The sequence below is a fragment of the Micromonospora okii genome (genome assembly GCF_020884795.1).
GTDB lineage: Bacteria > Actinomycetota > Actinomycetes > Mycobacteriales > Micromonosporaceae > Micromonospora > Micromonospora okii.
Genome location: NZ_BBZF01000016.1, coordinates 154,460 through 205,207, shown reverse-complemented (window position 1 = coordinate 205,207; position 50,748 = coordinate 154,460). Strand labels below are relative to the sequence as shown.

At 75.0% G+C, this 50,748-nt stretch carries 49 protein-coding genes, 2 pseudogenes and 1 riboswitch; of the genes and pseudogenes, 12 read left to right on the top strand and 39 right to left on the bottom strand.

Features of this window, described 5'->3' with window-relative positions; translation table 11 throughout:
* Both LPU43_RS12935 and ybaK read left to right on the top strand, forming a co-directional pair.
* Positions 1 to 361 (top strand): THUMP-like domain-containing protein (locus LPU43_RS12935; RefSeq protein ID WP_444543570.1); only part of this gene is annotated, 361 nt, incomplete at its 5' end.
* Positions 362 to 370: 9 nt separating this feature from the next.
* Positions 371 to 850 carry a Cys-tRNA(Pro) deacylase gene (gene ybaK, locus LPU43_RS12930; RefSeq protein ID WP_229400624.1) on the top strand — a complete coding sequence of 160 codons (480 nt, stop codon included), beginning with the start codon at positions 371 to 373 and terminating at the stop codon, positions 848 to 850.
* A gap of 148 nt (positions 851 to 998) precedes the next feature.
* On the opposite strand, the gene LPU43_RS12925 is transcribed toward ybaK, so the two are convergent.
* The 9 genes from LPU43_RS12925 to LPU43_RS12885 all read right to left on the bottom strand — a co-directional run bounded on the left by LPU43_RS12925 (position 999) and on the right by LPU43_RS12885 (position 8,882).
* Positions 999 to 1,253 carry a hypothetical protein gene (locus tag LPU43_RS12925; protein ID WP_229400623.1) on the bottom strand — a complete coding sequence of 85 codons (255 nt, stop codon included), beginning with the start codon at positions 1,251 to 1,253 and terminating at the stop codon, positions 999 to 1,001.
* 23 nt (positions 1,254 to 1,276) lie between these two features.
* Positions 1,277 to 2,323: a tRNA (adenosine(37)-N6)-threonylcarbamoyltransferase complex transferase subunit TsaD gene (gene tsaD, locus LPU43_RS12920; RefSeq protein ID WP_229400622.1), complete on the bottom strand. Its 1,047-nt coding sequence runs from the start codon at positions 2,321 to 2,323 to the stop codon at positions 1,277 to 1,279.
* A gap of 6 nt (positions 2,324 to 2,329) precedes the next feature.
* Positions 2,330 to 2,791 (bottom strand): ribosomal protein S18-alanine N-acetyltransferase, encoded by a 462-nt coding sequence (gene rimI / locus LPU43_RS12915; protein WP_229400621.1) that lies wholly within the window; start codon positions 2,789 to 2,791, stop codon positions 2,330 to 2,332.
* Between the two features lie 173 nt (positions 2,792 to 2,964).
* On the bottom strand, positions 2,965 to 3,642 hold the full coding sequence (gene tsaB, locus LPU43_RS12910) for a tRNA (adenosine(37)-N6)-threonylcarbamoyltransferase complex dimerization subunit type 1 TsaB (protein WP_229400620.1): 678 nt from the start codon (positions 3,640 to 3,642) through the stop codon (positions 2,965 to 2,967).
* Between the two features lie 170 nt (positions 3,643 to 3,812).
* Entirely contained in the window at positions 3,813 to 4,514 is a 702-nt protein-coding gene (ung, locus tag LPU43_RS12905) for a uracil-DNA glycosylase (protein ID WP_229400619.1), read from the bottom strand.
* Positions 4,515 to 4,620: 106 nt separating this feature from the next.
* Entirely contained in the window at positions 4,621 to 5,085 is a 465-nt protein-coding gene (tsaE, locus tag LPU43_RS12900) for a tRNA (adenosine(37)-N6)-threonylcarbamoyltransferase complex ATPase subunit type 1 TsaE (protein WP_373321707.1), read from the bottom strand.
* 44 nt (positions 5,086 to 5,129) lie between these two features.
* Positions 5,130 to 6,215, bottom strand: coding sequence for an alpha/beta fold hydrolase (locus LPU43_RS12895; protein WP_229400617.1), 1,086 nt, complete (start codon positions 6,213 to 6,215; stop codon positions 5,130 to 5,132).
* Between the two features lie 13 nt (positions 6,216 to 6,228).
* The gene (gene alr / locus LPU43_RS12890) at positions 6,229 to 7,347 is read right to left on the bottom strand and encodes an alanine racemase (RefSeq protein ID WP_229400616.1); all 1,119 of its coding nucleotides are present in this window, start codon (positions 7,345 to 7,347) and stop codon (positions 6,229 to 6,231) included.
* A gap of 65 nt (positions 7,348 to 7,412) precedes the next feature.
* Entirely contained in the window at positions 7,413 to 8,882 is a 1,470-nt protein-coding gene (locus LPU43_RS12885; protein WP_229400615.1) for an NAD(P)H-hydrate dehydratase, read from the bottom strand.
* A gap of 274 nt (positions 8,883 to 9,156) precedes the next feature.
* Here LPU43_RS12885 and LPU43_RS12880 point away from each other — a divergent pair, with 274 nt between their 5' ends.
* Both LPU43_RS12880 and LPU43_RS12875 read left to right on the top strand, forming a co-directional pair.
* Positions 9,157 to 9,453 (top strand): hypothetical protein, encoded by a 297-nt coding sequence (locus LPU43_RS12880; RefSeq protein WP_229400614.1) that lies wholly within the window; start codon positions 9,157 to 9,159, stop codon positions 9,451 to 9,453.
* Positions 9,450 to 11,111, top strand: a complete 1,662-nt coding sequence (locus LPU43_RS12875) for an alpha/beta hydrolase (RefSeq protein ID WP_229400613.1) — start codon at positions 9,450 to 9,452, stop codon at positions 11,109 to 11,111. The genes LPU43_RS12880 and LPU43_RS12875 overlap by 4 nt, the downstream gene beginning before the upstream one ends.
* 80 nt (positions 11,112 to 11,191) lie before the next feature.
* On the opposite strand, the gene glmS is transcribed toward LPU43_RS12875, so the two are convergent.
* On the bottom strand, positions 11,192 to 13,105 hold the full coding sequence (gene glmS / locus LPU43_RS12870; RefSeq protein ID WP_229400612.1) for a glutamine--fructose-6-phosphate transaminase (isomerizing): 1,914 nt from the start codon (positions 13,103 to 13,105) through the stop codon (positions 11,192 to 11,194).
* Between the two features lie 322 nt (positions 13,106 to 13,427).
* Here glmS and LPU43_RS12865 point away from each other — a divergent pair, with 322 nt between their 5' ends.
* On the top strand, positions 13,428 to 14,621 hold the full coding sequence (locus tag LPU43_RS12865) for a pyridoxal phosphate-dependent aminotransferase (protein ID WP_255685345.1): 1,194 nt from the start codon (positions 13,428 to 13,430) through the stop codon (positions 14,619 to 14,621).
* 102 nt (positions 14,622 to 14,723) lie between these two features.
* On the opposite strand, the gene LPU43_RS12860 is transcribed toward LPU43_RS12865, so the two are convergent.
* A complete protein-coding gene (locus tag LPU43_RS12860; protein WP_229400611.1) occupies positions 14,724 to 15,371 on the bottom strand; it encodes a PadR family transcriptional regulator in 648 nt (215 codons plus the stop codon).
* A gap of 104 nt (positions 15,372 to 15,475) precedes the next feature.
* Here LPU43_RS12860 and LPU43_RS12855 point away from each other — a divergent pair, with 104 nt between their 5' ends.
* Together LPU43_RS12855 and LPU43_RS12850 are read left to right on the top strand one after the other, a co-directional pair.
* The gene (locus tag LPU43_RS12855; protein WP_229400610.1) at positions 15,476 to 18,307 is read left to right on the top strand and encodes an FtsX-like permease family protein; all 2,832 of its coding nucleotides are present in this window, start codon (positions 15,476 to 15,478) and stop codon (positions 18,305 to 18,307) included.
* Between the two features lie 2 nt (positions 18,308 to 18,309).
* Entirely contained in the window at positions 18,310 to 19,056 is a 747-nt protein-coding gene (locus tag LPU43_RS12850; RefSeq protein ID WP_229400609.1) for an ABC transporter ATP-binding protein, read from the top strand.
* A 9-nt stretch (positions 19,057 to 19,065) separates the two neighbouring features.
* Here LPU43_RS12850 and glmM read toward each other — a convergent pair whose 3' ends face one another.
* From glmM to LPU43_RS12815, 7 genes are all read right to left on the bottom strand, one after another.
* Positions 19,066 to 20,421: a phosphoglucosamine mutase gene (glmM, locus tag LPU43_RS12845; protein ID WP_229400608.1), complete on the bottom strand. Its 1,356-nt coding sequence runs from the start codon at positions 20,419 to 20,421 to the stop codon at positions 19,066 to 19,068.
* A 114-nt stretch (positions 20,422 to 20,535) separates the two neighbouring features.
* On the bottom strand, positions 20,536 to 21,000 hold the full coding sequence (rpsI, locus tag LPU43_RS12840; RefSeq protein ID WP_043965609.1) for a 30S ribosomal protein S9: 465 nt from the start codon (positions 20,998 to 21,000) through the stop codon (positions 20,536 to 20,538).
* Positions 21,001 to 21,020: 20 nt separating this feature from the next.
* The gene (rplM, locus tag LPU43_RS12835) at positions 21,021 to 21,464 is read right to left on the bottom strand and encodes a 50S ribosomal protein L13 (protein ID WP_229400607.1); all 444 of its coding nucleotides are present in this window, start codon (positions 21,462 to 21,464) and stop codon (positions 21,021 to 21,023) included.
* Positions 21,465 to 22,048: 584 nt separating this feature from the next.
* A complete protein-coding gene (locus LPU43_RS12830; protein ID WP_229400606.1) occupies positions 22,049 to 22,672 on the bottom strand; it encodes a GTP-binding protein in 624 nt (207 codons plus the stop codon).
* Positions 22,653 to 23,018, bottom strand: a complete 366-nt coding sequence (locus tag LPU43_RS12825; RefSeq protein ID WP_229400604.1) for a DUF742 domain-containing protein — start codon at positions 23,016 to 23,018, stop codon at positions 22,653 to 22,655. Before LPU43_RS12825 ends, LPU43_RS12830 begins: the two co-directional genes overlap by 20 nt.
* A gap of 66 nt (positions 23,019 to 23,084) precedes the next feature.
* Positions 23,085 to 23,492, bottom strand: a complete 408-nt coding sequence (locus tag LPU43_RS12820) for a roadblock/LC7 domain-containing protein (protein WP_229400602.1) — start codon at positions 23,490 to 23,492, stop codon at positions 23,085 to 23,087.
* Complete coding sequence (locus LPU43_RS12815; RefSeq protein WP_229400595.1) at positions 23,489 to 26,647, bottom strand: sensor histidine kinase; 3,159 nt, start codon at positions 26,645 to 26,647, stop codon at positions 23,489 to 23,491. The genes LPU43_RS12820 and LPU43_RS12815 overlap by 4 nt, the downstream gene beginning before the upstream one ends.
* Positions 26,648 to 27,094: 447 nt before the next feature.
* Between LPU43_RS12815 and LPU43_RS12810 the strand changes: the two genes are divergently transcribed.
* Positions 27,095 to 28,276 (top strand): ABC transporter substrate-binding protein, encoded by a 1,182-nt coding sequence (locus tag LPU43_RS12810; protein ID WP_229400593.1) that lies wholly within the window; start codon positions 27,095 to 27,097, stop codon positions 28,274 to 28,276.
* Positions 28,277 to 28,354: 78 nt separating this feature from the next.
* Here LPU43_RS12810 and LPU43_RS12805 read toward each other — a convergent pair whose 3' ends face one another.
* Complete coding sequence (locus tag LPU43_RS12805) at positions 28,355 to 29,206, bottom strand: ABC transporter permease (RefSeq protein WP_229400592.1); 852 nt, start codon at positions 29,204 to 29,206, stop codon at positions 28,355 to 28,357.
* 97 nt (positions 29,207 to 29,303) lie between these two features.
* Entirely contained in the window at positions 29,304 to 30,323 is a 1,020-nt protein-coding gene (locus LPU43_RS12800; protein WP_229400591.1) for an ABC transporter substrate-binding protein, read from the bottom strand.
* Positions 30,324 to 30,586: 263 nt separating this feature from the next.
* Here LPU43_RS12800 and LPU43_RS12795 point away from each other — a divergent pair, with 263 nt between their 5' ends.
* From LPU43_RS12795 to LPU43_RS12785, 3 genes are all read left to right on the top strand, one after another.
* Positions 30,587 to 31,411 carry an ABC transporter ATP-binding protein gene (locus LPU43_RS12795; RefSeq protein ID WP_229400590.1) on the top strand — a complete coding sequence of 275 codons (825 nt, stop codon included), beginning with the start codon at positions 30,587 to 30,589 and terminating at the stop codon, positions 31,409 to 31,411.
* 2 nt (positions 31,412 to 31,413) lie between these two features.
* Entirely contained in the window at positions 31,414 to 32,421 is a 1,008-nt protein-coding gene (locus LPU43_RS12790) for an LLM class F420-dependent oxidoreductase (protein ID WP_229400588.1), read from the top strand.
* A 133-nt stretch (positions 32,422 to 32,554) separates the two neighbouring features.
* A complete protein-coding gene (locus LPU43_RS12785) occupies positions 32,555 to 34,558 on the top strand; it encodes a hypothetical protein (protein ID WP_229400586.1) in 2,004 nt (667 codons plus the stop codon).
* Positions 34,559 to 34,622: 64 nt separating this feature from the next.
* Here LPU43_RS12785 and thiC read toward each other — a convergent pair whose 3' ends face one another.
* The 10 genes and pseudogenes from thiC to LPU43_RS12735 all read right to left on the bottom strand — a co-directional run bounded on the left by thiC (position 34,623) and on the right by LPU43_RS12735 (position 44,031).
* On the bottom strand, positions 34,623 to 36,215 hold the full coding sequence (gene thiC, locus LPU43_RS12780; RefSeq protein WP_229400584.1) for a phosphomethylpyrimidine synthase ThiC: 1,593 nt from the start codon (positions 36,213 to 36,215) through the stop codon (positions 34,623 to 34,625).
* A gap of 20 nt (positions 36,216 to 36,235) precedes the next feature.
* Positions 36,236 to 37,021, bottom strand: a complete 786-nt coding sequence (gene thiD, locus LPU43_RS12775) for a bifunctional hydroxymethylpyrimidine kinase/phosphomethylpyrimidine kinase (RefSeq protein ID WP_229400582.1) — start codon at positions 37,019 to 37,021, stop codon at positions 36,236 to 36,238.
* The gene (locus LPU43_RS12770) at positions 37,018 to 37,683 is read right to left on the bottom strand and encodes a thiamine phosphate synthase (protein WP_229400578.1); all 666 of its coding nucleotides are present in this window, start codon (positions 37,681 to 37,683) and stop codon (positions 37,018 to 37,020) included. The genes thiD and LPU43_RS12770 overlap by 4 nt, the downstream gene beginning before the upstream one ends.
* Positions 37,680 to 38,465, bottom strand: a complete 786-nt coding sequence (locus LPU43_RS12765) for a thiazole synthase (protein ID WP_229400759.1) — start codon at positions 38,463 to 38,465, stop codon at positions 37,680 to 37,682. Before LPU43_RS12765 ends, LPU43_RS12770 begins: the two co-directional genes overlap by 4 nt.
* A gap of 49 nt (positions 38,466 to 38,514) precedes the next feature.
* Positions 38,515 to 38,715 carry a sulfur carrier protein ThiS gene (thiS, locus tag LPU43_RS12760; RefSeq protein ID WP_229400577.1) on the bottom strand — a complete coding sequence of 67 codons (201 nt, stop codon included), beginning with the start codon at positions 38,713 to 38,715 and terminating at the stop codon, positions 38,515 to 38,517.
* A gap of 25 nt (positions 38,716 to 38,740) precedes the next feature.
* Positions 38,741 to 39,911 (bottom strand): annotated as a pseudogene (gene thiO / locus LPU43_RS12755) (glycine oxidase ThiO); the annotation flags it as partial.
* Positions 39,908 to 40,534 carry a thiamine phosphate synthase gene (locus LPU43_RS12750; protein ID WP_229400570.1) on the bottom strand — a complete coding sequence of 209 codons (627 nt, stop codon included), beginning with the start codon at positions 40,532 to 40,534 and terminating at the stop codon, positions 39,908 to 39,910. The gene LPU43_RS12750 and the pseudogene thiO, both read right to left, overlap by 4 nt.
* Positions 40,529 to 40,636: riboswitch (TPP riboswitch) on the bottom strand. (Overlaps the previous gene by 6 nt.)
* Positions 40,637 to 40,682: 46 nt before the next feature.
* Positions 40,683 to 41,627 (bottom strand): aldo/keto reductase, encoded by a 945-nt coding sequence (locus tag LPU43_RS12745; protein ID WP_373321706.1) that lies wholly within the window; start codon positions 41,625 to 41,627, stop codon positions 40,683 to 40,685.
* Positions 41,628 to 41,706: 79 nt separating this feature from the next.
* Positions 41,707 to 43,383 carry an ABC-F family ATP-binding cassette domain-containing protein gene (locus LPU43_RS12740; RefSeq protein WP_229400566.1) on the bottom strand — a complete coding sequence of 559 codons (1,677 nt, stop codon included), beginning with the start codon at positions 43,381 to 43,383 and terminating at the stop codon, positions 41,707 to 41,709.
* 42 nt (positions 43,384 to 43,425) lie between these two features.
* Complete coding sequence (locus tag LPU43_RS12735) at positions 43,426 to 44,031, bottom strand: class I SAM-dependent methyltransferase (protein ID WP_229400564.1); 606 nt, start codon at positions 44,029 to 44,031, stop codon at positions 43,426 to 43,428.
* Positions 44,032 to 44,177: 146 nt separating this feature from the next.
* Between LPU43_RS12735 and LPU43_RS12730 the strand changes: the two genes are divergently transcribed.
* Entirely contained in the window at positions 44,178 to 45,257 is a 1,080-nt protein-coding gene (locus LPU43_RS12730; RefSeq protein ID WP_305074068.1) for a hypothetical protein, read from the top strand.
* A gap of 31 nt (positions 45,258 to 45,288) precedes the next feature.
* On the opposite strand, the gene truA is transcribed toward LPU43_RS12730, so the two are convergent.
* From truA to LPU43_RS12685, 9 genes and pseudogenes are all read right to left on the bottom strand, one after another.
* Positions 45,289 to 46,119, bottom strand: a complete 831-nt coding sequence (truA, locus tag LPU43_RS12725) for a tRNA pseudouridine(38-40) synthase TruA (protein WP_229400562.1) — start codon at positions 46,117 to 46,119, stop codon at positions 45,289 to 45,291.
* Positions 46,120 to 46,187: 68 nt separating this feature from the next.
* Positions 46,188 to 46,754 carry a 50S ribosomal protein L17 gene (gene rplQ / locus LPU43_RS12720; RefSeq protein ID WP_229400560.1) on the bottom strand — a complete coding sequence of 189 codons (567 nt, stop codon included), beginning with the start codon at positions 46,752 to 46,754 and terminating at the stop codon, positions 46,188 to 46,190.
* A gap of 34 nt (positions 46,755 to 46,788) precedes the next feature.
* Complete coding sequence (locus tag LPU43_RS12715) at positions 46,789 to 47,811, bottom strand: DNA-directed RNA polymerase subunit alpha (RefSeq protein ID WP_229400559.1); 1,023 nt, start codon at positions 47,809 to 47,811, stop codon at positions 46,789 to 46,791.
* A 98-nt stretch (positions 47,812 to 47,909) separates the two neighbouring features.
* Positions 47,910 to 48,536, bottom strand: a complete 627-nt coding sequence (rpsD, locus tag LPU43_RS12710) for a 30S ribosomal protein S4 (protein ID WP_229400558.1) — start codon at positions 48,534 to 48,536, stop codon at positions 47,910 to 47,912.
* Between the two features lie 14 nt (positions 48,537 to 48,550).
* Entirely contained in the window at positions 48,551 to 48,958 is a 408-nt protein-coding gene (rpsK, locus tag LPU43_RS12705; protein WP_007073011.1) for a 30S ribosomal protein S11, read from the bottom strand.
* An 87-nt stretch (positions 48,959 to 49,045) separates the two neighbouring features.
* A complete protein-coding gene (gene rpsM / locus LPU43_RS12700) occupies positions 49,046 to 49,426 on the bottom strand; it encodes a 30S ribosomal protein S13 (protein WP_043965541.1) in 381 nt (126 codons plus the stop codon).
* Between the two features lie 253 nt (positions 49,427 to 49,679).
* Complete coding sequence (gene rpmJ / locus LPU43_RS12695) at positions 49,680 to 49,793, bottom strand: 50S ribosomal protein L36 (RefSeq protein WP_229400556.1); 114 nt, start codon at positions 49,791 to 49,793, stop codon at positions 49,680 to 49,682.
* A 96-nt stretch (positions 49,794 to 49,889) separates the two neighbouring features.
* Positions 49,890 to 50,111: a translation initiation factor IF-1 gene (infA, locus tag LPU43_RS12690; RefSeq protein WP_007073013.1), complete on the bottom strand. Its 222-nt coding sequence runs from the start codon at positions 50,109 to 50,111 to the stop codon at positions 49,890 to 49,892.
* A 362-nt stretch (positions 50,112 to 50,473) separates the two neighbouring features.
* Positions 50,474 to 50,748: pseudogene (locus LPU43_RS12685) on the bottom strand (type I methionyl aminopeptidase); the annotation flags it as partial.

Sequence of the window (50,748 nt, the reverse complement as noted above, 5' to 3'; positions counted from 1 at the left end):
CCGCGCCCACCTGGTCGCCGAGCTGGCCGACTCCCTCGGCGCAACCCTCGCCGACCCGAGCATCGCCTACCTGTACGCCGACACGCCCGGCGCGACGCCGTTCGCCCGCTGCCTGGAGGTCACCGACGTGCTGCCGTTCTCGCTCAAGCGGCTGCGCGCGCTGCTGCGCGAGCGCCGGGTGGGCCGGGTCGAGATCCTCAAGCGCGGCTCGGCGCTGGAGCCGGAGAAGCTGCGGCGGGACCTGCGGCTGGCCGGCCCGGAGGCGGCGAGCGTGGTGCTGACCCGGGTCGCGGGCGCCCCCACCGTGCTGCTGTGCCGCCCGGTGCCGGTCGTGGTGGATCGGACGACGACGGCGGGTTAGCTTGTCGACATGGCGGGACAGGGCACTCCGGCGACGGCGCTGCTGACCAGGCGGAAGATCCGGCACAGCACGCACCCGTACGACGTGTCGCCGGACGCGGCGAACTACGGCGCGCTCGTCGCGGCGGCCCTGGGCGTGCCCCCGGAGCGGGTGTTCAAGTCGCTGGTCACCGAGGTCGACGGCGCGCTCGCGGTGGCGGTGGTGCCCGTGACCGGTGAGCTGGACCTCAAGGCGCTGGCCGCCGCGCTCGGCGGCAAGCGGGCGACGATGGCCGACCGCGCCGCCGCCGAGCGGGCCACCGGCTACGTGCGCGGCGGGATCAGCCCGCTCGGCCAGCGCAAGCGCCTGCCCACGGTGGTGGACGCCTCCGCGCTGGCCCACGAGACCGTGTACGTCTCGGCGGGCCGCCGCGGCCTCCAGCTCCAGCTCGCCCCGGCGGACCTGATCGCCCTCACCGACGCCCGCACGGCACCGATCGCGGCGGCCTGACGACGGCGTCGTGGACCGTCCTGGACGGCCGGTCGCTGACCACCGGCCCGGGGGCGTACGCGGACGCGACCGACGCCGCGCTCGCCTCGGACGCGGCGCTGACCGAGTCCTTCGCCACGGCACACGACGCCCGGCGTGCGCCCCCGGGTCAGCGGTCGACCTGGGTGAAGTCCCACGAGTGCGGCGGGCGGGCCACCAGCATGGCGGGCGGGTCGGGCAGCGACCGGGGGTTGCTCCGCCACTTCGAGATCACCACCACCCGGTGGTCGGTCGAGCTGAACACCTCGCTGGCGACGTGCAGCGGGTCGTGCTCGAACTCGGGCAGGGCCGTGTCGCAGACCCAGGTGATCAGGTCGGCGAAGCCGTACGGCTCCGCCCGCGCCTCCCACATCCGTACGATCACGTCGTCGCTCCCCTCGCCCGCCATCACACGCTGACCGTGGTCAGCGGCAGGGCCGAGTCGGCCGGCAGGTCGAGCCGGCTCGGCGCGACCCCCGAGGCGACGAGGTGCGCCCCGAGCGCCGCCACCATCGCCCCGTTGTCGGTGCACAGCTTCGGCCGGGGCACCCGCACCCGGATGCCCAGCTTCGCCGCGCGGTGCTCGGCCAGCGCCCGCAGCCGGGAGTTGGCCGCCACTCCCCCGCCGATCACCAGCGTGTCCACCCCGTGCGCCTGGCAGGCGGCCAGCGCCTTGGCGGTGAGCACGTCGCAGACCGCCTCCTGGAACGACGCGGCCACGTCGGCCACCGGCACGGGCTCGCCGGCCCGCTGCCGGGCCTCCACCCAGCGGGCCACCGCCGTCTTCAGGCCGGAGAAGGAGAAGTCGTACCGGTGGGCGGCGAGGTCCTTCGCGGCGGTCAGCCCGCGCGGGAAGTTGATCGCGGCGGCGTCGCCGGCCCGTGCCTCCCGGTCGACGTACGGCCCGCCCGGGAACGGCAGGCCGAGCAGCCGGGCCACCTTGTCGAACGCCTCGCCGGCCGCGTCGTCGATCGTCGCCCCCAGCGGGGTCACCCCGCGCGCCAGGTCGTCGACGAGCAGCAGGGACGAGTGCCCGCCGGAGACCAGCAGGGCGACCGCCGGCTCGGGCAGCGGGCCGTGTTCGAGGGTGTCCACGGCGACGTGCGCGGCGAGGTGGTTCACCCCGTACACGGGCTTGGAGGCCGCCACCGCGTACCCCTTGGCGGCGGCCACGCCGACGAGCAGCGCGCCGGCCAGCCCCGGGCCGGAGGTCACCGCGATGGCGTCGATGTCGGCGATCGTCACCCCCGCCTCGCGCAGCGCCCGGTCCATCGTCGGCACGATGGCCTCCAGGTGGGCGCGGCTGGCCACCTCGGGCACCACGCCGCCGAACCGGGCGTGCTCCTCCACGCTGGAGGCCAGCGCGTCGGCGAGCAGGGTGTGCCCGCGCACGATGCCGACCCCGGTCTCGTCGCAGGAGGTCTCGATGCCGAGGATCAGCGGTTCGTCAGCCATGGTCCCTCAGTCCTGGTCGCGCCGCATGACCAGCGCGTCGGTGTTGCTGGGTTGGTAGTAGCCGCGCCGTACGCCGATCGGCTCGAAGCCGTACGTCGCGTAGAGCCGCTGCGCGGGGGCATTGTCCGCCGCGACCTCCAGCAGGGTGCTGCGCGCGCCCCGGCGGGCCGCCTCGGCGAGCAGCGCCTCCAGCAGGGCCCGGCCCACGCCGCGCCGCTGGGCGTCCCGGCGGACCGCGATGTTCTGCACCCACGCCTCGTCGGGAGCCGCGACGGCCAGGCCCGCGTAGCCGAGCACCGCGCCGCCGGGCCCCTCGGTCGCCACCAGGTAGTGGTGGCCGTTGGCCAGCTCGTTCCAGAACATCGCCGCCGACCAGCGCTCGGGGCCGAACAGGTCCGCCTCGATGAGCAGCACCTCGTCGACGTGCCACCAGCGGAACCGCTCCAGCCGCACCCCGTCGGGGCTCACGGCACCTTCTCGGCTCGCGACTGCGGGGCTCGCAACACCCGCTCACTCCTCGCGCTCACGGCAGCATCTCAGTTCGCGACTGCGGGGCTCGCAACACCGGCTCACTCCTCGCGCTCACGGCACCATCCCTGCTCGCGACTGCGGGGCTCGCAACACCGGCTCACTCCTCGCGCTCACGGCAGGACCGGTTTGCGGGCGGTGGCCGCCACGGCGTCCGGGCGGCGCAGGTACAGCGGGGTGAGGGGTTCGCCGGGCGCGCCGGCCCTGATCCGCTCGGCCGCCAACTCGGCCAGCGCGGTCGGGTCCGGGTAGCGCGGCTCGGCCCGCAGCGGCAGGTCGAACACCTCGGCGTACCGGTGGGCGCCGTCGCCGGCCACGGCGGTGACCCCGAGGTCGCGGGCGCGTTGCGCGGCGACCGCCGGGGCGTCCACGTCCGGGCCGGCGATCCGCTGGCCCGCGCCGTCGTAGACCGCCCAGTAGACCTCCCGGCGGCGGGCGTCGCCGGCCGCCAGGACCGGCTCGCCGGCCGCCGCCGGGTGGCCGATCCCGTCCAGCGAGCAGACGCCGTACGCGGGGACGCCGAGCACCTGGGCCATCGTGGCGGCGGTGACCAGCCCCACCCGCAGCCCGGTGAACGGGCCGGGGCCGAGACCGGCGACGATCGCGGCCAGGTCGGCCGGGCGGGCGCCGACCTCGGCGAGGACGGCGTCGACCTGCGGCGCGAGCAGCTCGCCGTGCGCGCGGGCGTCGACGGTGCGGCGCTGCGCCCGGGGCGTGACGCCGCCCGCCGTGACCTCCACCAGCGCGGCGGTCACCGCGGGGGTCGAGGAGTCCACCACCAGTACGAGCACGAACGCAACCCTAACCGGCCCGCCGGCCGACCCCGGTCACCCCCCGCCGCGTCACGGGTGGCGTCGCCCGGCGAGCGCGGGGCTCGGCCGGCACGGGTGGCGGCCCCGGGCGCGGGCGGGGTTCGGCCACCACGGGCGGGGCTCGGCCGGCGGCCGGGCGGACGGACGGGTCAGCCCGCGGACCGCTCCCAGTCGATCGTGGGCAGCCCGGCGTCGGCGAGGGCCTTGTTCGTCGCGCTGAACGGGCGGCTGCCGAGGAAGCCGCGCGGGTTCATCGGGCTCGGGTGGCCGGCCTCCAGCACCACGTGCCGCTGGTTGGTCACGAGGGCCGCCTTCTTGCGGGCGTACCCGCCCCAGAGCAGGAAGACCACCCGGTGGTCGAGGGCGTCCAGCGCGCGGATCGTGGCGTCGGTGAACTCCTCCCACCCCTTGTTGGCATGCGAGCCGGGGGTGGCCTGCCGGACGGTGAGCACCGAGTTGAGCAGCAGCACGCCCTGGGCGGCCCAGCCGTCGAGGTTGCCGCCGCGCGGCTTCGGCACGCCCAGGTCCTCGCTCAGCTCCTTGAAGACGTTGCGCAGCGACGGCGGGACGGACACCCCCTCACGGACGCTGAAGCTCAGCCCGTGCGCCTGCCCGGCCTTGTGGTACGGGTCCTGCCCGAGGATCAGCACCCGGCAGTCGGCCGGCGCGCAGAGCCGGTAGGCCGAGAAGAGGTCCTCGACCGGCGGGAAGACGGTCTGGGTGGCGTACTCCCCGGCGACGAACTCGGCCAGGGCCGCCGTGCGGGCGGGGTCGAGGTGCGGGGTGAGCACGGCACGCCACTCGTCGGGCAGCAGCGCCGGCAGGTCGAGGGCGGGGGCGGCGTCGGGCATCGGCAACCTTTCGTAGTCGATCGCCACCTTCTTACCAGCCGCGACCGACACTCCTCGACACCGACAGCGACGGGGGCGCGGAGACCGGGAGGAACCCTCCGGTCCGTCAGCGGAGAGAAGCGAGCCGGGCGGCCCAGTCGCCGCCGACCGGTTCCAGCTCGACCACGCGGGTGTCGTCGTCGCGTCGGTCGATGCGGACCCGCAGGTGGGCGTCGACCAACTGCTCGACCAGCCCCTCGCCCCACTCGACCACGGTCACCGAGTCGTCGACCGAGGCGTCCAGGTCGAGGTCGTCGATCTCGGCGCGAGGGTCGGCGGCGTCCCCCAGCCGGTACGCGTCGGCGTGCACCAGCGCCACCGTGCCCCCGCGCTGCGGGTCGGGCCGGTGCACGCGGGCGATCACGAAGGTGGGCGAGGTGACGTCGCCGCGCACCCCGAGGCCCGCGCCGATGCCCCGGGTGAGCGCGGTCTTGCCGGCGCCCAGCGGGCCGGTGAGCAGCAGCAGGTCCCCGGCGCGCAGCACGCCGGCCAGCCGGCGGCCGAACGCGTGGGTGTCCTCGACCGCGGGCAGCGCGACGACGACCGTCCCCGCCGGGGGCGGCGCGCCGAGGGCGCTCACAGCGCCTCCAGGAAGCGGGCGAGGGCCGCGTCGACCTCGTCGGCGTGCTCCAGCATCACCACGTGCCCGCTGTCATGGATCTTGACGTACTCGGCGTGCGGCAGCCGCCGGACGATCTCCTCCGAGTGGTTCACCGGCGTGATCATGTCCTTGTCGCCGACCACCACGAGCACCGGGGTGCCCGCCAGCGCGGCCAGCGCCGGGAACCGCGAGTGGGTGGCCAGGGTGCGCAGGTAGCGGGTGACCGTGTCGGCCGAGGTGCGGGAGTTCATCTCCTCCACGTACGACACGAGGGCCGGGCTGGGGTTCGGCGTGCCGAAGCCGTACCGGCGGGTGAGCAGCCAGGCGACGTTCGACGTCGACCTGCGGGCCCGGTCGATCACGGTGCCGCCGTACCGGGTGGCGTTGTTGACCATGAACAGCACCGGGCCGCCGACCCGGCCCAGCAGCGCCGGGGCCACCAGCTTCGTCTCGGCCAGCAGCCCGCCCGAGGTGGCCATGAGGACCGTGCCGACCACCCGGTCGCCGAACAGCTCCGGGTACGCCTCGGCGAACGCCATGATCGTCATGCCGCCCATCGAGTGCCCGACCAGCACCAGCGGCCCCTCGGGGACGACCCGGTCGATGACCCGGCGCAGCGTGTCGCCCAGCGCGGCGAGGTCGTACTCGCCGCTCTCCAGCCGCCCCGACCGGCCGTGCCCCGGCTGGTCGTACGCGACGATCCGGTGCTCGCCGCGCTCGGCGAGCATCTTGCGCTGGAAGTGGAACGTGCCCATGTCCAGGCAGAAGCCGTGCACCAGCACCACGGTCGGGCGGCCGGGGGCCGGCCGGGTCGGCTCCACCACCTCGACGTGGACGTCCGTGCCGTCGGGCATCTCCAGCAGCAGCGCCTCGTCGTACCGCTGCTCGCCGAAGACCTCGTCGGCGTACGGGTCGGTGGGGTCGGCCTTGAGGCGGCGGACCAGGGCCCGCTCGCTGACCACGCCCGCCGCGAGCCCGGCGGCGGCCACGCCGACCACGCCGACGACGCCGGCCACCCGGCCGGCGGCCGTGCGGGGCCGGGGAATGCGGAACCTGCTCACGCCGGTGTCCCGGTCACGGGCGCTCGCCGTCGTAGACGCGGGGCACCCGGACGCCGCCGAACCGGGTGACGATCTCGTAGTTGATGGTGCCGACGGCGGCGGCCCAGTCGTCGGCGGTGGGCTCGCCGTCGGCGCCGGGCCCGAACAGGGTCGCCACGTCACCGGCGGCCACCGGGTCGTCGCCGCAGTCGATCACGAACTGGTCCATGCAGACGCGGCCGGAAACGGCCCGCCGCCGGCCGGCGAGCTGCACCGGCCCGCAGTTCGAGGCGTGCCGGGGCACCCCGTCGGCGTAGCCGAGCGGCACCACCGCGAGGTTGGCGTCGGCCTCGGTGAAGTACGTGTGGCCGTACGAGACGCCGCTGCCGGCCGGCACCCGCTTGGCGAGCGTGACCCGGGCGCGGGCGGTCATCGCCGGGCGCAGCCCGAAGCTCTCCCCGGCCACCGGGGAGAGCCCGTAGGTGGCGATGCCGGGCCGGACCAGGTCGAAGTGGGTGTCGGGGCGGGTCAGGGTGGCGGCGGAGTTGGCCAGGTGCCGGTAACGCGGGCGCAGCCCGGCCCGCTCGACCATGTCCAGCCCCTCGTGGAAGACGGCGAGCTGGCGGTCGGTGGTGGGGTGGCCGGGCGAGTCCGCGTACACGAAGTGGCTCCACACGCCCACCACCTCGACCAGGCCGTCGGCCTGGGCCTTCGCGGCGGCCTCCAGCAGCGCCGGCCAGTCGGCGACGGTGGCCCCGCTGCGGGCCAGGCCGGTGTCGATCTTCAGGTGCAGCCGGGCCGGGCGTCCCGCCCGCCGGCCCGCCTCGACCAGCTCGTCGAGCTGGGGCAGGCTCGCGGCGGCCAGGTCCACCCCGGCCTCGACGCCGGAGTGCAGCGGCAGCCCCGGGGCGAGCAGCCAGGCCAGCACGGGCGCGGTCACACCGGCCCGGCGCAGGGTCAGCGCCTCGTCCAGAGTGCAGACGCCCAGCCAGTCCGCTCCCGCGTCCAGCGCGGCGCGGGCCGACGGGACCATGCCGTGGCCGTACCCGTCGGCCTTGACCACCGCCATCAGCTCGGCGCTCGTCCCGGCCCGCAGGCGCGTCACGTTCTCCCGGATCGCGTCGAGATCGATCCGTACCTCGGACTGCCACATGCCCCCAGCCTACTGATCGCCGTGGGCCGGCCGGGGCGCAGTCGCCGCCGACACGGGCGGGGCGGTCAGGGCAGGCGGGCCACGACCGGGCGGAGCGCGGCGGCCACGTCGGTCGCGGTGACCGGGCCGCCCCGGGCCGCCTCCCGACCGGCCAGCCCGTGCAGGTACCCCGCCACGGCTGCGGCCCGCTCCGGGGCCAGCCCGGCGGCGAGCAGCGAGCCGAGCAGTCCGGCCAGCACGTCGCCGGTGCCTCCGCTGGCCAGGGCGGGGGTGCCGGTCGGGTTGGCGTACGCCCGGCCGTCGGGGGTGGCGACGACCGTGCGGCTGCCCTTGAGCAGGACCACCGCGTTCATCCAGGCGGCCAGCCGCAGCGCGGCGGCGACCCGGTCCGCGCCGGGCTCCTCGCCGCAGAGCCGGGTGAACTCCCGGTCGTGCGGGGTCACCACGGTCGGCGCGTCCCGCCCGCGCAGCAGGTCGGCCATCGACCCGTCGAGGAGCAGGGTCAGCGCGTCGGCGTCGAGCACCACCGGCACCGGGGCGGCGAGCACCGCGCGCAGCTCGGCTGCGGCCCCGGCGTCCGTGCCGAGCCCGCAGCCGCAGACCCACGCCTGCACGCGCCCGGCGTCGGCGACCCGCCCGCTGGCGATCACCGACGGGTGGTGGCGCAGCACGTCGACGCGGGCGCCGCCGGCGTACCGGACCAGGCCGGTCGGGCCGGCGAGCGCGCCGCCGACGGAGAGCACGGCCGCCCCCGGGTACGCGGTCGAGCCGGTCGCCAGGCCGACCACGCCCCGGGTGTACTTCTCGGCGGCGGGGCCCAGCTCCGGCCACCACTCCACGACGTCGGACCACTCGGTGACCCGCAGCGCGGGGGTGCCGCGCAGCCACGGCCCGAGCCCGATGTCGACCAGCTCGACCTCGCCGGCCAGCGCCGCCGCCGGGCCGACCGCCAGGGCAGGCTTGAGCGCGCCGAACGCCACCGTCACGTCGGCCCGCACGGCGGTGGGCCGACCGTCGGCGGACGGCGGCACGTGCCCGGTGTCGACGGCCACCCCGCTCGGGGTGTCCACGGCGACCACGGCGGCCCGCCCGCCGTCCCGGCCGCGCAGGTCGGGCAGCTCGGCGGCGAGGCGACCGGCCGCCTCGCGCAGGCCGCCGGTGCCGCCGATCCCGACGATCCCGTCCAACACCAGGTCGACCACGGCCGGCGGGCGGTCCACCAGGCGACCCCCGGCGGCCCGCAGCGCGGCCAGCCCGCCCGCGTGCGCCCGGCCGGGGCTGAGGAGCAGGGCCGACACGGCGGCCCCCCGGCGGGCCAGGCGCTCCCCCGCGTACAGGGCGTCGCCGCCGTTGTCGCCCGTGCCGACGAGCAGCAGCACCCGGGCGCCGTAGACCCCGCCCCGGTCGGCGAGCAGCAGCGCGCAGCGGCGGGCCAGCCCGGCGGCGGCCCGCTGCATCAGCGTCCCCTCGGGGAGGGTGGCCATCAGCCCGGCCTCCGCCGCCCGTACGTCCGCGACCCGCCACACCGGTTTCATGCCACCCCGTCCCGTCCGCCCCGCGCCGGCCCAGCCACTCGGCGCCCGTCGGGGCCGACCGCGACTCACCCTACCGGCGGCGGGCGGGCGCAGATTAGCCGTCGGGCCGAGCGGGGGCAACGCCTGTGGACGACCGGCGGGTACGGGCCGGCCCCGTCGTCCACAGGGCTCCCCGGGTGGCCCGGGGGCCGCCTAGCGTCGGCGTCGCCGTCGCGCGTCGACGCCGGCTGGAGGGGTCGGCGCGAGCGGCGGCACCGAGCCGGAGGGAGCCCCGATGAGCGAGCAACCGTTCACCGTCCGCCCCGAGCTGCTGCGCCAGGTGGCCGGGGCGCTCGGCGACGACGCGTACCGGCTGGCGCGGGGCCTGGCCGGGGTGTCCGGGCTGGTCGTGCCGGCACCCCAGTGGCGTTCGGCGGCGGCCCTGGCCGCCCTGGAGACGGCGACGCACGCCTGGTGCGGCGCGCTCGGCGCGCGGGTGGCCGCCGCCGGGGCCGCGCTGACCGCCGCCGCCGAGGGCTACCAGGCGGCCGACGAGCGGGCGTCCCGCCGGCTGACGGCGGTCCCCCGGTGAGCCGCCCGACGGCCGACGTCGCGGCGGCCGGCCGGGGCGCACCGGGCAGGGGCCGGCCTGCGGCACCCTCCGTCGCCCCCGGGGACGGGTACGCCCGGCTGTGGGCGGCCGGCCCGGCCCGGTGGGCGGACGCGGGGGCGGTCTGGCGGGGGCTGACCGGGCTGGCCGACCGGCGGGCGGCCGAGCTGGCCGGGGCGGCCGGCGCGCTGCGGACCGGCTGGACGGGGCCGGCCGCCGGGGCGGCGGGCGGGCGGATCGACTCGCTCCGGGTCGACGTGGCCGCCCTCGGGCCGGCGGTGATCGAGGCCGACCAGGTGCTCGCCGAGCTGGCCGGGCGGCTGGGCCGGGCGAAGGCCGGGCTGGTCGAGGCGGTAGCCCTGGCCGACGCGGGCGGAGTGCGGCTCGACCGGCAGGGCCGGGCGAGCGCCGACCCGGCGCGGGCGCGGCCCGGCGCGCCCGACCCGCCGGTGGCGCGGGTCGCCGCCGCCGTGGCCGCGGCGCTGGCGGCGGCCGACGCGGCCGACCGGGAGGCGGCCGACCGGCTCGACGAGCTGGCCGGGTCCGCCCGGCGGGGCTGGGTCTCGCCGCCCCCGCCGTGGCGTCCGCCCCCGGGCGCCGCCCCGGAGACCGTCCGCTCCTGGTGGGCCGGGCTCACCCCGGCCCAGCGCCGCTGGCTGGCGGCGCGGGAGCCGGAGCTGGTCGGTCGGCTCGACGGGGTGCCGGTGGCGGCCCGGGACCAGGCCAACCGCCTGCTGGTCGGCCGGCGGCGGGAGGCGCTGCTGGCCGAGCGGCGCCGGCTGCTCGGGCGGCTGCCGCGCGGGCCGGCGGAGCTGGTCGCGCTGTCCCGGGTGGAGTCCACCCTGGCGGGGCTGGACGCGCTGGCCGCCCGGCTGGCCGGCGGCGGGCAGCCCCGGGCGTACCTGCTCGGGCTCGACCCGGGCGGCGAGGGCCGGGCGGTGGTGGCGCTGGGCGACCCGGACCGGGCCGACCGCGTGCTGACGTACGTGCCGGGGATGACCGCCGGGCTCGCCGACGCCACCGGCGAGCTGGGCCGGGCGGCCCGGGTGCAGGCCCGCTGCGCGGCGCTGGACCCGACCGGGTCGACGGCGGCGGTCCTCTGGCTGGACTACGACGCGCCCGACTTCCTGCACGAGGCGTTCCTGCCCGGCCAGGCCCGCGACGCCGGCCCGGCGCTGCACCGGTTCCAGGAGGGGCTGCGGGCGACCCACGACGGGCCGCCGGCCCGGCAGACGGTGCTCGGGCACAGCTACGGCTCGCTGGTCGTGGGCACCGCCGCGCGCGAGCACGGGCTCGCCGCCGACGCGCTGGTCTTCGTCGGTTCGCCCGGCGTCGGGGTGGACCGGGCCGACGCGCTGCGGCTGCCCTCCGGCGAGGTCTGGGCGAGCACCGCGCCGGACGACGCGATCCGGCTGGCCCCCACCCCCGACGAGCTGCCCCGCCGTGTCCTGCGCGGGCTCAGCCCGCTGACCGCAGTGCTGACCGGCCGCGACGACCACGCGCTGTGGTTCGGCCACGACCCGGCCGACCCGGGCTTCGGCGGGCGCACCTTCCCCAGCGGCCGGTACGGCCACACCGGCTACTGGGAGCCGGGCAACCCGGCCCTGGACGGCATGGCCCGCGTCGTCCTCGGGCGGTGACCGTGCCGCCCGCCGGCGTCGTCGGCCCCCACCTGGCGACGGCATCAGCCCCCGCCCAGCGGCGGAGGAGGGCCGGCGGGCTACTCGACGGTGACGGACTTGGCGAGGTTGCGGGGCTGGTCCACGTCGTGGCCCCGGGCGGCGGCGATCTCCGCCGCGAGCACCTGCAACGGCACGGTGGTCACCAGCGGCGCGAGCAGCGTCGGCGTGCGCGGCACCCGGATCAGGTGGTCGGCGTAGCGGACCACCGCCTCGTCGCCCTCCTCGGCGATCACGATGGTCCGGGCGCCCCGGGCCCGGACCTCCTGGATGTTGGAGACGACCTTGTCGTGCAACATGCCCCGGCCCACCGGGGACGGCACGATGCAGATCACCGGCGTCCCCTCGTCGATCAGGGCGATCGGGCCGTGCTTCAGCTCGCCGGCGGCGAACCCCTCGGCGTGCATGTAGGCCAGCTCCTTGAGCTTGAGCGCGCCCTCCAGCGCCACCGGGTAGCCGACGTGCCGGCCGATGAAGAGCACGGTCGGCTCGGCCCGAAGCTGGCGGGCCAGCTCCCGCACCGGCTCGATCCGGTCGAGCAGCTCGCGCAGCTTGCCGGGCATCTGGTGGAGCTGGTCGACCACGGCGGCGACCTCGTCGGCGAACTTGATCCCGCGCACCTGTGCGAGGTGCAGCCCGATCAGGTAGCAGGCGACGAGCTGGGTGAGGAACGCCTTGGTGGAGGCGACGGCGATCTCCGGCCCGCCGTGGGTGTAGAGGACGGCGTCGGACTCGCGCGGGATGGTGGAGCCGTTGGTGTTGCAGATGGCGAGCACCCGGGCCTTCTGCTCCTTGGCGTGCCGCAGCGCCATCAGGGTGTCCATCGTCTCGCCGGACTGGGAGATCACGACGATCAGCGTGGACCGGTCGAGGACGGGGTCGCGGTAGCGGAACTCGCTGGCCAGCTCCACCTCGCAGGGAATCCGGGTCCAGTGCTCGATGGCGTACTTGGCGACGAGGCCGGAGTGGTACGCGGTGCCGCAGGCGACGATGAAGACCTTGTCGACGTCGCGGAGGTCCTGGTCGCTGAGGCGGACCTCGTCGAGCATGATCTCGCCGCTGTCGGTGAGCCGGCCGAGCAGGGTGTCGGCGACGGCCTGCGGCTGCTCCTCGATCTCCTTGAGCATGAACCAGTCGTAGCCGCCCTTCTCGGCGGCCGAGGCGTCCCAGTCGACGTGGAAGTCCTTGCCGGTGGCGGGCCGGCCGGCGAAGTCGGTGATCTCGACGGCGTCGGGGGTGATCAGGACGATCTGGTCCTGCCCCAGCTCGATCGCGTCGCGGGTGTGCTCGATGAACGCGGCGACGTCGCTGGCGAGGTAGTTCTCCCCGTCGCCCCGGCCGACCACCAGCGGGGAGTTGCGCCGGGCGCCCACCACCGCGCCCGGCATCCCGGCGTCGACGGCGAGCAGCGTGAACGCGCCCTCCAGCCGCCGGCAGACCGCGCGCATCGCGGCGGCGAGGAGCTGCGGGCCGTCCGGCTCGCCGGCCGCGCGCAGGCCGGCCAGCGCGGCGGAGAGCAGGTGGGCGGCGCACTCGGTGTCGGTGTCGCTGGCGAACTGGACGCCGGTCTCCTCCAGCTCGGCGCGGAGCTTGGCGAAGTTCTCGATGATGCCGTTGTGGATCACGGCGACCCGGCCGTCGGGGGCCAGGTGCGGGTGGGCGTTGCGGTCGGTGGGGCCGCCGTGGGTGGCCCAGCGGGTGTGCCCGATGCCGGTGGTGCCGTCGCCGATGCCGATCGGGCTCGCGGCGCAGCCCGCCGGGTCGACGGCGGCCCGCTCGGCCAGCACCTTCTCGAGGTTCGACAGCTTGCCCGCCTTCTTCTCGGTCAGCAGCTCGTCGTCGCAGACCACGGCGACGCCGGCCGAGTCGTAGCCGCGGTACTCCAGGCGGCGCAAGCCGTCGAGCACGATGCCGAGCGCCGGGCGGGAGCCCGCGTAACCCACGATTCCACACATGGTTCGCAGCCTAGCCCAGTTTCACTCACCACACGTGCGCGGAAGCCGGGTAAACAAGCACCGAATTTGATCGAAGGGGCGGAGGGGGTGGTCCGGGGCACGAACCTCCCCCGACGGCTCCGCCCGCCCCCTGCTGGCCGGCGGGGCCGGCCGAGCCCTGCCATGTCGCCGACATGGCGGCTTCTCAACCCCCCGGATACCGCCATGTCGGCGGCACGGGGGCGATTCGACCCGCCGCCGTTCGCGTAGCCGGGCAGCCCGGTCAGCCGGGCGGCCTGCACGCGAGGTTGAACTCGCTCGATCGGGCCGTACGCTGGCTGACGTGACGACGACCGCGAATGCCGACCCGCTGGTGGCCCGGATGCGCCCGTTCGGGACGACCGTCTTCGCCGAGATGTCCGCCCTGGCCGTGCGCACCGGCGCGGTCAACCTCGGTCAGGGCTTCCCGGACACCGACGGCCCGCCCGAGATGCTCGCCGCCGCCGTGGAAGCGCTGCGCGGCGGCCAGAACCAGTACCCGCCGGGTCCGGGCGTCCCGGTGCTGCGGTCCGCCGTCGCCGACCACCAGCGCCGGTTCTGGGGCCTGGAGTACGACCCGGACGGCGAGGTCGTCGTCACCGCCGGGGCCACCGAGGCGATCGCCGCGAGCATCCTCGCCCTTTGCGAGCCGGGCGACGAGGTGGTCTGCTTCGAGCCGTACTACGACTCGTACGCCGCCTCGATCGCCCTCGCGGGGGCGGTGCGCCGGCCGGTGACGCTGCGGCCCGGGGCGGACGGCCGGTACGCCTTCGACCCGGACGCGCTGCGCGCCGCCTTCGGGCCGCGCACCCGGCTGGTGCTGCTGAACTCGCCGCACAACCCGACCGGCAAGGTCTTCACCCGCGACGAGCTGACCCTGGTGGCCGAGCTGTGCCGGGAGCACGACGCCTACGCGGTGACCGACGAGGTGTACGAGCACCTGGTCTTCGCCGACGCGGCCACGGCGCACGTGCCGCTGGCCACCCTGCCCGGGATGCGGGAGCGCACCCTGCGGATCTCGTCGGCCGGCAAGACGTTCTCCTGCACCGGCTGGAAGGTCGGCTGGGTCAGCGGCCCGGCCCCGCTGGTCTCGGCGGTGCTGCGGGTCAAGCAGTTCCTCACCTTCGTCAACGGCGCGCCGTTCCAGCCGGCGGTGGCCGTGGCCCTCGGCCTGCCCGACGCGTACTTCGCCGACTTCGCGGCCGACATGCGGGCCCGGCGGGACCAGCTCGTCGCCGGGCTGACCGACGCGGGCTTCGGCGTCCTGGTCCCGGAGGGGACGTACTTCGTCACCGCCGACGTCGGCCCGCTCGGCGGGCGGGACGGGGTGGAGTTCTGCCGCTCGCTGCCGGAGCGCTGCGGGGTGGTGGCGGTGCCGACGCAGGTCTTCTACGACGACGCGGAGGCGGGCCGGCGGCTGGTCCGGTTCGCCTTCTGCAAGCGGCCGGAGGTGCTCACCGAGGCGGTGGCCCGGCTGCGCCGGCTGAGCGCCGGCTGACGCCCCGCCCCCAGCCGCCCACCACGCCCGCACGCCCCGCCCTCAGCCGCTCGCCACGCCAGCCCTCCCCATCCCCAGCCGCTCACCGGCGGCGCCCCACCGTCAGCCGGCCGCGCGCGCCGGGCCGGCGCCCCGGGCGGGCGGGGCCGACCCGGGGGCGCTGCCGCCGGCCCCGGGGGCGCTCCCGTCAGCTCCGGGGCGGGTCGCCGCGAGCGAGGCGACCAGCGCCCCGCCGTCGGCGAGCAGCGTCGCCTCGGCGTCGTCGACGAACGCGAGGTCGGCCTCGACGTGCCGGCTCGCGGCGGAGAGCAGCAGGCCCACCACCGGGTCGTCGGCCCGACGGCGCAGCCCGTCGAGGTTGCGCAGTTCGCGCATCAGGTGCCCGCGCTGGTTGGCGAGCACCGCCCGCACCGTGGCCGGCACGCCGGATCGGGCCGCCGCGGTGACCTTGAGGAAGAAGTCGTCCCGGAAGCCGCCGCTGCGCGGGCTGGGTTCGGCGAGCCAGCGGCCCAGCTCGGCCCGGCCCGCCTCGGTGATCTCGTAGACCACCCGGTCGGGCTTCACCGGCTGGGCCTGTCGTTCGGCGACGACCAGCTCGTCGCGGGAGAGCCGGTCGAGGATCTGGTAGAGGTGGCCGATGTTCAGCGGCCCCCACTGCGGCCCCACCGTCTCCTCGAACGCGCCCTTGAGTTCGTAGCCGTAGCTGCGCCCCCGGGCGAGCAGGGCCAGGACCGCGTGCTGGATCGCCACCGTCTCCTCCGTTCCGCCGCGCCGGCCGGAGCGACTCCGGACCCGGCCTTGCATTGTCACAATGTATCCCGCAGAGTGTGGAGCAGCACACGGGGAGGCGCGACATGCTCAACTTCGTCTGGGGACAGCTACGCGGCCGTGCGGGACGGTCGGTGGCGCTGCTGGTCGGCGTGCTGGTGGCAACCACCGGCTTCGTCGTCCTGACCGGCGCCACCACCACCTCCCGGCTCGCCGTCACCGGCACCGTCGCGCGGGGCACCGACGCCGCGTACGACATCCTGGTCCGCCCGAAGGGCGCGCGCACCCCGCTGGAGGCCGAGCGCCGGCTGGTCCAGCCCAACTACCTCTCCGGTCTCTTCGGCGGCATCACCACCGCACAGTACGACCGGGTGAAGGCGGTCGCCGGGGTGGACGTGGCCGCCCCCATCGCCATGCTCGGCCACTCCACCGCCCCGGTGCCGACCCCGCTGGACCTGACCGACGCGGTGGACCGCTCGCTCGACCGGCAGGTCATCCGCGTCGACCCCCGGTTCGTCGCCGAGCGCGGGCTCTCCGGCGCGCCGGGCCGCCCCCGCTACGTGTACGTCACCACCCACCCGTTGATCTACCCCCGCATCGACCTGCCTCAGCCCAGCGACGCCACGCCGTACACCGACGGGCGAAGCTATCCCTGGGCCCCGTGCGGGTGGGCCGCGCCCCGCGAGGTGCTGCCCGACGGCCGCACCCGGGCCGTCTGCGACCCCCGGTCGGCCCTGGGTAGCCCGGGCGCGTACTCCGAGCGCGAGGAGTGGTCGCTGATGGCCGTGCGGCTGCTCCCCGACGGCCGGTTCGAGGCCGGCGGGGGCGTCTTCCCCGACGCGGGGTCGGGCCCCTCGTCCACCTCGGAACGGCTGCGGATCGCGGTCAGCCTGACGGTGCCGCTCCTGCTCGCCGCCGTGGACCCGGCCGCCGAGGACCGCCTCGTGGGCCTCGGCGGGGCGGTGGTCGACGGGCGGGCGCTCGGCCCGGACGACACGGTGACCGTCAGGCGGAGGGACGGGGAGGAGAGGCACACCGTGCCGGTGCTCGCGACCAGCAGCCCCTTCGTCGACGAGGAGCTGCGCGCCAGCTTTACCCGGCTGCCCGCGGCCCGCCCCGCCGGCGTCGAACTCCCCGACCTGGAGCGGGCCCTGCGGCGCGGCCGCGAGCTCCCCGCCGGCGACGGCCGGCACGACGTGGCCGCCGGCTGGCGCGCCCGGCTCGCCGCGGGCGTCTCCCCGGACGGCTGCTGCTTCGGCCAGCTCCAGGCGGTGGTCCAGGCCGGGCCGACGCGGTACGACCGGCTGCCCGACGGCACGCTGCGGGTCGGCGCGCTCCCGGCGGCCGACCCGGAGGTCTACGGCGACCAGATCACCTTCAACCCCTACCCGCGTCCCTGGCTGGCCGAGGACACCGGGGCGCGGTCGCTGCGCAAGCTCCCGCTGAGGAAGGGGAATCCGCGCAACCTGCTGTTACGGGGCTGGCGGGCCGTGGGGGTCTTCGACCCGGGGAAGCTGACCGGCTTCAGCGACCTCGGGCGGGTGCCGCTGGAGACGTACGAGCCGCCGTCGGCGCAGGGCGCGGACGCCCGCAGCCGGGACGCCCTGGGCGGCCGGCCGCTGGAGCCGGGCGGCAACCCGGCCGGCCACCTCGCCGCGCCGCCGCTGCTGCTGACCACCCTCGACAGCGTGCCGAAGCTGCTGGCGGGCGGCGGCAGCCCGCAGCTCGCCGCCCCGATCAGCGCGATCCGGGTCCGGGTGGCCGACGTGGAAGGCTACGACGAGCGGTCCGCCGAGCGGGTCCGGCTGGTCGCCGAGCGGATCGCCCAGGCCACCGGGCTCGACGTCGACATCACGCTCGGGTCGTCCCCTGCCCCGCAGGCCGTGGAGCTGCCCGCCGGGTCGTTCGGCCGGCCGGCCCTGCGGCTGACCGAGAACTGGTCGGCGCTCGGGGTCGCCTCGGTGATCACGAAGGCGGTGGACCGCAAGAGCGCCGCGCTCTTCGTGCTGGTGCTGGTGGTCTGCGCGCTCTTCCTCGGCAACGCGGTCGCCGCCGCCGTCCGGGACCGCCGCTCCGAGCTGGCGGTGCTCGCCTGCCTGGGCTGGCCGGCCCGCCGCATCGCCGCGCTGATCCTCGGCGAGGTCGCCGCGCTCGGGCTGGCCGCCGGGCTGCTCGCGCTGGGGCTGGCGGTCCCGCTCGGGGCGGCGCTCGGCATCGACGTGGGGTGGGGGCGGGCGCTGCTGGCCGTACCGGTGGCCCTGCTGCTGGCGCTGGTCGCGGGCCTGACGCCGGCGCTGCGGGCCGCGCGCGCCCACCCGGCCGCCGCGCTGCGACCGCCGGTGGCGACGGCCCGGTGGGTACGCCGCCCGCGCACCCTGGCCGGCCTCGCCCTGGCCAACCTGCTGCGCACCCCCGGGCGCACCCTGCTCGGCTCCGGCGCGCTGGCCATCGGGGTGGCCGCGCTGACCCTGGTCGCCGCCGCCGGGTACGCCTTCCGGGGCGCGATCGTCGGCAGCCTGCTGGGCGACACGGTGTCGCTGAGCGTCCGGGGCGCGGACACGCTGGCGGCCGTCGCGACGGTGCTGCTCGGTGCGGCGGCGGTCGCCGACGTGCTCTACCTGAACATCCGGGACCGGGCCGCCGAGCTGGCCACGCTGCGGGCGGTCGGCTGGACCGACGCCGCGCTCGCCCGCCTGATCGCGTACGAGGGTCTGCTCCTCGGCGCGCTCGGGGCCCTCGCCGGTGCGGCGCTCGGCCTGGGCGGGGCGGCCTGGCTGGCCGGCGGCCTGCCGGGGGCGCTGCTGCTGGTGGCCGCCGCGGTCGCCGCCGCCGGGGTGCTGGTCACCTGCGCGGCGGCGCTGGTCCCCGCCGCCCTGCTGCGCCGCCTGCCGACCGCACGACTGCTCACGGAGGAATGACGATGGACGCGACCACGGGCAGCACCGTCCGGGTGACCGGGCTCGTCCGGCGGTTCCGCGCCGGCACCGAGCCGATCACCGCCGTCGACGAGGTGTCGCTGGAGATCGCCGCCGGTTCGGTGGTGGCGCTGACCGGGCCGAGCGGCTCCGGCAAGTCGACGCTGCTGCACCTCGTCGGGGCGATCGAGCAGGCCGACAGCGGGACGGTCACCGTCGACGACGTGGAGGTCACCGCGCTGCGGCGGGCGGCCCTGGCCCGGTACCGGCAGCGGATCGGCTTCGTCTTCCAGCGCTACCACCTGCTGCCGGCGCTGACCGTGCTGGACAACGTGATCGCCCCGGTGCTGCCCCGGCGCGGCCGGGTCGACCCCGTGGGCCGCGCCCGGGAGCTGCTCGACGCGGTCGGCCTGGCCGGCCGGGAACGCTCCCTGCCGACGCAGCTCTCCGGCGGCCAGCAGCAGCGCGTCGCCATCGCCCGCGCGTTGATGGGCGAACCCCGGCTGCTGCTGGCCGACGAGCCGACCGGCAACCTGGACTCGACCACGGGTGGGCAGATCCTCGACCTGCTGCTGGACCTGCGGGACCGGCACGGGATGACGATCCTGCTGGCGACTCACGAGCGGGCAATCGCCGCCCGGTGCGACCGGCTGGTCCGGCTCGGCGACGGGCGGATCGTCGAGGACGTGGACCTCACCGACGGCGAGGACCCGGCCGACACCTACGACCGGGTCTCCCGCCTGCGCCTGTGAGGCCGCGCGTCAGGCCGTGGGGCTGGCGGCGCGGACCCGCTCGGCGATGCGCTCGGCGACCTCGCGGGCGGTGCCCTCCGTGGCCGCCTCGACCATCACCCGCACCAGCGGCTCGGTGCCCGAGGGGCGCAGCAGCACCCGGCCGGTCTCCCCCAGCTCCGCCTCGGCCCGCTCGACCTCGGCCCGGACGGCGGGCGCGGCGGCACCCACGGAACGGTCCCCGACCGGCACGTTGATCAGCACCTGGGGCAGCTTCGTCACCACGGCGGCCAGCTCCGCGAGGGACTTCCCGGTGGCGGCCATCCGGGACATCAGGTGCAGCCCGGTCAGCACGCCGTCGCCCGTGGTGGCGTGCGCCGGCATGACGATGTGACCGCTCTGCTCGCCGCCGAGCGCGAGCCCCGAGGCGCGCAGCTCCTCCAGCACGTACCGGTCGCCGACCTTGGTCTCGAGCAGCCGGATGCCCTGGGCGGACATCGCCAGGCGCAGGCCGAGGTTGCTCATCACGGTCGCCACCAGGGTGTCGTCGGTGAGCGCGCCGGCCTCGCGCATGGCCACGGCGAGGACCGCCATCACCTGGTCGCCGTCGACCTCGTCGCCGTCGGCGGTGACCGCCACGCACCGGTCGGCGTCGCCGTCGTGGGCGATGCCCAGGTGCGCTCCGTGCGCGACCACGGCCTCCCGCAGCCCGTCGATGTGGTTGGAACCGCAGTCGTCGTTGATGTTGAGGCCGTCCGGCTCGGCGTGGATGGCGATCACCTCGGCGCCGGCCTCCCGGTACGCCACCGGCGCCACCTCGGCCGCCGCGCCGTTGGCGCAGTCGACCACGACCTTGATCCCGTCGAGGCCGTGCGGCACGGTGCCGATCAGGTGCTGGACGTAGTGGTCGGCGCCGTCGAGCAGGTCGTGCACCCGCCCGACCCCGGCGCCGGTCGGCCGGTCCCACGCGGTGATCCCGTTCGCCTCGACGGCGGCCTCGATGCGCTGTTCGATCTCGTCCGGCAGCTTGTGCCCGCCGGCGGCGAAGAGCTTGATGCCGTTGTCCGGCATCGGGTTGTGCGAGGCGGAGAGCATGACGCCCAGGTCGGCCTTGGCCTCGGCGGTGAGGAACGCCACGGCCGGGGTGGGCAGCACGCCGACCCGGACCACGTTCGCGCCGGCGCTGGTGAGCCCGGCCACGACGGCCGCCTCCAGCATCTCGCCGCTGGCCCGGGTGTCGCGGCCGACCACGGCCAGCGGCGGATGGCTGCGATCCGTCTCGGCGAGTGTGTGGGCGGCGGCCACGGCCACCGCGAGCGCCAGCTCGGGGGTGAGATCCGCGTTCGCCCGCCCGCGTACGCCGTCCGTGCCGAACAACCGGCCCATACCCGCCAACCTCCGATGAAGCGGTGCAACAGAAAAAGCGGAACGGCCGGGCCACCTCCCGTCGAGGGGAGGCGGACCCGGCCGTCCGTCAGAAGTACAACGTGCCGCTGAAGATCAGCGCTTCGAGTACTGGGGAGCCTTACGGGCCTTCTTGAGGCCGTACTTCTTGCTCTCCTTGACCCGGGCGTCACGGGTCAGGAAGCCGGCCTTCTTCAGGGCCGGGCGGTCGTCCGGCTCGCTGACGATCAGCGCCCGGGCGATGGCGAGCCGCAGCGCACCGGCCTGGCCGGTGGTGCCGCCGCCCCGCAGGTTGGCGATGACGTCGAACGCCTCGGGCTTCTCGGCGGTCACCAGCGGGTCCTTGATGAGCTGCTGGTGGACCTTGCTCGGGAAGTACGCCTCGAGGTCGCGGCCGTTGCAGGTGATCTTGCCACTGCCGGGGACGATGCGCACCCGGACGATGGCCTCCTTGCGGCGGCCCACGGTCTGGATCGGCCGGTCGCCACGGGGCGCGCGGACGACGGGCGCCGGCGCCTCGGTGGCCTCGGGGGCAACCTCGGTCTCGGTGATGTCGGTCATGCTGCTTCCTTCGCCCGCGCTCACTGCGCGATCTGCTTGATCTCGAACGGCGCCGGCTGCTGCGCGCCGTGCGGGTGCTCGGCACCGGCGTAGACCTTCAGCTTCTTGATGAGCTGACGGCCGAGCTTGTTGTGCGGGAGCATCCCCTTCACGGCCAGCTCGATGGCCCGCTCGGGACGCTTGCTGAGCAGCTCCTCGTAGCCGACCTGCTTCAGACCACCCGGGTAGCCGGAGTGGCGGTAGGCGATCTTCTGCTGGCGCTTGTTGCCGGTCAGCGCGACCTTGCCCGCGTTCACGATGACGACGAAGTCGCCCGTGTCGACGTGCGGCGCGAAAGTCGGCTTGTGCTTGCCGCGCAGCAGCGTGGCGGCGTGGGTGGCCAGGCGGCCCAGCACGACATCAGAGGCGTCGATAACGTGCCACTGACGCTCGATCTCACCCGGCTTCGGGCTGTACGTACGCACAGGTCTACCTTGTCTCGTCGTCGGTCTGGGGTCACGCGCCAAGGCGACCAGGGCTTCCCGGCCGGGCCAGCGCGCACGAACGACCAAGCGTACCTGATGCGGCACGCCTCTGGATGTCGTACAACAGCAGGCAACGATACCCGGGGGCACGTCGGCAGGTCAAAACGGGGTCGCTCGGCACTCCCACCGCCAACGGTCATGATAGAGGTCACGCCTCGACCCGAGCCATCCGGGGCCGCCGGCATTCGGGGAGCCCGGGTCTCCACCCGTTGCCGCAGGTGCGGAGTGAGGCTTCCTCGACCGACCCGGGGACCGATCGGGACGCGGAGCCGAAACCGCCCGGCGGCCCGTTCCGCAGATATGACGGACCAACGCGCGGCCGGGCGACCCGACCGGGAGGCCGCCCCCGGGAAGCGGCCACACCGCGCCTTCGGCGGGACGCCGGGCGGGCGCCGTGCCGCCCCCTACCGCCTGCCTCACGCGCGCGGCGGGCCGGGGCGCGAATTCACGGAAAGGCTGTCCTTCGAGGCGCTGTCGCGCCCTGGCTTCCGTGAATTCGCGCGCCCACGACGTCGGCGCGTCCGTCAGCCGACCGGGGTCGGGTAGCCGCGGCCGTGCTCGGCCTGGAGGCGGAGCATGGCGTGCTCGACGACGGTGACCAGGACCTGCTTCACCGACTCGCGGTGCCGGGCGTCGGTCATTATCAACGGCACCTGGGGCGAGATGGCGAGGGCCTCGCGGACCTCCTCCAGCGCGTACTGCGGCGCGCCGTCGAACCGGTTGAGCGCCACCACGTACGGCAGCCGCCGGTTCTCGAAGTAGTCCAGCGGCGCGAACGCGTCGGTGATCCGGCGGGTGTCGACCAGCACCGCCGCGCCCACCGCGCCTTTGATGATCTCGTCCCACATGAACCAGAACCGGGTCTGTCCGGGTGTGCCGAACAGATACAGGATCAGGTCCTCGGCCATGGTGATGCGGCCGAAGTCCATGGCGACGGTGGTGGTCTGCTTGCCCGGCACCTTCGACGGGTCGTCGATGCCGACGCCGGCCGCGGTCATCACCGCCTCCGTGGTCAGCGGAGTGATCTCCGAGACCGCGCCGACCAGCGTCGTCTTGCCCACGCCGAAGCCGCCCGCAACCACGATCTTCGCGGAGGTGATCCCGCGGTTGCGGCGTGCCCCGGCGGGGTCATAGCCTGCGAAGTCCACTTAGCACCCTTCCAAGGATTTCCATCCGCTCCTCGTACCCTTCGGGCGGAGCGGCAGTGTGTAGCGTCAGCAGGCCCTCGGCCACCATGTCGGCGATCAGCACCCGGGCGACCCCCAGCGGCAGGCGGGCGTAGGCGGCGACCTCCGCGAGCGACTGCGGCCGGCCCTCGCAGATCGTGGCGATCCGGTGCTTGTCGTGGCCGGCGAACCGGGACTCCGCGACGGCCGTCGCGCTGGCCGTCAGCACCGCCTCCAGCGCGATGTCCTGGCGCGGCTCGGTGCGGCCGCGGGTGACCGCATACGGACGCACCAGCGCGCCGCGCGGGTCTTCCCGTCGTTGGTCCATCGGCGATCACCCCCTCCGGTCGGCGTCGTCCGTCGACGCCGGCAAATCCGAACGTGGCCGGGTGCGCTACGCGCGCACCGCGTCCCGGGGCAGCGGCACCAGCGCGGCGCCCACCCGCTCGACCAGGAGCGCCATCTCGTAGCCCACCTGCCCGACGTCACAGCTACGGGCGGCGAGCACCGCCATCGACGAGCCGTCACTGATCGACATGAGGAACAGGTATCCGCTGTCCATCTCGATGACCGTCTGGAGCACCCCGCCGGCGCTGAACATGCGGGCCGCGCCCTCGGTCAGGCTCACCACGCCCGAGGTGATCGCGGCGAGCTGGTCGGCCCGGTCCGGCGGGAGGTCCCGCGAGGAGGCGAGCAGCAGCCCGTCCGCAGACACCGCCACCACGTGGGCGATGCCCGCCACGCTGTCGGCGAAGTTGCTGAGCAGCCAACCCATGTCCTGCATGGCCGCTGGCCTGTTCATCGGTTCGTCTCCTTGGTCGAGGTGCTGGTGGGGTCCGCGCCGGCCGTCCGTCCGCGCTGCACACCGCGGTGGTAGGCCGACAGCAGGCCGCGTACTTCGTCGGGGGTTCGCCGGCTGCGGTCCCGGTTGCTCTTCTGCTCGATCCCACCGGGGACGAGCTGCGCCTGCGGCACGCGCTTGGGCAGGCCGGAGCGGGTGGTGCCGGCGGCGGTCGGCTCGGCCGCCCGGCTGGCCCGGGACCAGCCGTCGTCGGCGGCGGTCCGCCACGCCTCCGGGTCGACCGCCGGCTGCCCGGCGGAATCGGCCGGAGCGGGGTCGCCGGAACCGGCCGCGGCCGGCTGCGGGGGCGGCGCCACCGGCGGGGCGTAGGCCGGCGGCGAGGCCGGCGGAGCGTACGCCGGCGGCGAGGCCGGCGCCGAGCCGTCCGCGGGGGTCGCCCCCGGGGTGCGGGTGGGCAGCGGCGGCCGGGGCGCGACCGCCGGGGCGGCGGGCGCGGCGGTCGCGGCCGGCGTCGGCGGTTCGTCGAACTTGGGGCGCTGGAAGATCGCGGTCACGTCGTTACCGTGGGAACGGAACCACACCGCCTCCATCTCGCGGAATATCGGTGCCTCGGCCGGCGGGGCCGGGCGGGCGACCACCGGGGTGGGCGGGGCGGTCTGCGGCGTGCCGGCGACCGGGCCGGCCGGCAGCACCGGCGCGGTCGGCTGCCCCGGCTGGGGCCGCTGGGGCAGTTGGGCCGGCGGAGTCGGCGGGGCCAGTTGGGCCGGCGGAGCGGCCGAGGCGGTGGGGGCGGTCGGCCGGGAGCCGTCCCCGCCGGGCACCCGCTTCGGCAGCGCGTCGATCGCCGGGAACACCACCGTCGGGCTGCCGACCGACATGCCGCCGGCCGGCGGGAACGTCGGCTGCGTCGGGGCGGGCGGCTGCGGGGCGGGGGCCGGCTCGACGGCCGGGGGCGTCGGCGGGGACAGGGCCGGGCCGCCGAACGGCGCGGTCGGCGCGCCGTCCCCCGGCACCTGCCAGCGGGCCGGCGCCGACGCGGGGCTGCGCCACTGGTCGGTCAGGGTCGCGGTGCGGCCGCCGGCCAGCGGCTCGTTCGAACCGGCCGGGCTCAGCGGCGGCTGCTCCGCCGGCTGGCGCGCCGGGGTCAGCGGGGCCGGGGCCGGCTCGCGGCCGCGCAGCGCGGGCAGCACCACCGTCGAGCTGGGCAGCGTCACCTGGGCGACGGTGCCGCCCTCGACGTTGCGCCGCAGCTCCACCCGGATGTTGTAGCGGGAGGCGAGGCGGCTGACGACGGCCAGACCCATCAGCCGGAACGCGGCCACGTCGACCGTGGACGGGGCGGAGAGCCGGCGGTTGAGCGAGTCGAGCTGCTCGTCGGTCAGGCCGAGGCCCCGGTCCTCGATCTGGATCAGGACGTAGTCCCGGATGCGCCGGCCGTCGGCGACCACCACCGTGTTCGGCGGCGAGAAGCGGGTGGCGTTGTCGAGCAGCTCGGCGACCAGGCGGACGACGTCGTTGACGGCGTGCGCGGCGACCGAGATGTCGGTGTCGACGGTGCCGAACTCGATGCGGTTGTACTGCTCGACCTCGGACTGGGAGGCCCGCAGCACGTCGATCAGGAGCGCGTCGTCGCGGCGCGGCACGGCCGAGTCGGCGCCGGCGAGGACCAGCAGGTTCTCGTCGTTACGGCGCATCCGGGTGGCCAGGTGGTCCAGCTCGAAGAGCTGGGCGAGACGCTTCGGGTCCTCCTCGCCGCGCTCGATCGCGTCCAGCTCGCCGATCATCCGGTCGACCAGGGTCTGACTGCGCCGGGCGAGGTTGAGGAACATCGCCGAGACGCTGGTACGGAGCGCGGCCTGCTCGGCGGCGACCCGGACGGCCTCCCGGTGGACGACGTTGAACGCCTGGGCCACCTGGCCGACCTCGTCGCGGTTGGTGAGCTTGATCGGGTCCCGGACCTGCCGGACGATCTCGTCCACGCCGCCGTCGCCGACGTTGCCGACGTTCTGGAGCCGGGCGACCGCGTCGGGCAGGTCGCGGGTGGCCACGGAGAGCGCGCCCTCCCGCAGGCGGCGCAGCGAGTGGTTGAGCGAGCGGGCCAGCACCACGGCCAGCGTGACGGCAATGAGGAGGGTCAGCAGCACCAGCACCGCTTCGATGATCGCCTGCTGGATGACGCCCGAACGGGCCTCGTCGGTCTCGGCGAGCAGACGGTCCTGGAGCCGGATCTCGGCCCACCGCATCAGGTCGTTGACCGAGCCGATGGAGGCGGACGCCTGGGCGGCGGAGAGCGGGGCGTTCTGCCCGACCGACCGGGTGAGGTCGGCGGCCACCCGGTCGGCGAGCACCACGGCGTCGCCGGAGACCGTGCTGTCGACCAGGGCCCGCTGGGTCGGGTCTGCGGCCAGGGTGAAGGAGACCAGCGCCTCCTGCTGGCTGGTCAGGGTGGCCACGAACGCGGAGAACTGCTCCTCGTCGAGGCGGCCGGCGGAGAGCGCGGTGAAGGCCACCGACTCCTGCTCGGCGACCGCCGCCTTCGCGTGGGCGAACGCCGCCACCGCGCGGCGGTTGTCGGCCAGGCTCTCCTGGCCGGGGAGCTGGGCGAGCGCGTCGCCGTAGGAGACCAGGTCGGTGAGGATGACGCCGTAGCGCAGCGCGGCCTCGGCGACCGGCATCTGCTTGCGGTCGAGCACCTCCTGCCGGGTGCCGTTCAGCGTCCGCAGGTGGTCGTCGATGGTCCGGAGGCGCTCGCGCGCCCCGCCCGGGACCTCGCCGATCCGCTTGCGCTCGGCGTTGTACTCGGCGATGCGCGCGTCGGTGCCGCGTACCCGCAGGTTGTACTCGTCGGCCCGGTCCTTGGCGTTCGGCTTGGCCAGCAGGCTCGCCGCCGCCATCCGCTCCTTGTGCAGGTCCTGGGTCAGCGCGGAGATGTCGATCGACAGTTCGGTCAGCGACCGGAGGCGGGTCGCCTCGTACGCGCCCTCACCGGTCGTGATGAGCCGGACGGTGGCGAGCGCGATCACCGCCGCCACCGGGACGACCAGGATCAGCGCCAGCTTCGAGCGGATCCGCGCGTCCCGCAGGCGAGGTAGCCGCCGGCGACGCCCCTCGTCCGCCTCGCCGCTCTCGGGCAGGGTCGTAGGTCCGGTGCTCACGACATCGCCTCCGTCGTTTCTTCCACGCCTGAACCGCCGACTCCTGCCCGGCGCAGCGGACAGCACCGCGCGCGGCACGGCCGCGATTTCATCAGAGAAGATCGTGTTTGGGAAGTCGTGGTGAGGTAGGAAACGGTCGCACGGCACTCATCGCGTGATCCGGTCAACTAATACCTTCATTTCCACAGGCCCCTGATCAGGGCATGTGACTCCAGAGTGGTCATCCGCTAATGCAAAGTGAGCATTTGCAAACATTGGGTAACCCCACGATGTGGGACGCCCGTCCCGAAAGCTTCGGCGTAGCCGCGCTTGACCACAGGCCCCGGCATTGGCAAGGTTTTGCAGGCTTCGCGCACACCGTACGGCAGACCAATCCCGCGCCTCCACTGAGGACGGGTCAAGCGGCGGTGACCGGGCAACGCCCGCGCCGCACCTGGAAGGACTGAGTTGATCCCCATCCGCTCCGTGACCATAGCGGCGCTCGCCTCGGCCGTCCTGGCCACCACGCTCACCGGCTGCCAGTTCGGCGCGGACGAGCAGGACACGAGCCCCATCGTGATCGCCGTGGACCTGGAACTCTCCGGCTCCGCCGCGCCCGTCGGCAAGGCGTACCAGCGGGCCCTGGAACTGAAGGTCGAACAGTTGAACTCCTCGGGCGCCCTGGGTGCCCGTAAGGTCGAGCTGAAGGTGAAGGACAACCGCTCGGACGCGGGCGAGTCCCTCCGCAATATCGGTGACTTCGGCAACGACTCGGCGGTCAGCGCCGTCATCATGGGCGGCTGCAACGAGTGCGCCGTGGGCGCGGTGGACACCATCAACAAAAGGAAGCTGCCCACCATCGCCCTCGCCCCGTCCAGCGCCGTCGCCAGCCCGGTGGCCGACCGCCGGTACGTCTTCAAGCTGGCCCCGAACGCGGCCGACAACGCCTCCGCCCTCACCACCGAGCTGAGCCGACGCGGCATCAGCAAGGTCACCGTGCTGCACACCGAGGACGACTACGGCAAGGAGGGGCTCGCCGCCCTCCAGGCCGAGTTCGAGAAGGCCGACATCGAACTGCTGGGCCAGGAGTCGGTGAAGACCAACGACGCGGACGTGGCCGATCAGGTCGGCGCCCTGACCGGGCAGGACGCGAAGGCCATGGTCGTCTGGACGACGCCGGAGCAGGCGATGCTCGCCGCGGGCGCGGCCCAGCAGGCCGGCTTCAAGGGCGGGCTCTTCTTCGACGCCGCGGCGGCCGGGGACCTCTTCCTCGGCGCCTCCTCCCGGTCGGCCGAGAAGGCCACCCTGATCTTCACCCAGACCATGGTGATCGACGACGTCATCGCCACCACCCCGGCCAAGGCGGCGCGCCGCCAGTGGTTCCAGGACTACACGGCCCGGTTCGGCGGCTACAACGGCTTCTCCTCGTTCGCCGCGGACGCCGTCCAGCTCATCGTCGACGCCGAGCTGCGGGCCAGCGACGCCGCCGGCCGGTCCCGCCGCGACGAAATCCGGGATGTCCTGGAGACGTCCCAGATGGACGGCCTCTCCGGGCCGATCCGGATGACCCCGGACAACCACTCAGGGCTGATGCCGCAGGCCCTCACCACGCTGGTCGCCCGGGGCGGCCGGTGGCGGCTGGCCGGCTGACGGCGGCGAGGCGGCCCGCCGTGGCCGGTACCGGGCGGTGACGCCCCGGTGCCACGGCGGGCCGCTTCGCGTCGCGGGTCAGCGGGTCGATGTGGTGGCCCGGACCCAGGGCAGGGCGAGGCGCTCCACGAACACCAGCGCCGAGTAGAGCAGGATGCTGATCAGCGCCACCAGCATGATCGCCGCCCAGGCCGTCGCGGTGTCGCCGATGCCGGAGTACTGGGTGATCACGTACCCGAGCCCGCTCTCGCCGGCCTGGAACTCGCCGATCACCGCGCCGATCGCGGCCAGCGGCATGGCCACCTTGAGGCCGACGAAGATCTGCGGCAGCGCGGCCGGGAAGCGCACCTTGCGGAACGCCTGCCACCAGGACGCGTTCCAGGAGCGGACCAGCTCGGCCAGGTCGGCCGGCGTGGTGGTCAGCCCGGTCGCGGTGGAGAGCACGATCGGGAAGAAGCACAGCAGGAACACCATAGTCAGGATCGGCCGCTGCCCCCAGCCGAACGCCACCACCAGCAGCGGCCCCAGGGTGATCTTCGGGACCGCGTTGACCGCGACGAGCAGCGGGGTGAACATCCGCTCGACCGTGCGCGAGGCGGCCAGGGAGAGCCCGAGCAGGACGCCGGCCGCGGCGGAGAGCGCGAAGCCGATCAGGATCTCCAGCAGGGTGTCGCGGGTGTGTTCGAGCATCTGGACCGGCTTGTCGACGAAGGCGGTCAGCACCGAGCCGGGGGTGGGCAGCGCGGCGGGATGGACCAGTTCGAACCGGGCGGTGAGCCACCACGCCGCGAACGCGACCAGCAGGCCCGCCGCCGGCAGCAGCATCCCGTTCACGCCGGCCCGCACGCCGTCGCCACGGGCGGGGCGCCCGGGGGCTACGGCGCCGGACCGGGCCGCGACCGCCGGCTCCGGTGACCGGAGGTCGGTCATCTCTTTCTCCTCTCCATCCGGCACGGGGGCCGGGAATGGAACGGGGGTACGCCCCGCCGGATACCGGCGGGGCGTACCCCCGTGACGGTCGGACCGGTCAGGGCTTCGGCGCGAGGTCGAAGGCGATGATCTGGTCGGGGGTGATGTTCTGCTTGAGCGAGCCCGCGCCCTGGAGGATCGCGATGCTCTTGGCGACCCGGCCGCTGTCCAGCGTGCCGATCTTGGTGCCGGAGTTGCTGGAACGGACGTACCCGGCCATGAGCTGCAACTCGGCCTCGGCAGCGACCGGGTTGCTGGCGTCGACGTTCTTCTTCAGGACGCCGGCCGCCTCCTTCGGGTTCGCCAGGGAGTACTCCAGGCCCTTCATGAGCGCGGCGGTGAACCGCTTGACCATGTCGGGCTTCTCCTTGGCGATCTTGCTGGAGGTGATCAGCACGTTGCCGTAGAGGTCCTGCATCACGTTGCTGTACGGCAGCATGACGGCCTTCTTGCCCTTGGCCACGCCCTCGATCGTCGGCTGGCCGACGACGAACTGGCCGATGCCGTCGACGGAGCCGGCGGCGAGGGTGCCCATCAGGGTCTGCGCCTCGCCGTTGACCCAGGTCACCTTGCTCGCGTCGATGCCGGCCATCCGGGCGTACGTCGGGAAGAGGTTGCGGACCACGGAGCCGGGCGTGTCGGCGAGCTTCTTGCCCTCCAGGTCCTTCGGAGAGGCGATGTTCTTGCCTTCGAGGGTGGCGATGGCGGCCATGGTGCGCTGCTGGATCGCGGCCACCGCCACGAAGTCCTTGGCCTGGCCGTTGCCGAGCTGGAGCAGACCGCCGGTGAGGTCGACCGGGCCGAAGTGGGCCTGGCCGCCGACGATGGTCTGGATGACCCCGCCGGTGCCCTGACCGGGCTTGATCTCGACGTCGAAACCGGCGTCCTTGAAGTAGCCCTTCTCCTTCGCCACCCAGGCGTAGGAGTCACGGCCGAAGTTACCGAACGAAGTGAGGTAGGTCACTTTCTCCAGCGACTTGCTGCCGCCGGAGGAGTCCGAGTCACCGCTGCAACCGGAGACCAGGGCGAGGGCGGTGGCCAGGGTGGCCGCGGCGACCGTGCGGGTCAGCCTGTTCATCTGTGCACCATGTCCTTTCCGACCAGGGGCGATGCGCCTCCGGGCGGGTCGTAAGACCGACGGCGTCGACAGAGGGGGGAGCCGACGCCAGCGTCGTGAGGGGACTTTCGCCGGCACAGCGTACGAGAACAAGCAGCCGGTGTAGCGAGGAGTGTCGGTTGCGGAACGGAAACGAACCGATCTCGCACCCGGGCCAACATTACTGCCTGTAGCGGACTACCCTGATCCGCGTACTGATCGTCCACTCAGGGAGGCCAGCAGCGATGATCCGACTGTCCGATGTGTCGCGCACCTTCGACGGGCGAGCCGGCCGCGTCGAGGCCCTACGGGGCATCGACCTCGACGTGGCCGAGGGCGAGTTCGTCGCAGTGCTCGGCCGCTCAGGCTGCGGAAAGTCCACCCTGCTGCGGATGATCGCCGGGCTGCTGCCGGCCACCGCCGGTCAGATCACCGTCGCCGGCACGCCGGTCACCCGCCCCCGCCGGGACATCGCCATGCTGTTCCAGCGACCCGCGCTGCTGCCCTGGCGGACGGTGCTGGATAATGTCCTGCTCCCCGTGGAGATCTTCGGCTGGAAGCGGTCGAAGTACCGCGAGCGCGCCCGGGACCTGCTCGAACTCGCCGGGCTGGGCGGCTTCGAGAAGCGGCTGCCGCACGAGCTCTCCGGCGGCATGCAGCAGCGGGTGTCGCTGTGCCGGTCGCTGATCGGCGCCCCCCGGGTGATGCTCATGGACGAGCCGTTCTCCGCCCTCGACGCGCTCACCCGCGAGGAGCTCTCCGGAGAGCTCCAGCGGGTGCACATGACCAGCGGGGCCACCGTCGTCTTCGTCACCCACTCGATCGACGAGGCGGTCCTGCTCGCCGACCGGGTGGTCGTGCTCAGCCCCCGCCCCGGCCGCCTCCGCGCGGTGGTCGAGGTGGACATCCCCCGGCCCCGCAGCCTCGGCCGCAACTCCCACCTCGCCGACGTGGCGAGCGTCAGCGCCGAGCTGCACGAACTGCTGATGGAGCGCGACGCGCCCGCGGGGCCCGCCCCGGGGCCCGACACCCGGCGGACCCCCGTCGGCGCCGGCGCGGCGGGGCGCTGACCATGAGGGTGTCCGTCTTCATCGAGCCGCACCGCGGCGCCGGCTACGACGACCAGCTCCGCTTCGCGCGCGCCGTCGAGGCGGGCGGGTTCGAGGGCTTCTTCCGGGCCGACCACTACCAGTCCATGGAGGCCGACCCGGCCCTGCCCGGCCCGACCGACGCCTGGCTCACCCTGGCCGCGCTGGCCCGGGAGACCTCCCGCATCCGGCTCGGCACCCTCGTCTCGGCGGCCACCTTCCGGCTGCCCGGCCCGCTGGCGATCATGGTCGCCCAGGTCGACCAGATGAGCGGCGGCCGGGTCGAGCTGGGGATCGGCGCCGGCTGGTACGAACGCGAGCACACCTCGTACGGCATCCCGTTCCCCCGGGTCGAGGAGCGCTTCGACCGGCTGGCCGAGCAGCTCGAAGTGGTCACCGGACTGTGGCGGACCCCGGTCGGCGCGACGTACGACTTCACCGGTCGGCACTACCGGCTGGTCGACGCGCCCGCGCTGCCCAAGCCGGTGCAGCAGCCCGGCCCGCCGGTGATCGTCGGCGGGCGCGGGCCGAAGCGCACCCCCGAGCTGGCCGCCCGCTTCGCCGACGAGTTCAACCTGCCCTTCAAGAGCGTCGCCCAGACCGCCGCCGCGTACGAGCGGGTGATCGAGGCGTGCGACGTGCACGGCCGCACGCGCTCGGGGCGCGCGCCCCTCGTCCTCTCCGCCGGAATCGTGGTGGCGATCGGCCGCACCGACGCCGAGGCCCGGCGCCGCGCCGCGCCGCTGCTGGTCAAGAGCGCCCTCCCGCCGGAGGACCCGGTGGTCGGCTCGCCCGACCAGCTCGTCGAGCGGATCGGCGAGTTCGCCGCGATCGGCGCGACCCGGGTGCACCTGCGCCTGGTCGACATCGCCGACCTCGATCACCTGGAACTCATCGCCGCCGAGGTGCTGCCGCAGCTCGACCGCCGGGAGGTCACGGGAGGTCACGGCGGGAGCGCGCTGACCCGGAAGGTCATGGTGGGGGCACGCTGACCCGGGGCGCCCATGTCGGGGACACGACGCGCCCGCCCGGTCGACCCGGGCGACGTAACCGCAGGTAGGCGCGTCGCCGCGCCGCGCTGCGCCAAGGTGGCGATCGGGCGCACCGGGCCGTAACGTGCCGGACATGGCCTATCGGACGTGGGGCAAGCTGCTGCTCACCGCGCTCGTGGTGAGCGTGCTGGCCGGCGCCGGTCAGCTCGGCGTCGCGTACGGGTTCGGCATCGTCCGGCTCACCGGCGACTTCACCGACGACACGGTGAACCGGTGGCCGGCCCAGTTGGTCTGGGTGGGCTGGTTCGCGGCGCTCGCCGCCGTGCTCGGCGCGGTGGTGGCCGAGCGGCTCTCCCGCGCCGACGCCCTTGCCCGCACCACCACGGGGCGGCTCGCCGTGGCCGGCGCGGCGGGCCTGGGGGCGACGGTCGTCGCGCCCCTGTCCATGCAGCCGGCCCGGGCCGCCGAGCTGAACGGCGTGGATCCCGTCCTCGCGGTCGGCATCTGCGCGACCCTCGGCGCCGTGGTCGGCGCCCTGGCGGCGCTCGCCGCGCTGCTCCGGCCGCCGGCCGGCTGGAACGTCGCGACGGTCGCCGGCGCGGTCTGGTTCGTCGGCCTGGTCTCGTCCCTGCCGGCCCTGGTGGGCACCGGCCCGCTACCGACCGTACGCCTCGGGGTGTTCGAGCCGGGCTGGCTCGGCGCGGACGCCGCGCAGGGGCTGGCCATGCTGGTCCTGCCGCTGGTGGCCCTGCTCGCCGGGGTGGTCTCGGGCGCGCTGGCCCGCCGGCGCGGCCACCCGCCGCTGCTCGGCGGCGCGGTCGGCGCGGCCGGTCCGGTGCTGGTGGCCTTCGCCTACCTGGCCGCCGGCCCCGGCGACTCCTCCAACCGGTACCAGCTCGCGCCCTACTACGGGGCCCTGATCGCCGTCGTCACCGGCGCGCTCGGCTCCACGGCTGCGGCCCTGCTCCGCTGGCCGCTCGGCACCCACACCGACCCCGAGGCCGACGGGCGGGGCGACGCGGCGATCGAGCCCAGCGAGATCCTCCGCCCGTTGCCGCCCGCGCCGCCCGGCCCGGCGGACGGCGACCGGGCCGCCGCCGGCACCGCCGACCCGGGCTGCACGAACGCCGGGACCGGCGCGGGGCCGGCCCGTCGCGTCCCCGCGACCGTCGGCGCGCCGCTGCCGTCCCGCCCCGCCGCGACGGGCCCCACGCCCGGAGGCACCCCGGCCCACTGGGAGTGGCCGGCCGCCACGGAGGCAGGGCCGCCCCCACCCGGCACCGCCGCCCACCCGGCGGCGCCGGACACCACGGTCGCCCACCCGGCAACCCCCGACAGCACCGCCGCCCACTCCACGGACCCGGAGCCCACCGACCGGGGCACCACCGCGCAGCCGACCGACCCGGATGTCACCGCCGCGCGGCCCGCTGACCCGGACGCCACCGCCGCGCAGCCCGCCGACCTGGACACCACCGCTACACAGCCGACCGACCTGGATGTCGCCGCCACGCCGCCCACCGACCCCCCGGCCACCGACCCGGGCACGACCGCCACGCAGCCGACCGAACCGCAGCCCACCGACCCGGGCGCCACCGCCGCGCAGCCCACCGACGAGGGCGGCGGGGCGGGCGACCCCGTGGCCCCCGGTACGCCCGCCCCGCCGCCCTCGCCCCGCCCCAGCTTGTTCGAGGCACCCTCCGCCGACGACCTGACGCCGCGCCCCCGGCACCGGATGGCCCTGCCCGACCTGGGCCGGTCGCCGGGCTGGGAGGCCCTCGCCGACGCGGGCCGGCGGCCGAGCGGCACGGCGGCCGGCGGGGTCGGCCCGGTCGCCCCCGCCCAGCCCGGCGACCCGGACGGCGACCGCCCCGACGACGAGCCGACGGCAGGCGACCCGACGGCAGGCGACCCGGTGCTTCCCGACGCCGCGCCGGAGGGCCCGGACGCCGGCGGGTCCCGGCTCCGGCGCAGCCTGTTCCGGCGCAACCGCGCCCGGACGGCCGACGACGCCGCCCCGGCGGGCGAGCGGGAGCCGGAGCCGCTGCCCGACCAGGACGAGGAGTACGTCGACTGGGTCACCGGCCTCGCCCGGCCCGCCGCCGACCAGGACACCGCCGGCCGTCACCACCGCGACTGACCGGGGCACCCCCCGGCGGGAGCCGTCCCGCCGCCGACGGTGCAACCCGTCCCGCCGGCCCCGGTCAGGCCAGCGGGAGGTACACCCGGCCGCCGGAGGAGAGGAACTCCTCGGACTTCTCCCGCATGCCGCGCGCCGCGTACTCCTTCAGCTCCTGGGTGATCCGCATGGAGCAGAACTTCGGGCCGCACATCGAGCAGAAGTGCGCGGTCTTCGCCGGCTCGGCCGGCAGGGTCGCGTCGTGGTACGACCGCGCCGTCTCCGGGTCCAGCGAGAGGTTGAACTGGTCGGTCCACCGGAACTCGAACCGGGCCTTCGACAGCGCGTCGTCCCAGTCCTGCGCCCCGGGGTGCCCCTTGGCGAGGTCGGCGGCGTGGGCCGCAATCTTGTACGCGATCACGCCCGCCTTCACGTCGTCGCGGTCCGGTAGCCCGAGGTGCTCCTTCGGGGTGACGTAGCAGAGCATCGCGGTGCCGAACATGCCGATCATCGCCGCGCCGATGGCCGAGGTGATGTGGTCGTACGCGGGCGCGACGTCGGTGGTCAGCGGGCCGAGGGTGTAGAACGGCGCCTCGTGGCACCACTCCTGCTGGAGGTCCACGTTTTCCTTGATCTTGTGCATCGGCACGTGGCCGGGGCCCTCGATCATCACCTGCACGTCGTGCTCCCAGGCCACCTTCGTCAGCTCGCCGAGGGTGCGCAGCTCGGCGAACTGCGCCTCGTCGTTGGCGTCCGCGATGGACCCCGGGCGCAGCCCGTCGCCGAGGGAGAACGTCACGTCGTAGCGCGCGAGGATCTCGCAGAGTTCCCGGAAGTTGGTGTAGAGGAAGTTCTCCTCGTGGTGGGCGAGGCACCAGGCGGCCATGATGGAGCCGCCCCGGGAGACGATCCCGGTGACCCGGTCCACGGCCAGCGGCACGTACGGCAGCAGCACCCCGGCGTGCACCGTCATGTAGTCCACGCCCTGCTCGGCCTGCTCGACCACCGTCTGCCGGAACACCTCCCAGCTCAGCTTGACCGGGTCGCCGCCGACCTTCTCCAGCGCCTGGTAGATCGGCACCGTCCCGATCGGCACCGGCGAGTTGCGCACCACCGCCTCGCGGGTCTCGTGGATCCGCCGGCCCGTGGAGAGGTCCATCACGGTGTCCGCGCCCCACCGGGTGGCCCAGGTCAGCTTCTCCACCTCCTCGGCCACCGACGAGGTGACCGCCGAGGTGCCGATGTTGGCGTTGACCTTCACCAGGAACGCCTTGCCGATGACCGCCGGCTCGCACTCGGGGTGGTTCACGTTGAGCGGCAGCACCGCCCGGCCGGCGGCGATCTCGGCGCGGACCAGCTCCGGGGCCACGTTCTCCCGGATCGCCGCGAACTCCATCTCGGGGGTGACGATCCCGGCCCGGGCGTACGCGAGCTGCGTGGGCCGGCGGCCCTCCGCGCCCGCAAGCGGGGTGCCCCCGCCCCGCACCGGGGCCACGTCGCCGCGCTCGGCGATCCACGGCCCGCGCAGCGGCGGCAGCCCCACCTGCGGGTCCGAGCCCGGCCCGGAGGTGTCGTAGAGCCGGACCGGCGGGTTCTCCCCGCTCAGCTCGACCTCGGCGAACGGCACCCGGATGTCCGGCCGGGTGCCCTCGACGTAGACCTTGCGTCGTGCCTGCATGACAGCCTCCCTGGTGGTGGTCAGGACCAGCCGAAGTGGTCCAGCGGGCCGCGCCCTGCGCCCAGTTCCCAGTGCCGCGCGCCGGTCAGCGCGCGGGTGACGTACTCCTTGGCGGCGGCGACGGCCGCCGGGACCGCGTCGCCCCGGGCGAGCCGGACGACGACCGCCGCCGAGAACGAACAGCCGGTGCCGTGGTCGTTCCGGGTCGCCACCCGGGGCGCGCGCAGCAGCACGGTGGTCCCGTCGCCGTGCAGCACGTCGACCGACTCGCCGTCGGCCTCGACGTCGCCGCCGGTGACCACCACGTACGCCGGGCCGGCGGCGGCGAGGGCCTCGGCGGCGGCGACCATCTCCTCCACCGTGGTCACCGGGCCTCCGGTGAGGGCCTCGGCCTCCGCGCGGTTCGGCGTCACCACCCGCGCGTACGGCAGCAGCCGCTCGACCGCCTCGACCACGCCGAGCCGGTGCCCGCTGGTGGCGACGAGCACCGGGTCGACCACGAGGTGGGGCAGCCGACCCGCCCTCGCCACCTCGGCGACCGCGTCGGCGACGGCCGGGGTGCCGAGCAGCCCGGTCTTCACCGCCCGCACCCGGAAGTCGCCGAGCACGCTGTCGAGCTGCTCGGTGACCACCTGCGGCGGCAGCGGCAGGACGGCGTCCACGCCCCGGGTGTTCTGGGCGGTGACGGCGGTCAGGACGCTGGTGCCGTACGCGCCGAGCGCCGCGAAGACCTTGAGGTCGGCCTGGATGCCGGCTCCCCCGCCGGAGTCGGAGCCGGCGATGGTGAGCACGGTCGTGGGGGTCACCGGTTTGCCCCGCTCACTCGGTCTTCGGGGGTCGCGGTCGGCCGCAGCCCCACGCGGGTGTGCCCGGTCCGCGCTTCCGCGAAGGAGGCTGTCAGGGTGGCGGCCGTTTCGGCGGGGTCGCCGGCGCGCATGATCGCGCCGAGCACCGCCACGCCCACGGCGCCCGCCTCGACGCAGGCGCGCACCTGCTCCGGGGTCTCGACGCCGCCGAGGGCGAGGACCGGAACGGGGCTGACCCGGATCAGGTCGCCCAGTCCCCGTGGCCCGAGGGGCGGGCCGTAGCCGGGCTTCGAGCTGCTCGGGTACACCGGCGAGAGGGTCACGTAGTCCTCCGTGGTCAGCCGCGCCAGCTCCGCCGCGTCGTGGCAGGAGCGGCCGACGAGACCGGGGCGCGGCGGCGGGTACGGGCCGGCCGCCGGGAGGTGCACGGCGCGCCCGCCGAGCGAGTCGGGGCCCGCCACGACCAGGGTGCCGCCGGCCTCGGCGAGGATCGGGCGCAGGTCGGCGGCGAGCGCGGCCCGCTCGGGGCGCGGCAGGTCCTTCTCCCGCAGCACCACCCAGCGCACCCCCCCGGCCACGGCGGCGGCCACCACCCGTGCGAGCGGCCCCCGCGCCGCCCACCGGTCGGTGAGCAGCACCACGCCGGAAGGACGCGTCGTCACAGCTCCGGCCTCCCCTCGTCCGGGGTGGACGCGAGGGCGTGCGAGCGGCGGGGAATGCGGCCGGCGCGGGCCGCGAGGCGACCCGCCTCGACCGCGTACCGCATCGCGCCGGCCATCGCCACCGGGTCGGCGGCCCGGGTCACGGCGCTGGCCAGCAGCACCGCGTCGCAGCCCAGCTCCATCGCGAGGGCCGCGTCGGACGCCGTGCCGATCCCCGCGTCGAGGATCACCGGCACGTCGACGCCCTGCCGGATCAGCCGGATGTGGTGCGGGTTGTTGACGCCCAGGCCGGAGCCGATGGGCGCGCCGGCCGGCATCACCGCGGCGCAGCCGACGTCGGCGAGCCGCCGGGCCAGGACGGGGTCGTCCGACGTGTACGGCAGGACGGTGAACCCCTCCGCGACCAGTTCCTCGGCGGCGCGCAGCAGCTCCACCCCGTCGGGCAGCAGCGTCCGCTCGTCGCCGATCACCTCCAGCTTCACCCAGTCGGTGTCGAACGCCTCCCGGGCCAGGTGGGCCACCTTGACCGCCTCCCCCGCCGTGTAGCAGCCGGCCGTGTTCGGCAGCAGCCGCACCCCGCACCGGTCGAGCAGGTCGAGCAGCCCGCCGGCGGTGCCGGGGGCGGTGTCGACGCGACGCAGCGCGACGGTGACCAGCTCGGTGCCGGACGCCCGGATCGCCTGCTCCAGCGCGTGCAGGCTGGCCGCGCCGCCGGTGCCGAGGATCAGCCGCGACCCGAACGTCACGCCGCCCAGCTCGAACGGGGGGGCACCGTCGGGCATCCCCGGCACCCGTCCCGGCTCGAACGAGGAGTTCTCTGTGGACATCTCGTCACCCGCCCTGCGCGGCGCTGAGCACCTCGACCCGGTCGCCGTCGCGCAGCACCGCCGCCGGCCACCCGCCGCGCGGCACCACCTCGCCGTTGACGGCGACCGCGAGGCCGCGACGCTGACCCGTGACGAGACCCACCAGGTCCGCCACGGTCGCGCCGGTGGGCAGCGTGCGCCCGGTGCCGTTCACGGTCAGTTCCATGGGCGTGTTCCTCTCGTGTCGCGACGGGCGCGATCCGCCCGGATCGGGGGCGGGTCGGGTCAGCCGCAGTGGGCCGCGCGGGCGGTGGCCGCGAAGCGCGCGGGGGTGAAGGGGGCCAGCAGCGGGTCGGCCTCCCCGGTGACGACCAGGTCGGCGACGAGGTCCGCGGTGATCGGGGTGAGCACGATGCCGTGCCGGTGGTGCCCGGTGGCGGCGACGACGCCGGGCCGTCCGGGCAGCGGCCCGATGACGGGGGCGTTGTCGGGGGTGCCGGGGCGCAGCCCGGCGGTCGCCTCCACCAGGTCGTACTCGGCCAGCTCGGGGACCAGGTCGACGGCGGCGCGGAGCAGGCGCAGCACGGCACCGGCGGTGACCTCGGTGTCGGCGCGCTCCTCGACGGTCGCGCCGACCACCACCTCCCCGCCGTCGCGGGGCACCAGGTAGACGGGCTCGCCGTCGGCGTACCCCCGGATCACGTGCCGCAGGCCCGGCGGGCCGCCGCCGGGCGCGCGGAGCCGCAGGATCTGGCCCTTGACCGGCCGCACCGGCAGCCCGGTGAGCGCGGCGGCCCCGCACCCGGCGGCGACGACGGTCACCCTGGCGTCCAGGTCGGACAGCCGGGCGACCGGGCGGGCGACGAGGGTCGCGCCGGCCCGCTCGGCGGCGGTCCGCAGCGCCGCGACCAGCCGTCGCGGGTCGACCTGGTGGTCGCCGGGGGCCACCGCGCCGCCGCGCACCCGGGGGGTGAGCGCCGGCTCGCGCTCGCGCAGCTCCGAGGGTCGCAGCGGGTCGATCGGCAGCCCCAGCTCCCGCTGGTACGACCACAGCCGCCGCGCCTCCGCCAGGTCGTCGCCGGTCAGCCCGACGACGAGGGTGCCGTCGGTGCGGTACCCGATCCCGGTGCCGGCGGCCTCGGCCAGCTCGGCGGCGAACGCGGGCCAGCGGGCGGCGGAGGCGGCGAGCAGGCCGGTCAGCTCCCGCTCGCCGAAGTACGCCTCGGCGACCGGGGCCAGCATCCCGGCGGCGACGTGCGACGCGCCCGACCCGGGGGCGGGGTCGTGCACGGTGACCCGCAGCCCGCGCGCCGCGCACCGCCACGCCACCGCCCACCCGACCGCCCCGCCCCCCACCACCGCCACGTCGGTAAGGAAGGGCCCCCGGTTAACGCTCTCGGTATAGGAAGGGCCCCCCGTCAACACGTCAGCGCCCCGAGCAGCTCGGCCGCAGCCCGGCCCGGGTCGGCGGCCCCGGCCAGCGCCCCGACCACCGCCACCCCGTACGCTCCGGCGGCGCGCAGCGCCGGGACGCCTGCGGCGGTCACCCCGCCGATGGCGATCACCGGCACGTCCACCGCCTCGGCCACCGTGCGCACGCCGGCGGGGCCGATCGGATCCGGCAGCCCGGCCTTGGTCTCCGTGGCGTGGCACGGGCCGACGCCCAGGTAGCTGGCCCCGGCGGCCACCGCCTCGGCGGCCGGACCGGGGGCCCGTGCGGTGGCGCCGAGCACGGCGGCGGGGCCGAGGATCCGGCGGGCCGCCCCGACCGGCAGGTCGTCCGCGCCGACGTGGCCACCCGCCGCGCCGACCGCGAGCGCCACGTGCAGCCGGTCGTTGACCAGGCACGTCGCCCCGTACGGCGCGCAGGCCGAGACCACCAGGCGGGCGAGGTCGTACGCCTCGCGGTCCGTCGCGTCGTCGGTGACCCGGACCTGGACGACCAGCTCGGCGCGGGCCACCGGCAGGACGGCGCGCAGCACGGCGAGCGGGTCGCGCCCCGGCCGGGTGTCGGTGATCAGATGCAGTCGCCCCAGGGGCGGCATGGCAACTCTCCTCCCTGCGCCGGCATTACCCGGATCAGGTTCGACGGTCGGGGGCTCCAGCCCCCCTCTCAGCCCGGTGCACGGGCTCCCGTGGGTTACTTGCCATCACCGTACGACGGATCGGCCGTCCGGCCAAGGGGCAGACGTGTCAGAGAATCGCGTCGAGGGCGTCCAGGTCGGAGTCGCTGGGCTGCCAGCCGCCCGCCTCGGCGTTGGTGCGCACCTGCTCGGGGGTGGTGGCACCGGCGATGACCGAGGTCACCGCAGGCCGGGCGGCCAGCCCGCCGATGGCCACCTGGAGCAGGGTGAGCCCCCGCTCGGCGGCGTACGCCTCGATCGCCTCGATGGTGTCCCAGCTCGCGGCGGCCAGGCGCTCGGCGTACCGGCCGCCGCCGGAGAGCCGGCTGCCGGCCGGCGGCGCCTCGCCACGCCGGTACTTGCCGGTGAGCAGGCCGTTGGCCAGTGGGAAGAACGGCAACATGCCCAGGCCGAACCGCTCGCAGGCCCCGATGACCTCGGCCTCGACGCCCCGCTCCAGCAGGGAGTAGTGGTTCTGCGCGCTGACGAACCGGGTGTGCCCGTTGGACGAGGCGACCCAGTCGGCGTCGGCGATCTGCCAGCCGGTGAAGTTGGAGTTGCCCAGGTAGCGCACCTTCCCGGCGCGGACCAGGTCGTCGAGGGCGGCGAGGGTCTCGTCGATCGGGGTGCCCGGGTCGGGCTCGTGTATCTGGTACAGGTCGATGTGGTCGGTGCCGAGCCGGCGCAGGGACGCCTCCACCGCCCGGGCGATGTAGCGCCGCGACCCCCGGGCGCCGAAGTCCGCCCCGTTCAGCCCGTTCATGTCCATGCCGAACTTGGTGGCCAGCACCACCTCGTCCCGGCGCCCCTTGAGCGCCTGGCCGAGCAGCTCCTCCGAGGCGCCCTGCGGCTCGCCGTAGATGTCGGCGGTGTCGAACAGGGTGATGCCGGCGTCGAGCGCGGCGTCCACCACCGCGCGGGTGCCGTCGAGGTCGAGCTTGCGGCCGAAGTTGTTGCAGCCGACGCCGACCACGGACACCACGAGCCCGGAGTCGCCCAGCCGGCGGTAGGTCATCTCAGTCATTGATCAACCCTATGCCAGGTGTTGGGAAGGGACCCTTCCTCTACCGGAAGCGTTAACGAGGTGCCCCTCCTTACACGTCCCACACCGGCTCGGGGGGCTCGGTCACCTCGCCGTCGACGCCGAAGAGCAGGAACCGGTCGAACGAGCGGGTGAACCAGCGGTCGTGGGTCACCGCGACCACCGTGCCGGAGAACGCCGCCAGCCCGGCCTCCAGCGCCTCCGCGCTGGCCAGGTCGAGGTTGTCGGTGGGCTCGTCGAGCAGCAGCAGCGTCGCCCCGGACAGCTCCAGCAGCAGCACCAGGAAGCGGGCCTGCTGGCCGCCGGAGAGGGTGCCGAACCGCTGGTCGCCCTGCGCGGCCAGCTCGTACCGGCTCAGCGCGGCCATCGCCGCGTGCCGGTCCATCCCGGCCCGGTGGTCGTCGCCGCGCCACAGCACGTCGACCAGCGTCTTCTGCATCAGCTCGGGCCGGTCGTGGGTCTGGGAGAAGTGGCCGGGGCGCACCCGGGCGCCGAGGCGGACCACCCCGTCGTGGGCGACCGGGGCGAGCGCGGCGGCCCCGTCGACCGGGCCGTTGGCCGGGTCCGGGTCGGTGCCGCCCCGGGCCAGCAGCCGCAGGAAGTGCGACTTCCCGGTGCCGTTCGCGCCGAGCACCGCGACCCGGTCGCCGTACCAGACCTCCAGGTCGAAGGGGTAGGTCAGGCCGTCGAGCTCGAGCTGCTCGGCGACGATCGCGCGCTTGCCGGTCCGCCCGCCGGTCAGCCGCATCCGGATGTCCTGGTCCTTCGGGGGTACGGGCGGCGGCCCGGCCTCCTCGAACCTGCGCAGCCGGGTCTGCGCCGACTGGTACCGGGAGGCCATGTCGGAGTTGTACGCGGCCTTCTGCTTGTACATCAGCATCAGCTCGCGCAGCTTCTGGTGCTCCTCGTCCCAGCGCTTGCGCAGCTCGTCGAGGCGGGCGTGGCGGGCCACCCGCGCGTCGTGCCAGCTCGCGAAGCCGCCCGGGTGCACCCACGCGCCGCCGCCCTCCACTGCGACCACCCGGTCGGCCGTCTGCGCCAGCAGCTCCCGGTCGTGCGAGACGTAGAGCACCGACTTGGCGGACTCGCGCAGCCGCGCCTCCAGCCACCGCTTGCCCGGCACGTCGAGGAAGTTGTCCGGCTCGTCGAGCAGCAGCACCTCGTCGGGGCCGCGCAGCAGCAGTTCGAGGGCGAAGCGCTTCTGCTGGCCGCCGGAGAGGGTCCGCACCGGACGTTCCCGGGCGGCGTCCCAGGGCAGGTCGAGCACGATGGTGGCGACGGTGTCGTAGAGCACCTCGGCGTCGTACCCGCCGGCCTCGCCCCAGGCGGCGAGGGCGTCGGCGTACGCGAGCTGGGCCTTGTTCGCGGCGGTGCCGAACTTGCCGCGCACCTCGGCCGCCCGCATGGCCGCCTCGGTCTCGGCGAGCCGGCGACCGGCGTCGCGCAGGGCCGGCGGGGCGAGGGACAGGGCCAGGTCGGCGAGGGTCGAGTCGTCGCCGATCATGCCGATGAACTGGCGCATCACGCCGAGGCCACCGGAGCGGGCGACGGCGCCCGTCTTCACCGGCAGGTCACCGGCGACCATCCGCAGCAGCGTCGTCTTGCCGGCACCGTTCGGCCCGACCAGGGCCACCTTGGCGCCCTCGCCCACCCGGAACGACACGTCGGTGAAGAGCTCCCGGCCGTCGGGGAGGATGTGCCCGACCGCCGCCACGTCCACGTATCCCACGCCGGCATCCTGCCCGAGCCGGGGGGCCGGGCGACACCCGTTTTACCGGGTGACGCGCAGCACCCGGAAGCCCTTCTGGCTGGCGCGCCGCTCGACCTGCCAGCCCTGCTCGACCAGCCAGCGGTGCAGCGAGTCGCCGCCGAGGTGGCGGGCGATCACCAGCCAGGCCACACCGTCCGGGGCGAGCCGGGGCAGCCAGCGCCGCAGCAGCTCGTGCAGGCCCTCCTTGCCGATCCGGATGGGCGGGTTGGACCAGAGCTGGGCGAAGGTCACCTCGGCGGGCACGTCGTCGGGGGCGGCGACCCGGACCCGGTCGGCGGCATCGACCCGCCGCGCGTTGGCGGCGGCGAGCGCGCGGGCCCGCTCGTTGACGTCGACCGCCCAGACGGTGGCCGTCGGGGCGCTGGCGGCGAGCACGCAGGCGATCGGGCCGTAGCCGCACCCCAGGTCGAGCAGGGGGCCGACGGCGTCCGGCGCCGGCAGGTCCGCCTTGCGCAGCAGGACGGCGGTGCCGGGGTCGAGGCGGTCGGCGGAGAAGACCCCCCCGGCCGAGGTCAGCGCGTAGTCGCGCCCGGCGACGGTGAACTCGACCTCCCGGGGGCGGGCGGCGGTTCCGGGTGCAGTGGAGAAGTAGTGGTCGCCGGTCACGCCCGGCATTCTCGCACCGCCGGTCGGCGGGCCGGCCGGTGGTCCGGCGGGGAGGAGAGGCGGGCCGGTGGGCGGAGGCGCGCCACCCGCCGCGTTTTCTCCCCCATTACCCACTAAAGGGACAATGACCACTTAGTGTGGGCAACATGGTGTATCGGTACGAGTCCGATGAGGACGCCTTCGAGGGATACCCGCGACCCGGGTCGGACCTCTCGGTGCCCGGGAGCAGCCCGCCCGCCCGTACCGGGCCCGCCCCGTCCCGCTTCCCCACCCCGTCGCTGCCCCGGACCACCCGGCTCGCGCTGCCCCCGGCCGCTCCCCCGCCGGACCGACCGGCCGCCCCGACGCCGCACCGGGCCCCGCCCGCCTCCACGCCGCCGCAGGCCGCGGCGACCCCGCCCCCCGCGCCGCCCACCACGCCGCCGGACGCGCCCCGGTCCCGCCGGGCCCGCGACACCGGCCGGGGCGGCGGCCGGCTCTGGCAGGTGGTGTTCGGCGGTGCCGCCGTGCTGTCGCTGCTCGCCCTGTGCGGGCTCGGCGGGGCCGCACTGCTGGCCGAGCGGACCTCCGAGCCGGAGGCCGCGCCGAGCCGGCCGGCCGCAGCCGGTCCGTCGCCGTCGGCCACCGGGCGGCAGGACATCGACTCCCGGGACACCGACCCCGCGCCGCTCACCGTCAGGGAGGTCTTCCCCGGGCGGAAGGTCGTCCCCGACGACGGCGAGGAGCCGTACCCGGTGCTCAGGACCCAGTCCAGCGGCAGTTGCGCGGTGGCCGCCACCGGCGAGGTGGCCGACCTGCTCGTCGGGCTCGGCTGCAACCAGGTGGTCCGGGCGACCCTGCGCTCCCCCGACGAGGAGTACCTGCTCACCGCCGGTCTGTTCAACCTGACCGACGTCGCGACCGCGCAGCGCGTCCGGGACCGCCTGCGGGAGCTGCTCGACGAGCGGCAGGGCCGGCTGCGCGGAATGCCCGCCGGGGACGGCACGCGGGCGCTGACCGCCGCCTCGTCCCGCGTCGGCTGGCAGGTGCGGGGCCACTACCTCGCGTACTGCGTGGTCGTCCGCGAGGACGGCGAGCCCGTCAAGGCCACCGACTCGGCGGTACGCGGGGTCCTGTTCGACCTGATCGAGCAGCACCTGACCAGGGGGGTCCTGGAGCGCAGGGCGACCGGCGGCACGGCCGGCCAGCCCACGGCCGGCCCCGACGAGGCCGAGACCGACGACTGAGCCCGCTCCGGCCGGTCGGCCCGCGACCGGATCAGCCCTCGGTGGGGACGCGCAGGCGGCGGGTGAGATCGGCGCGGCGGGCGTACTCGGCGGGGTCGTCCGGGTAGCCGACCGCGACCAGGGTGAGCCCGTGCGCCGCCGCCACCGTCACCTCGCTGGACCGCTCGCGCCGGGTCAGCAGGCCCGCCGGCCACTGCACGGGACGCCGTCCGTCGCCGGCCACCAGCATCGCCCCGACGAGGCTGCGCACCATCGCCTGGCAGAAGGCGTCGGCCTGGACGGTGGCGACCAGCAGGCCGTCGGGGTCGCGCCGCCACTCCAGCCGGGTCACCTCCCGCAGCGTGGTGGCGTTCTCCTTGCGCCGGCAGTACGCGGCGAAGTCGTGCTCCCCCACCAGCCCGGCCGCGGCGGCGTTGAGCAGGTCCAGGTCGAGCGGCCTCGGCCAGGCCAGCACCTCGTGCCGGCGCAGCGGCTCCGCGCCGAAGGGCGCGTCGGTCACCCGGTACTCGTAGCGGCGGAAGGTGGCCGAGAAGCGGGCGTCGAAGTCGGCCGGCACCTCGGTCGTCGCCCGCACCCGCACGTCGGTGGGGAGCAGCCGGGCCAGCCGGCGCAGCAGCCGCCCGTCGTGCTCCCGCCACACCGGCGTGGGCAGGTCGAGGTGGCAGACCTGCCCGGTGGCGTGCACCCCGGCGTCCGTCCGCCCGGCCACGGTCAGTCCGGTCGCCACGCCCGCGCCGAGGACCAGGTCGAGGGCCTCGGTGAGCACGCCGGCCACCGTCCGCCGGGTCGGCTGGGCCGCCCAGCCGGAGAAGCCCGTGCCGTCGTACGCGACGTCCAGCCGCAGCCGGGTCCGCTCGTCCACCCGTACCTCCGCCTCATGGGTCGGGCCCGGCACCCCGTGTGGGATGCCGGGCCCGACGATGCCCTGGATCAGGCCTTGCCTTCCTCGGTGGACAGGTCGCTGTCCTCGCGGGCGGCGTCGGTGTCGCCGGACGCCGACACCGGCGGCTCGGCGTCCTGGTCCCGGTCGGCCGCGGCCGACTCGCGCGGCTCCTCGGCCGGGGCGAGCGCCTCGACCTTGTCCTGCTGCGCGGCCTTGCGGGCCTCGGTCTTCCGGTTCACCTTCGGCGCGGCGGCCTCCAGCTCCTCGACCAGCTCGATGATCGCCATCGGGGCGTTGTCACCCTTGCGCGGGCCGGCCTTCACGATCCGGGTGTAACCACCGTTGCGGGTGGCGTACCGGGGCGCGATCTGGTCGAACAGGGTGTAGACCACGTCCTTGTCCTTGACGACGCCCAGCACCCGCCGGCGGGAGGCGAGGTCGCCCCGCTTGGCCTTGGTGATGAGCTGCTCGGCCAGCGGACGCAGCCGCCGGGCCTTCGTCTCGGTGGTCTTGATCTTGCCGTGCTGGAACAGCGCGGTGGCCAGGTTGGCCAGCATCAGCCGCTCGTGCGCGGGGCTGCCGCCGAGGCGGGGGCCCTTGGTGGGCGTGGGCATGCTTGGTGCTCCTCAGGTGTGGCGGCAGCGGGGACTAGAGCTGCTCGGTCTCGCGGTAGTCGTCCGTGTCGTAGTCGGCCTCACCGAAGGCGTCCACGACGTGCGCCGGGTCGAAGTTCGGGGCCGAGTCCTTCAGCCCCAGACCCATCCCGGCCAGCTTCATCTTGACCTCGTCGATCGACTTCTGCCCGAAGTTGCGGATGTCGAGGAGGTCGGCCTCGGTGCGCCCGATCAGCTCGCCGACGGAGTTGATGCCCTCGCGCTTGAGGCAGTTGTAGGAGCGGACGGTCAGGTCCAGCTCCTCGATCGGCAGGGCCAGGTCCGCCGCGAGCTGGGCGTCCTGCGGGGACGGCCCGATGTCGATGCCCTCGGCGGTCTCGTCCAGCTCCCGGGCCAGCCCGAAGAGCTCCACCAGCGTCGAACCGGCGGAGGCCAGCGCGGTGCGCGGGCCCATCGACGGCTTGGTCTCGACGTCGATGATCAGCCGGTCGAAGTCGGTCCGCTGCTCGACCCGGGTCGCCTCGACGCGGTACGTCACCTTCAGGACGGGCGAGTAGATCGAGTCGACCGGAATCCGGCCGATCTCGGCGCCGCCCTGCTTGTTCTGCGCCGCGGTCACGTAGCCGCGACCCCGCTCGACGGTCAGCTCCATGTCGAGCCGGCCCTTGCCGTTGAGGGTGGCGAGCTTCAGGTCCGGGTTGTGCACCGAGACGCCGGCCGGGGGCTGGATGTCGCCCGCCGTCACGTCGCCAGGGCCCTGCTTGCGCAGGTACATGCTGACCGGCTCGTCGTGCTCGGAGCTGACGCACAGCTCCTTGATGTTCATGACGAGCTCGACCACGTCCTCCTTGACCCCGGGGATGGTGGTGAACTCGTGCAGCACGCCGTCGATCTTGATGGAGGTGACCGCCGCACCCGGGATCGACGACAGCAGCGTGCGCCGCAGCGAGTTGCCCAGGGTGTAGCCGAAGCCCGGCTCCAGCGGCTCGATGGTGAACCGGGACCGGGTCTCGTTGAGCGACTCTTCGGACAGAGACGGTCGCTGGCTGATGAGCATGTCTTCTCTTCTCTTCCGGGACGCCCGCTATTTGACGTCCACCACACAAACTGTTCCGGTGGCCCGCCCCGCAGGGCGGACCACCGCAACGAGCCCGACTACTTGGAGTAGAGCTCGACGATCAGCTGCTCCTGGACCTGGGTGTCGATCACCTGGCGGGCCGGGAGCGAGTGCACGAGAACCTTCATCTGGCTCGGGATGGCCTCCAGCCACGCCGGGACAGACTTCGAGCCGGCCTGAGCCTGCGCCACGATGAACGGGGTGAGCTCCTTGCTCTTGCCCCGCACCTCGATGATGTCGTGCTCCTTGACGCGGTACGACGGGATGTCGACCTTCTTGCCGTTCACCGTGAAGTGACCGTGCTTGACCAGCTGGCGGGCCATGTCCCGCGACTGGGCGAAGCCGGCCCGGTAGACCACGTTGTCGATCCGCGACTCGAGGATCTGCAGGAGGACCTCACCGGTCTTGGCCTGCTTGGCCACGGCCTCCTCGTAGTAGCCGCGGAACTGCTTCTCCAGCACGCCGTACACGCGGCGGGCCTTCTGCTTCTCGCGGAGCTGGAGCAGGTACTCCGTCTCCTTCGTGCGGCCGCGGCCGTGCTGCCCGGGCGGGAACGGCCGGGACTCGAACGGGCACTTCGGGCCATCGCACTTGCTGCCCTTGAGGAACAGCTTCATCTTCTCCCGCCGGCAACGGCGGCAGTCAGCACCGGTGTAACGAGCCATCTCTCTCTAACCTCTCAGACCCGGCGACGCTTCGGCGGACGGCACCCGTTGTGCGGCTGCGGGGTCACGTCGGAGATCTGACCGACCTCCAGGCCCACGGCCTGCAGCGAACGGATGGCGGTCTCCCGGCCGGAGCCGGGGCCCTTGACGAACACGTCGACCTTGCGCATGCCGTGCTCCATCGCCCGGCGCGCGGCGGCCTCGGCGGCGAGCTGCGCGGCGAACGGGGTCGACTTGCGGGAGCCCTTGAAGCCCACCTGGCCGGCGGAGGCCCAGGAGATGACCGCACCGGTCGGGTCCGTGATGGACACGATGGTGTTGTTGAAGGTGCTCTTGATGTGCGCCTGCCCGTGGGCGACGTTCTTGCGTTCCTTGCGCCGGACCTTCTTGACGGCGGCTCCGGCACGAGCCTTCGGTGGCATAAGTCTGTGCGCTCCTAGTTGACTTTCCGGAACGGGTTGCGGCCTGCCCTGTCTCGGGCGAGGCCGGCCCCGTCATCCGGTTAAGAACTACTTCTTGCCGGGCTTCTTCTTGCCGGCGACGGTCCGCTTCGGGCCCTTGCGGGTGCGGGCGTTGGTCCGCGTCCGCTGGCCGCGCACGGGCAGGCCCCGGCGGTGCCGGATACCCGCGTAGCAGCCGATCTCGACCTTGCGGCGGATGTCAGCGGCGACCTCGCGGCGCAGGTCGCCTTCAACCTTGTAGTTGCCCTCGATGTGGTCGCGGAGCTGGACCAGCTCCTCGTCCGTGAGGTCCCGAGCGCGCTTGTCCGGCGAGATGCCGGTGGCGGCGAGCGTCTCCAGGGCGCGGGTGCGGCCGACGCCGAAGATGTAGGTGAGCGCGATCTCCATCCGCTTCTCGCGGGGGAGGTCCACGCCGACTAGACGAGCCATGTGCGGGCGTACTCCTTGTGGTGTTCTGGCGGAGGTCTGCACCCGCCCCACCCCGCTCCGGTCGCGTCCGGCGCCGTGGCGCCGGGAGGTGCGACCGCTGCCCGAGCGGGCCCCGGCCTCCGACCGGGGGTCAACCACGAAGTGGTACGCGCTACGCGCACCCGCCGCGGCTGGGACGAGCTGATGATGTTGGCTGGATCTGCGACGCCGGGACCGGTTCGACCGGCCGTGGATCACGGTCGGTCGAACTGGATCAGCCCTGGCGCTGCTTGTGGCGCGGGTCGCTGCAGATGACCAGCACCCGGCCGTGCCGGCGGATCACCTGGCACTTGTTGCAGATCCTCTTGACGCTCGGCTTGACCTTCACGGTTGCCTTACTTCCCATCTGGCCCGGAGGCGCGACTCGCGCGTCGCCGGACGTCGAGGACGGACACGGGACTATCCGGGCCGTCGTCAGGTTCGCTTACTTGTAGCGGTAGACGATGCGCCCGCGGGTCAGGTCGTACGGCGAAAGTTCGACGACGACACGGTCCTCCGGCAGGATGCGGATGTAGTGCTGCCGCATCTTGCCGCTGATGTGAGCCAGCACCTTGTGACCGTTTGCGAGCTCCACGCGGAACATGGCGTTCGGCAGGGGCTCGATGACTCGACCCTCGATCTCGATGGCTCCGTCTTTTTTCGGCATGTCCTCCGCTGTCCTGACTTCGGTTACTCCGGATGGCCCACAACGTCTTACACGGGCCCCGTACGGGTGCCCGAGCCAGCCGCGGCTCCGGCCCCACCGAAGCGCAGGGTGGGCATGCCGGAGTGGACGCTGTGCGCCGATCAGAAAGTGTACGCCCGCCTGCGGGCAGTCGCCAAACCGGCCACCCGTTCCGCCGGCCGGAGGTCGCCGCGCGGGCCACCGGGTGACGCTCGTCACCGGCCGGGAGGGCGGTCGGGCCGCGCCGGCGGGCCGGAAGTGACGCGGTCGACACGCCGTCGACGGCCGTCGCCTCCGCGGAATCCGGTCGGGCGCTCCGAGACGCGGCGTCCCGGCGGGGCCGGTCAGGCGCTCGGGGACGCGGCGGGCTGGCGGGCGGTGACGAGGTCACCGAGCCGCTCCCGGCCTCCGTCGAACGCGGTCAGCACCCAGACCCCGTCGGGCAGCAGCGCCATCGAGTGCTCCACGTGCACGGCCCTGGAGCCGTCCCGGGTCACCACCGTCCAGCCGTCGGCCAGCTCGACCGTGCGCGGCGAGCCCATCGTGATCATCGGCTCGATGGCCAGCGCCAGGCCCGGCACCAGCCGGGGGCCCTTGCCCGGCCGGCCGTGGTTGAGCA

Bases quoted from the DNA above. Each gene is read 5' to 3' on its own strand.
- LPU43_RS12880 (WP_229400614.1), top strand. From the start codon at position 9,157: ATGAGCGAGCAACCGTTCACCGTCCGCCCCGAGCTGCTGCGCCAGGTG.
- glmS (WP_229400612.1), bottom strand. From the start codon at position 13,105: ATGTGTGGAATCGTGGGTTACGCGGGCTCCCGCCCGGCGCTCGGCATC.
- ybaK (WP_229400624.1), top strand. From the start codon at position 371: ATGGCGGGACAGGGCACTCCGGCGACGGCGCTGCTGACCAGGCGGAAG.
- thiC (WP_229400584.1), bottom strand. From the start codon at position 36,215: ATGCAGGCACGACGCAAGGTCTACGTCGAGGGCACCCGGCCGGACATC.
- ung (WP_229400619.1), bottom strand. From the start codon at position 4,514: ATGCCCGACGCCGCCCCCGCCCTCGACCTGCCGGCGCTGCTGCCCGAC.
- thiS (WP_229400577.1), bottom strand. From the start codon at position 38,715: ATGGAACTGACCGTGAACGGCACCGGGCGCACGCTGCCCACCGGCGCG.
- LPU43_RS12745 (WP_373321706.1), bottom strand. From the start codon at position 41,627: ATGACCTACCGCCGGCTGGGCGACTCCGGGCTCGTGGTGTCCGTGGTC.
- LPU43_RS12800 (WP_229400591.1), bottom strand. From the start codon at position 30,323: ATGAACAGGCTGACCCGCACGGTCGCCGCGGCCACCCTGGCCACCGCC.
- rpsM (WP_043965541.1), bottom strand. From the start codon at position 49,426: ATGGCTCGTCTAGTCGGCGTGGACCTCCCCCGCGAGAAGCGGATGGAG.
- LPU43_RS12855 (WP_229400610.1), top strand. From the start codon at position 15,476: ATGCTCAACTTCGTCTGGGGACAGCTACGCGGCCGTGCGGGACGGTCG.
- LPU43_RS12820 (WP_229400602.1), bottom strand. From the start codon at position 23,492: ATGAACAGGCCAGCGGCCATGCAGGACATGGGTTGGCTGCTCAGCAAC.
- rplQ (WP_229400560.1), bottom strand. From the start codon at position 46,754: ATGCCCACGCCCACCAAGGGCCCCCGCCTCGGCGGCAGCCCCGCGCAC.
- LPU43_RS12825 (WP_229400604.1), bottom strand. From the start codon at position 23,018: ATGGACCAACGACGGGAAGACCCGCGCGGCGCGCTGGTGCGTCCGTAT.
- LPU43_RS12785 (WP_229400586.1), top strand. From the start codon at position 32,555: ATGGCCTATCGGACGTGGGGCAAGCTGCTGCTCACCGCGCTCGTGGTG.
- alr (WP_229400616.1), bottom strand. From the start codon at position 7,347: ATGTGGCAGTCCGAGGTACGGATCGATCTCGACGCGATCCGGGAGAAC.
- rpsI (WP_043965609.1), bottom strand. From the start codon at position 21,000: ATGACCGACATCACCGAGACCGAGGTTGCCCCCGAGGCCACCGAGGCG.
- glmM (WP_229400608.1), bottom strand. From the start codon at position 20,421: ATGGGCCGGTTGTTCGGCACGGACGGCGTACGCGGGCGGGCGAACGCG.
- infA (WP_007073013.1), bottom strand. From the start codon at position 50,111: ATGCCGAAAAAAGACGGAGCCATCGAGATCGAGGGTCGAGTCATCGAG.
- rpsD (WP_229400558.1), bottom strand. From the start codon at position 48,536: ATGGCTCGTTACACCGGTGCTGACTGCCGCCGTTGCCGGCGGGAGAAG.
- LPU43_RS12765 (WP_229400759.1), bottom strand. From the start codon at position 38,465: ATGCCCGACGGTGCCCCCCCGTTCGAGCTGGGCGGCGTGACGTTCGGG.
- LPU43_RS12795 (WP_229400590.1), top strand. From the start codon at position 30,587: ATGATCCGACTGTCCGATGTGTCGCGCACCTTCGACGGGCGAGCCGGC.
- LPU43_RS12750 (WP_229400570.1), bottom strand. From the start codon at position 40,534: ATGCCGCCCCTGGGGCGACTGCATCTGATCACCGACACCCGGCCGGGG.
- LPU43_RS12715 (WP_229400559.1), bottom strand. From the start codon at position 47,811: ATGCTCATCAGCCAGCGACCGTCTCTGTCCGAAGAGTCGCTCAACGAG.
- rpsK (WP_007073011.1), bottom strand. From the start codon at position 48,958: ATGCCACCGAAGGCTCGTGCCGGAGCCGCCGTCAAGAAGGTCCGGCGC.
- LPU43_RS12790 (WP_229400588.1), top strand. From the start codon at position 31,414: ATGAGGGTGTCCGTCTTCATCGAGCCGCACCGCGGCGCCGGCTACGAC.
- tsaD (WP_229400622.1), bottom strand. From the start codon at position 2,323: ATGGCTGACGAACCGCTGATCCTCGGCATCGAGACCTCCTGCGACGAG.
- LPU43_RS12885 (WP_229400615.1), bottom strand. From the start codon at position 8,882: ATGAAACCGGTGTGGCGGGTCGCGGACGTACGGGCGGCGGAGGCCGGG.
- LPU43_RS12805 (WP_229400592.1), bottom strand. From the start codon at position 29,206: ATGACCGACCTCCGGTCACCGGAGCCGGCGGTCGCGGCCCGGTCCGGC.
- LPU43_RS12730 (WP_305074068.1), top strand. From the start codon at position 44,178: ATGGTGTATCGGTACGAGTCCGATGAGGACGCCTTCGAGGGATACCCG.
- LPU43_RS12850 (WP_229400609.1), top strand. From the start codon at position 18,310: ATGGACGCGACCACGGGCAGCACCGTCCGGGTGACCGGGCTCGTCCGG.